We start from the raw sequence: 57,671 nt of genomic DNA, 5'->3' as shown, positions 1-57,671 counted from the left end.
AGCTACGACGGTAGAAATAACGAACCCATTACTTTACCCGTTAAATTCCCATTGTTGTTGGCGCAGGGCGCAGAGGGAATTGCAGTTGGCTTGGCCACAAAGGTTATGCCCCACAACTTTATAGAATTAATCGATGCTTCTATAGAGGTTTTATTGGGAAATAGACCAGACATTGTACCAGATTTTTTTACTGGCGGCATGGCCGATTTTTCCAACTACAATGAAGGTCAGCGTGGAGGTAAAATTAGAGTCAGAGCTAAAATTACAGAAAAAGATAAAAAGACTTTAGTCATCACGGAAGTACCTTTTTCTACCACAACAGGGTCCGTTATCGATAGTATTTTATCTGCAAACGACAAGGGAAAGATCAAAATCAAAAAGATAGAGGACAACACTGCTGCCAAAGTAGAAATTGTCGTCCATCTCGCTCCAGGCATCTCGCCAGATGTAACCATTGATGCGCTTTATGCTTTTACCGCCTGTGAGGTTTCTATTTCTCCAAATACTTGCATAATTAAGGATGATAAACCTCAGTTTCTGAGTGTAAACGACATTTTAATAGAGAATACCAAAAACACCAAAAATCTTTTAAAAAGAGAGTTAGAGATTAAATTGCATGAACTGCAGGAACGTATTTTCTTTAGTTCTCTACTCAAAATATTTATTCAAGAGGGGATGTATAAAAACCCCGATTATGAGAATTCGACAAATTTTGATGCAGTTGTAGAAGTATTACACCGGCTTTTTGAACCTTTTAAACCAACTTTATATCGAGAAATTTTACCCGAGGATTTCAAGAAACTGATTGATAAGCCGATGAGTAGCATTACGCGCTTCGATGTAAAAAAGGCCGATGAACTGATGCACAATTTGGAGGAGGAAATTAAAGTAGTAAAAGGACATTTAAGACATTTAACCGATTATGCCATCGCTTGGTATCAAAAGCTAAAAGACAAATATGGCAAAGGTAGGGAGCGCAAAACAGAGGTTAGATTTTTTGATAAAGTAGAGGCAACAAAGGTGGCGCTAGCCAACGTTAAACTGTACATGAACAGGGAGGACGGATTTATTGGTACAGGATTAAAGAAAGACGAATTTATTGCAGACTGTTCTGATATTGATGAAATTATCGTTTTTAAGGGAGACGGAAGTTGTGTGATTACCAAGGTTGCGGATAAAACCTTTGTTGGTAAAGACATTATCCATGCGCAGGTTTTTGCCAAAAACGATGAGCGGACCGTTTACAATATGATTTACAAAGACGGCGCGAGCGGCACCAGTTATATGAAGCGATTTGCGGTGGTTGGCGTTACAAGAGATAAGGAATACGATTTGAGTAAGGGCGGCAGCAAGGGAACGAAAGTTCTCTATTTTACAGCAAATCCTAATGGCGAGGCAGAAGTAGTTAACGTTGCTTTAAGACCGCATTCTAAACTGCGGAAATTACAATTTGACCTAGATTTTGCAGAGGTGGCCATAAAAGGTAGAGGAGCCAATGGAAATATTGTTTCCAAATATCCGGTTAAAAAAATAATATTGAAGAGTAAAGGTGTGTCTACACTATCTGGATTAAAAATTTGGTATGACACGTTGCTTAAAAGATTAAATGTAGATGGACGTGGAACTTATTTAGGGGAGTTTGACGGAGATGATAAAATTTTGCAAGTGCACAAAGAGGGCAGTTACGAACTTAGCACGTTTGATTTAAGTAATCATTTTGATGGAGATTTATTACTGATAGAGAAATTTAATCCCGAAAAGATATTTGCTGCAATTCAGTTTGAAGGTAAAACGCAAAACTATCTAGTTAAGCGCTTCGTATTTGAAATACAATCGGTAGGCAAAACGGTGTCTTTTGTAAGCGAGGAGCCGAAATCGAAATTGTTATTTTTAACTTCAAATCCTGCAGCAAAGGCAATAGTCGCATTGTTGAAGGGAAAAAGTAATACTCCGGAGACAGTAGAATTGACACTTGCAGACCAGATTGATGTAAAAGGTTTTAAGGCCAATGGAAACCGCCTTTCTCCACACGATGTACAGAAGATAAGTTTGGAGGAACCGGTGGAGATCGAGGTTAAGGCAGAGGGCCACGCTGAGCTCACAAACACTAAAGACCAAATCGAAGAGGATCCTGAGGTAGAAGCTGAAAGGCCAGAGAGTGAGGAAGCGGTTGAGGGCAAGCTTGAAAGACCGAAGCTTAAAAACCAAACGCATGGGCTGGCTGCGGACAATATTGAAAAGCAAACTGCTAAAGACCAAATCGAACGAGAAAAGATTAAGCAGGTTGATGCAACGAACAGTAGATCGTTAGAGGATCAACCATTAAAAAAAGAGTTAAAAAAGAATAGCGAAAAAGACAGCAAGTTTTCGGACTCACCCAAGCCTCCGAAAAAAATAGACCTTGAAATTACCAACCCAGACGATATTGACATGGACGACAAGGGCCAGCTTGGATTGTTTTAAATCCAGAAAATAAATTGCTCAACGAAGTTTGGCTTTTTCTAGTAAAATGGATTTTTGAAGCAAAGGAAAAAGTATATATTTGCCGTACTCAAAAGGGGTGCTGGTTTCTCTCGTATTTACGCGAGACAAATTGGCTGAGATTATACCCAATTTGGAGCGAAGATAGCGCGTGTAAAGGAAAAATTTCTATTTTGAACTTTAAACAACCAACATTAACTTCCAAATACACCTGATTCGGGTAATGCCGACGTAGGGATTGGTTATGTAAATTTCCGGCTGTTCTTAGCCCCTGAAACAGTTTTTTTATATCTGCCGAATGGCAATCGTTAAAGAAATGGATTTTCAGCATTGGTTTGAGCTTTTTAAAACACAAATTCTACAGACTTCTTGGCTCGAAGGCTTTGCGGTCGGTTTTGGAGTAGCCGAAGTGTTGCTCGCAAAACGAAATAACATTTGGTTATATCCCACAGGAATACTATCTGTAGTTTTGTCCATGTATTTGTTGCTTAATGTGCAGCTTTACGCAGAAACATTATTAAATATTTATTACCTCGTGATGAGTATCTATGGGTGGATCATCTGGAAGAAAACAAAGGCTGCTGGTGCTATGCAAGTCTCGTACGCATCTAAAAACGAGCTATTGATTGCCATCTCTATTTCGGCTTTCGGGTTTATCCTCCTCTATTTAATTCTCCGCCATTTTACCAATTCAGACGTGCCCATTTGGGATGCATTTGTGTCTGCAACTGCCTGGGCGGGAATGTGGTTATTGGCTAAACGTAAAATAGAAAACTGGATTTTTCTCAATATTTCCAACTTGGTGGCCATACCACTACTGCTGCATAAGCATCTCGCCATGTTCGCTGTGCTCACCATTGTGCTATTCATAGTAGCGATTTTTGGATTCTTAGACTGGAAAAAAATCATCAATAAAAAAGAAAAAAATAGCGCTTAAATGGATTTAAAAGAAAATAGTATCTGGAAGGCAGTGGTGCAAAAATATGCTGCTGAATCGGAAAAATTAGGTCAGTTACATCCTGCAATTTTAGCACAAGCATATAAAGAAAATTGGTTTAAATTATTTGTGCCAAAAATTTATGGCGGTGCTGGAAAGCAATTGCCAGAAATTCTGAGAATAGAAGAACAAGTGGCAGCTGAAGATGGAAGTTTAGGATGGATTGTTACGCTTTGTGCTGGCGCAGCCTGGTTTGCCGGCTTTTTGGACCCTAAGCTTGCAACAGCAATTTTTGCTGATGAAAAAGTTTGCTTTGCAGGAAGTGGTGCTATTGGCGGAACTGCTTTTAAAACGGAAAATGGCTATTTAATTAATGGACATTGGAAGTACGCAAGCGGGGCGCTACATGCCACCATATTTACCGCCAATTGTGAGGTTATTGCGCAAGATGGTTCTCAAAGCGAAGAAAAATCTGAAGTACTTTCATTCATTCTTAAAAAGGAGGAGGTTAAAATTTTAGAAGGTTGGGCTTACTTTGGATTGGTGGCAACCGGAAGCCATGCATTTGATGTAAACAATTTGTTGGTGCCTTTTAACCGAAGTTTTAAAATTAATGATGGCATCCAAGTCTCTGGCGATGGCTTTAATTATCCTTTTTTGCAACTGGCAGAAACAACGCTAGCTGTGAATAGCTTGGGCATGTGTAATCATTTTTTAGCGCTCATAAGAACTGTGTTTTTAAGTCGCTCTCAATTGAAATCTTTTAGCGAATCCGAACAACGTAATTTCGATGAAATCCTAAAATTAGCATTAGCGGAAATCAAACACCTGCGGCGCTCATTTTATCAGACATTTGATGAGTCTTGGAGCCAACTTATAGAAAGTAACAATATCGAAGAAAATAAGCTTTTGGAAGTAAGTTCCATAAGTAGGAAGTTGGCGCATGCTTGCTGGAGAAATGTTCAAAAACTTTACCCTTATGGAGGCTTAGAAGCAGCAAATAAGCATTCAGAGATTAATAGGGTATTTAGAGATGTGCATACTGCTAGTCAGCATGCACTTTTAACTTTCGAAAAATAGGTTGTGCTTGTACATCCTCTTTCAATTTAAACTAATTGTTTGCAATTTTATCAGGCATTAAAAGATGATTTATTTTTAAATGGCTCGGGAGGTAAATGGCACATTTAGTCCTAAAAAATATTTTTTACGATGTTTTTTTGGCTAGACAATCTAATAATTAGTTTTGGTGTGATGCTTATGGTTTTAGGTATAATTTGTGTATCGGCGTTGTCCATTTCTTGAAAATACAAATTGGCAACAGTTATACCCATGTAAAAGCTAAATTGGTCTATTGTGGTAATAGAGGGACTTGTAATTTCTGTAAAGCTCTCGTTAGAATAGCCACAAACGCCAAGTTCGTATGGCACCCTTATATTCATATTTGTTGCTACCTCTAAAACACCCAAGGCAGAAAAGTCTGATGTAGAAGCAAATATTGCGTCCGGCGGTTGCTGCAGATTCAATAATTTTCTAGTGGCGTCTGCACTCAACTCTTTTGTCCATGCATTTTCCATACGGAGTTCGGTTAGAATGGGTAAATTATTTTCTCTTAATGCACGTAAATAGCCTTGTTTTCTTTGTCTAAATATGGTAAGGTTTTGTGGGCCCTCTAACAACGCAATCCTAGAATAGCCCTGTTTGATTAGGTGAGTTACCGCCTCGAAAGATGCTTGTTCATTGTCGTTTATTACTTTGAGCGTTTCCAGCTCATCCGCTACTCGATCAAATTGAATGAGCTGGATGCCTCGATCGATTACATTTTGCAGGTGGTTATGATCGATGGTCTCTGCCGAGATAGAAATAACGATGCAGTCAACGTGCTGGTCAATTAGAGTATTGATGCACTCCACTTCCTTTTCGTACAGTTCGTTCGACTGACAAATTATGATGTTGTAGCCATTTTTATACGTTGCATCCTCTATTCCTGCAATTACATTCGAAAAGAAATTTTGGTTTATTCTAGGCACCACAACGCCAATTGTTTTAGAATGGCCGTTTCGAAGGTTAGAGGCGATGGTGTTGCGCACATAGTTCATTTCCTTTGCGGTTTTTTGAACCAGTTTTCTTGTCGCTTCATTTACAGCATTACTACCATTCAATGCCCTCGAAACAGATGATGGATTAAGATTAAGTTTTTCTGCGATGTGATATATGGTCGTTCTCTTCGTTGCGCGCATTATTGACAAAATTATTAACCCAAGCAGGTGACTGCATTACAATGTTATTTGATTTTACAATAATAACCAAAACAGCTGTTTAATTGTGGATTATTTGCACAGATATCAGAACTGAGCGGTAAACATAAGTATTCTCACAATAGACAATTGTACCCTATAAAGCCCATCTACCAAAAAAAATATTCTCCTTTTTAAAGGAATTGGAGCAGATCAATGTCTATAGTTAGTGGTGTAGGTGTTGGCGGATGCTGCAAATCCGCACATTTGTTTTGGAGGTAAATTTATCCACTGTATTTGCTGCAAAAAATAAATAATAGAATCATCTACAGCGCGCAGACTATTCACGCCAGCTATATCCTTCTCATTAAACGAAGGCACAATGAATTCTTTTTCCCGTACCACTTTGTAAACCACCTAGCTAAACGGCTAAAAAAAATATTTAAACAGTGTAGCGCGGAATAAAAAAATATTTATCCTCCTAGACCAGCGATGTCAATATTATCTACGGTAACAAGGGCATTATATGATCGTAACCCAATACTTCCTGTTTTAAACTCGTTATCTGCAGTAGTAATAACAGGCTCATTGTTGTTGTTTATGAACACTTCGAATTTGTTTCCAACAGCCTTGACCCGTACGTTAAAATTTTCTTTAATTTTTATCGGATAATCTGCAGAAGAAATTACGATCCATTTATTGTCGCTTGCCTTGCCAAATTCAATTTTGCCTCTTTCGGCATTAAATCCTAAATAATATCCGCCGTATGCTTCTGAGCCAATGGCGGGATTACTAACTCTAAATAAAAGTCCTGCATTTCCTGCTGAATTTACAGCTATATCGGCTCTATATTCGAAGTCGGAAAATTTAGTGGCGGTTGCAATGATTTTTGTTCCGTTTCCAGTACGTCCGTCTTCGTTTGGAGCCGCATGAATTGCGTTGTCTTTATAAAACCATGCCCCACCATAAGTTACTAGTCCTTTAGCGGCATTGTTATCAAATGTCTCCTTGTAGGATTTATTGGGGAAACTCGGAGTTCCTATTGTAGGAAAAATACTCACACGCAAACTTTCTGAACCAAACGGAACAAGCGTAATTTCTGTCATTTCCGCTGCTGAGCTTACTGGGCTAAAAGGAACTTCAAACGCGGCAGTTTTATTGTAATCGAGTGTCCAGGATGGGATTAATCTTGCTTTTACTTTCAATTGAACAGGACTTTGTTCTTGGATAAAAGGATTTTCTGGCATTTTACTTTTTACCACAAGGAAGTTTCCCGCCAACTGATCATCATTTAGCACAAGTCCGTAATTCCACGGGGATGCTGGAGTGATTTCAGTTTCATAAAATCCCTTAACTATCGATTCCTTTACATTTTTTTTAGATGGTTTTATCTTCAATGCATAAACAATCGGGCCACGTTCAATGCTAACAGCATTATTTACCTGTGTTTTTGAAACAACATCCATCGGGAAATTCAGAACAACGCTGTCATTAGTCTTCCACGTTCTGTTTATGGTAAATAATTCTCCCGGCTGAACGCCTTCCATAGGTTTTCCATTTAATTTTACTTCAGGTTTTGCACACCAGGCAGGCAACCGTAAAATCAGCGGAAAAGTAACTGTTTTATCAACAACAATCTTCAACCGAATCTGCTCCTCAAACGGATAATTCGTATCTTCTTCGATTTTGATTTTGATGTTTTTGCCAACTAAAGCGTTTACTTCCATTGGTCCATATGCGGTTACTGCCAGACCGCCTTCTGGTGTCGCCAACCAGCTGTTTTTTACAAAATATGGCCAGCCCATGTGCATGTTGTACCTGCAACATGGAAATCCTGAGTACGGCCCGGGAACGATCGAATTGGAATAATCCTGATTAAACCCATGAGGGCCCGGTACGCTGATGACTTGGTTTGGCAATGTGTAGTAGGTATGTTGTTTAAGGTCTTTGCTAAATTGAGCTGGAAGTGCATTAAAGGCAATTTTTTCAAGTTGATCTCCGATTTCAACATTGTGAAGAATTCTCGAGGCAGTTTCTAAACTCTGCATCCATTCTACCACGGTACATGTTTCGACTCCCTGTACTGAACTTTTGCCCGATAACCTTTCGGTGCCGGCAGCAAGGCCCTGCGGCTGACCATTATTTTCTAAAATGTGTGCAATACCTTTCTCCATCGCATCGCTGTAATAGGTAGATTGGTCTATCTGTGCGTATAATGCAGGGAATTTTAAAGCTTGCGCTACATTAACCATATGCTTTGGCTGGTAATCATTGCCGAAGTAATCAAACTTATTGTTATTGAAAATATCAGCCCAGGGGTAAGCCTGGTCTTTTAGTTTCTTAGCCAGTTGCAATAGATCGCTATCACCTGTTTTGTTATACACCCACAATGCAATTTCAATATTGTCGCCAGCTCTGGATTTGCCCCATTCCCTTAATGGATCACCATCCAGATTTTGGAGCTCATATTTAAAATATTTCGACAAAAAAGGAATAACGCGCTTATCGTTTGTCGCCTCATAATAACTTTGTAGCGCGTACATGAAAGGCATTCTTGGCCACCAATCCTTCATTTTTGGCGGACCGAATAGACCATTTTGCTGCTGATGCTGCAAGGTATATTCTATCCACTTTTGTGCTTTGTTTTTTAAAGAATCATCATCTATTGTGTAAGCCAAGGCAACTAATCCTTTAAGGTAATAAGGTGCTTTTTCCCAACTATTGCCCGGTCCACCTAGCCAATCTGCATCATTACCGAGGTCATCCTTTCCAGGATATAACGCTTCAGCATTGCCTGTAAAACCGTCTTTTTGGAGTTCTAACTGTTTTAACAACCACCCTTTAGCGCGTATGCTGCCCAAAGGCAGTTGAACATATACCTCTTTTTTAAGCGGCGAACGATTAAACGAATAATTTTGCAAATGAGCTTTTTGGCTATAAACTGTGTTGATGCAAAAACAGTAAAAAAAGGCAACGGGTAGGATGCGTTTCATGAAATGAAAGTAAAGTATAGCTGGTTAAGATTAGTTAATTCCGATTTTTTGGCGAATAAAAAATGCTGAGTCGTAAAAATAAGGTTTTATTTTTAATCAGCTGTCGAAAATTCAATCCCTTAAACTGTAGATGACAAATGACTTTGTAAAGCTCAAAAAATCAGGACTTCCATTCAGATTATTGTTAAAGTAAGTTTGAGCAGCGAGATCAGTTTTTCAAACTTTAATGTACACTTTCTTATAATTTAGCCAGTACGCCATCCCCCATAAAAACAATACGAAACAAACCGATAACAGCAATGAGCTATTTCTTTGATCAGTAAAAATGGGGCTAAAAATCTTATCAAACAATAAATTCCAAATCGTTACATGCAGCTGTTTACCATTTAGGTCTTTGCCGACATCTAGTTTGATAACGTTGCTTAGCTTTGGAAGCATAGTACTCATGATGTAGATAAAAACCGTATTCGTACCAAAAATTTCAAAAAAATGAAATATATTACTTTTAGTCTTTTTAAACTCTATCAGGTAAATCAATCCGGATAAACTAAGTAGCGCAATACCAGTGGTGTAAACCGCGTAGCTGCTAGTCCATATTTTTTTATTTATTGGAAAGGAGAAACCCCATACATAACCTGCTAAAATAGAAACGCAGCCCACTACTAAAAGAATCCTCAACATTTTGGGTATTTTACCTTTTAAAAGAATGTATTTACCTGCCAAATAACCAAATACAGTTTGAACGATAGCGGCAGGCAAACTCATCAAGCCTTCTGGCTCAAATGGAATACCTTCTCCCTTGTACATGTGGCTTTCACCGATCATTAATTGCTCGAAATGGGTACCAAACCATCCGTTAAGACTAAAGGGATCCTTAGGATTTACTGTAATGCATAAAAACCAGTAGGCAAATAAGATAACGAAACAAAAAATTGCTACTCCTTTGTCTTTAAAAAAGGCAATAATGAATGAGCTAAAAAGATAGCAAAAGGCAATTCGTTGTAACACACCAAAAATTCTAAAATCTCTAATTGAAGTTAATATTGGTTGACCTAAATTATTGTATGTGAAAAATGGAAAGGCATTTAAAAATACGCCGATAAAAAAGATCAATAAGCTCCTCTTGATTACTTTAAGCCAAAATTTCCTTTTGCTTTCTTGTTCGTATTTCGTGAAAGCAAATGCCATTGAATTGCCTACCGCAAATAGAAAAAAGGGGAAAACAAGATCTGTTAAGGTGCAACCATTCCAAATGGAATGGTCTAACTGCATATAAACATGGTTTTCATTTCCGGGGTTATTAACCAATATCATAAGGGCTAATGTAATTCCTCTAAACACATCCAGAGATGTAAAACGATTACTCATAATTGTGCGCTATAATGGAATTGTCCCGTTAAGTTTTCTTTAATAGATCTATTTTTCTTGGGCGGTTTGATTGCATACCTTTTCATTTAGATGAACATTCTTTAATCTCCAGTCCAATTAGTTAAATGCCATCTATAAAACAGCTTCGTTTTTAAACCCGTTAATAGCTGGGGTTTTGTGTTAAGCTCGGGTTTGCCTGCATTTCCAATAATGGGATTGGTAAGATTGTTTTTTGATCGGCCATGTTGTAATTTATTGGTATCGACGTGCTGGCTTTTCCACCAGAACAGATATACTTTACTTCTCCTAAATTATTCATGGTAGTTGCAGCAATACCAAGGCGGTTAAGATCATCCCAGCGCTGTGCTTCAAATGCCAATTCAAGTCTACGCTCGTTTAATATTACGGTGCTCATTTGGATTTTCGAAGTGGCTGAGATGGCAGTTAATTTTGCGCGACTGCGAACAAGGTTTAGGGTTACGGCAGCACCTGATAAATCTCCTAGAGCATTCTGAGCTTCTGCTTTTAATAAAATGATATCAGCAAGTCGTAATAAATAAACATGGTCGCCACCGCCATAATTATTAGGGTGCTTCTGCTTTACATTGAATGGAATTGCAATAGTTCCATCTGCGCAAGGGTTCCAATTTTCATCGCCCCAAGGCGTAGTTTCAAAACTGATGTTTGCAGTCTTTCTAATCACATCGCCCGAGGCTAAATAAGCATTGACCAGTGATTTAGAAGGAACACAATACCTTTGCCAAGCATCTGAAGGAACGCCCCCGTTATCATCGTGTGTTGGATAGAATAATTCGGTGCCCCAACATGCTTGAGGCGTACTGGCCAAATATGGGATTTCTAGAATAGATTCTTGATTGTAGTTGTGGTTTCCATCGAACAAATCTGCATAATTACTAAGCATTTCATATCTGGCAGAACTGGTTATTACAGCGTTACAATATTGCAACACTTTAGTGTAATCTCTATCTTTTCTTTGTGCCCAAATTTTGGCCATTAACGCATTGGCTGCGCCTTTTGTAGCCCTAACCTTATCTACCGACGGGCCTGTATACACATTTGGTAAGTTGCAATGGCAACTTGTAAATCAGCAGCAATAGAAGTATAGACATCTGCTTCGGATGATCTCGCGATTCGAATGACTGATGGATCGGTACTGTTAGAGTGTTTTTCTAAAGGCACACCTCCAAAAAGTTTTACCAGATGATAATAGTGAAAAGCCCTTAAAAAAGAGGCCTCTCCAATGATTTGATTTCTTCTTTGGGTTGTCAATGCAGGATCAGTTACGTTTTGAATGTTATCAATAACGATGTTACATTTGGCAATACTGGCATACAACTCTGTCCAAGCTCTGTAAACAGCTCCGTTGGCATTAGAAATGTTGTTCAAGTCTAATTGTAAGAAATCGGGGTCTCCACTTCCGCCCGCATAGGCATTGTCAGACCGAACATCGCTTTCCTCTACAACTTCCCATTGGTAGTAATTTGTTCCGATAAACGAACTGTATGCGCCGTTTAACGCTGATTCTATATTTGCCGCTGTCGTGTAGGCATTTGTTGTGGTGATAAGAGATTCTGGCTTTAAATCGAGAAATTTTTTACAGCCACTAACATGTATTAACAATAGCGAGGCAATTGCTAATTGGAATAATCTATACTTTCTCATCGGAATATTTCTTATTATTAAAATGTAATATCAAGGCCAAAAATAATGTCTCTCGTTTGAGGATAAGTACCAAAATCTACTCCTGGAGCAATGTTAGAACTTGTGCCAAACGCACTAACTTCAGGATCGAGGCCTGAATACTTTGTAAAAGTCAGCAGGTTTTCGCTGGTTACATAAAGCTTTAACCTTTTAATAGAAGCTTTATTTACCCACTTCTCAGGTAAATTATAACCAAGCGTTACCGATTTTAACCGTAGGTAAGATCCGTTTTCTATAAACCTACTTGAAATTAAGGAGTTGTAATTGGTAATATCGGTAGTTGTATTGGTTAAATCCTGCCGAGGGATATTGGTAATCTGCCCTGGCGTTGTCCATCTGTTTAATACCGCTGCAGATTGATTGCGAGGTTCCCACATTCCTTCCGAATAAATACGAGTGGCATTAAAAATATCATTGCCCTGAACGCCTTGTATAAATAATGCTACTGACCATTGTTTGTATTTAAGGTCATTAGAAAAACCGTAAGAAAATTTTGGATTCCCATTGCCAATCACCTGTTGATCGCTGGTTTGTAATCCATCTGCTGGATTAGCCATTTTGTAAATCAAGTTTCCAACTTTTGGATCTACCCCTTCTGCCACATAACCAAAAAATGAACCTAAAGGCAGCCCTGCTTTTGCAATAGACGAATTACCTCTACCATCTATAGGACCATCGTAAATTATTCCACCCTCTATATTTAAAATCTTGTTCCTATTAAAACTGATATTGAAATTGCTGTTCCATACCAATGGACCAGTTAAATTTCTAGTGCTCATTTCAAACTCGAAACCCTTGTTTTCTAAATCACCTACATTTTTTAATGCAGAGCCATATCCTGAACTTCTTGGAACCGGCGAATTTAACAGTAAGCCTGTTGTTTTTTTATAATAATAATCAGCAGTGACCAGCAATCTCGAATTGAATAAACCGATGTCTATACCAATATCTGTTTGCTTAGTCGTTTCCCATTTTAAAGTCGGGTTGCCGAGCGTTACTGGTAAATAACCAGCCACCACTTGGTCTCCAATAACATAAGAACCTGATGGTTGCACAGTACCCAAGTAAGAATAAGCCGGAATTTGACTGTTGCCTACTATGCCCCAACTGGCACGTAATTTTAGTTCGTTAACAGGGATATTTAGAGTTTGAAAGAAATCTTCCTTAGAAATCCGCCAACCTCCAGAGAAGGAAGGGAAATATCCCCACCTGTTGTCGGGCCCGAAAACCGACGAAGCATCTGCCCTTAGATTTGCAGTTAACAGATATTTTCCATCATAGTCGTAGCCTATTCTACTTATAAAAGATGCAGTAGAACTTGCTGCTGCTGTACCGGTTGCATTGTCGATTATGGAGCCGCCATTTACGGTCATAATGGTTGGGTTGGCAAAATTATGTGTTGATATATCAGAAACCGTTGAGTTCGTTTTAGACGTAATGTAGCCCGCGAGTAAGTTAAAGTTATGTTTTTCGATGGATTTTGTATAGGCTAAAGTATTCTCAGAAATCCAGTATTGATTATTGTTTTGAGAAAGTTCAGCTTGGCCGTTAAAAGTTCGTCCAGTAACAGTTTTAGTAGGATCTGCATAATAGTTATAAATGCTATTGTATTTCTCATACCCAAACATCGACTTTAGCTTTAAACCTTTTAAAATATTGGCTTCTACATATACATTTCCATTAAAGCGGTTGTTGGTATAGTTGTGCACGGTACCCGTGGCTAAACCAACTGGGTTGTCCAAATCATTCCTAAATGGATCTGTAGTGTAAGATTGCCCGTTAGGATTAAAAATACCAATTACTGGAGAGCCCAAAATTGCGTTCAGAATGGTTCCATTTCTCGAACTTTCTGATACATCAATATCATACCATCTATTGTAAGAGAGGCTTGTACCTACCTTAAATGTGTTGCTGATTTTATGGTCTAGATTTAGTTTAAAGTTAACCTTGTTCACCGTATTTGACAGCACCACACCATCTTGTTTTAAGAAAGCCCCAGACATGTAATAAGTTGTATTCTCGTTGCCACCTGTTAAAGACAATTGATACTTTTGCATGTTTGCCGTTCTAAAAAGCTCTTTCTGCCAATCCGTATCTGCAGTATATTTGGAAGCATCAAGGGACTGTCCCATCTCTTCCATTAAGCTTTTGTATTGGGCTGCATTGAGCACGTTACTGTGGTTCCAAAGTTTTGAATAACCATTGTAGGTTTCGAAGTTAATTTCTGTTTTTTGATTTTTCCCTCGCTTGGTTGTAATTAAAACCACACCATTTGCACCCGAAGAACCATATATGGCTGCGGAAGAGGCGTCTTTAAGGATGGATAAACTTTCTATATCACTCGTATTTATTTCGGATACATTCGCCATTGGAACGCCATCTACAATATATAACGGCTCGCTACCCGAGGTGATGGTAGATGTTCCTCTTATGCGGATTGCGAAACCCGCTTGTGGTTGTCCAGAAGAACGAATGACTTGAACACCGGCGGCCTTTCCTTCAATTGAACTTCCAAATTGAGTGCTCGGTCTATCGTCTAAATCCTTTGAAGTGATCACAGATATTGCGCCTGTAATGTCTTTTTTCTTTTGAGTACCATACCCAACAACTACAACTTGGTCTAGCAAGCCTACGCGTTCTCTTAAGATGACATTAATACTTGTTCCACTTATTTTAAGCTCTTGTGTTTGGTAGCCGATATAAGAAAGCACCAGCGTTTCTCCCTGTTGGGCTGAGACAGAAAAATTACCCTGATCATTTGTAACGGTGGATTTTCCACTCTCCTTAATCTTAACACTAACGCCGGGTAGTGCTAATCCCTTTTCGTCTGTAATTTTTCCAGTTATGGGTTCGGCTTGCCTAAGCTTTGTAGTCTCTAGGCTTATGGGGATAAATGATTTTTTAAGAATTATTGTTTTTTTAATAATCTTATAATTGATAGATGTTCCCTTAAAACAAATATTCAGCACTTGTTGAATTGATCCGTTCGCAATATTTATAGAAACTTTTTGAGTGGTATTAAGCTCTAGATTGTCGTATAGAAAGACATATCCAGTTTTCTGCTCTATCAATTTAAAAATGTTATCAATGGAAGTTTCTTGTTGGTTGAGCGTTAATTTTTGAGCATGGAGTTTAGCGTTAACTTGCAGCATCAGCCCAAAAATTAGTACGGTCGTCAGTTTCATTGATAAGATAATTTTTTTTGAATTTTGCCGCAGTTTGGGCACAATTTTAAGCAAAGAATTAAAATTCATACTTTTGGTTAGTTTGGGTTTAATAAATAAGATTTAACAGATCTTCTCGACTTTTAATTTTGGATCTCCAAAATAAAGGAACTCAAATTTTGGCCGGGAAGTGTTGCAAGCACGCCCGGCTTTATTATGTGTACCCTAAAATAAATTAATCGTAAGGTTTAATCATGTCTATTTAATTAGGGGTTTAAATAATGTATTAGCTATAGTTTTACAACAATTTTATCATTTTTTATTTCACATCTGATACCCGAAAAATTAAGTGCCTCTACCAATTCATTGGCCGTTACATTCCTTTGTATTTTTCCAGAAAACTCTTTAGTAGGTGTTTTTCCATCATACACCACATCAATATTATACCATCTTGATACCTGACGCATGACGCTTTTAAGATCTGTGTGATAAAATTGAAAGAATCCATTTTTCCATGCCACAGCTTGTTCAACATCCACACTTTTAACACTTATATTATTTCCAGCAAGTACGGCCTGCTCTCCACGAACCAGCAATACATTTTTATTTGTAACCGTAGAATTGATGGCAAAAACTTTAACTGAACCCTCCAATAAAGTCGTTTTAACGGCTTCTTCGTTAGAATAGCTGTTGATATTGAAATGTGTTCCCAAAACTTCAACCTTTTGGCGTTTAGTCTGCACTATGAAAGGTCTAGCTTTATTTTTAGAAACCTCAAAATAGGCTTCACCCTCCAATTCCACAATTCTGTTGTTTTTGTTAAAACGTATCGGATAATGTAATTTGGTTGCTGCATTGAGCCAAACTTTAGTTCCATCTGGTAAAACAACTTGATATTGACCTCCTTTAGGCGTTTCGATGGTGTTAAATGCAACTTCAGTTTTACCCGAAGTTCCTTTGGCTTTAATACTATAAATTAATTGCCCATCATCTGTTTTGGATACTTTAATTCCAGATTGTTCTGTTATCTCTCCATTCTTCTGGTCATTAAGCAAAATTACCTTACCATTAGTAAGCGTTAAAAATGCCTTATTGCTGCCTGGTAAAATTTCCTGGTGGTGCTGTACCTGTTGCTCGTTAGAAATAGGTTGACGGGTATTGAAAAAATATAAACTCGTCCCTGCAATAATGAGTATTGCTGCGGCAGCTGTTAACTTTGGCCATAGTCTTACTTTTGTACTATTTTGCTTTTGGATAGACTTATTTATTGAAGCAAATATTTTTTGTTTGTGTTCCTCTTCATCTTTGGCAATATGCTCCGGTACATCAAGACTTTCATCCTGGTTGGCATTGTACCAAACTGAAAATTCTTCCCGCTCGACATCTGTAATCGTTTTATTCAGCCATTTTGCTGCTAATTCTTCAAATCTGTGTGTTGCTTCTTGATGGTCTGCCATATTGCAAAAAAGGAATGTTCTTTTTCTTAAGTCTCTTTTAAAACCAAGAACCCTTAGTGTATGCAAAAAAATAACATAATTTTAATGAGCGAATATTTTACACGAACCTGAGTGTTGGAAAAGAAACTACTATAGAAGTGTGAAGAAAAATAAACTTAAACCGGCTTTTAGTTTTTTAATCGCCGTCGTTAAATGAGCCTCTACAGTTTTTTGGGAAATACCTAAGTCTTCCGCTATTTTTTTTTGTGAAAGGCCTTCTTCTTTACTCAATCTATAAACCAACTGACATTTGGTTGGCAAATCTGCAACCAGTTTAGAAAGCTGTCCTTTCATTTCTTCAAACTGCAGCCATTCTTGGGTTGAATTATCTAGAATATCATTGTCATTTAAACTGGCTAGGTATTTTTTCTGATGAAAACGTTTATTTAATGCCTTAATTACTTTGTACTTAACACATACCGCAAGATAAGCATTGAGATTAGATGCAATTTCTATGGTAGCTCTGCGAAACCAAATGGATAGGAAAATATTCTGAACTACTTCTTCGGCTTCTGCAAAATTACCAAGTTTATTACATGCTACTACATATAATTTTTTCCAATATCTGTTGTATATTTCTGTAAACGCTTCCTCGTTATCGAGTTTAAGCATAAGAACTAATTCAGAATCCGGACTCGAGGTTAGCGTTTTCATTTTACGAACTAAAACGATGCTTAAAATTAATAAAAATTGCGCGGAGAAAGCCAGTTACAGGTAAAATGATTATAGTAAATTAAATATTTTTAAGTTTCGGAATGCTCACATACAAGCTTTGAGCTTTTTTTCTGGCCATTTGCAGGGGTTTCCAGTACTACTCTTTCAAAAACTTAAAAGAAATAACAGACAATAAAATGAATCCTCAATTTGTTTTCAGCGAACGATAACCTGACGAAAGACAGCTTTAAAAGTGACGTCGGTTATGCATCAACCTTTTAATATGTAATACTTTTAGGTAGCTAAAAATTACTGAAATTGTGAATTCTCTCGGAATTTAAACTGAACCAGATGCTGTCTACTGTTAAAAAAGTTGCGACTTGTCTATCAAAAGAATAAATACAAAAAATGAAACATCTACTCGTCCTGACCGATTTTTCTGCACACGCCACACATGCAGCGGAATATGCCTATGCATTTTCCAAAAAAATAGATACAGATATGACATTGTGTAACGCAGTTCTTATACCCGTGGAGGAGCCGCAAGCAGGCCTTGTGGTCTGGCCAATGCAAGCCGCCCTCGTTCTGCGAGAAGGAAGTAGGAGTGGGCTTGAGCAATTAGAACAGCACCTAAAAACCAAAGATCAAACGCATGATAGAAAACCACGGATTGAAATCCTAAGCAAGTCTGGCTATCTTCAGGATGTAGTAAAACGAGTCGTTGCAACTCAACCTATAGATTTTGTGTCGATGGGAACGCATCGAGGTGACCTAGGAAGTTTTTTTTTCGGAAACCACGCGCGAAATATGATCAGTTCTCTTAATGTTCCACTATTATTAATTCCCGAAAAAATCCATATTTCGCTATTTAAAAAGATTTATCTTGCTTCTGATTTTAGCGACCTTCAAGGTGACAGTGTGGTTTTAAGGCAGCTTATTCCGCTCGCCAAGGCGTTTAAAGCTGAAATATTTATTGCTCACATTGCCCGCTCAGAAAATGGGGCAAACGATAGATTAGAAAAAGTGAAACTGATGTTGCTAGCATCTTGTTGCGACCTTAACTTTTCAAAGATCCACTTTATCGGCATTTATGAAGAAGACGAGATTTTAGGTCTTGATAAGCTTATGGCTCAGGCATCTATGGAGCTTTTGGTAATGATCCATCGCAACAAAGGATTTTTAAACGGCCTTTTCCATAGCAGCATTACTCAGAAACTGGCCAAGCAATTGGATTTTCCCATGCTTATTTTTAAGGCGCTCCCAGAAGCCCAACACATTGCCTAAAAATAGCACTTGGATTCTCTTGCTTTCTGTTGGAGATTTTTATGTCGAAGATCCAATAAAGGCGTGACGGCACTCATAAAATCCGCTGCGAGTTTAGTCGATCTTTAATGAAAATAAAATCAATCAATGATGGATTTATTCAACTTATTTCAGAAAGAACAGCGTGGTGAAGATACATGCCGTCTGTTCGAATCCGATTATTTAAATCAACTCTCTCGTATTGAAGAAAAATTTAAGCGCTGGAAAAATATGGATTTTTTGGCGAGGGCGGCCGTTTTTAGCAAGGTAGCAGTACTCAGTAGATGCTACGATGATACACTCACTAAATTGGTGGTACAAGAAATGGAAATTTTGCTGGAAAACAGCGAAACGGATTGTTAATAGCGCAATATTTTTACGCAATGGCTTCAGTTTTTGCAAGCACTTTTAGAACAATTTTCTTTAAATGTATTTCCTTTCCGGCATTTACATGCTGCTTTCTGAATTCAAATTTTTTGATTATTAGCGTATAATGTTCCAAAAGCCACAGAAAAATCGGTTACTATGTGTGGTTTAAGAATTGCTTAACGCAACTTATTTTCAGCGAAAGTGTGAGGCAATGGGAGTTGTTTTAAAACATTGCTGTTCATAAAATGTTGCTAAACTACCTTAATTAATCTTCAATAGCTCCACATGAACACGAACAATATCCTCGGGTACACGCCCAACCCTGAATTTAATAAATCAGTAGCTTATTTTTCGATGGAATTTGCCGTAGATCAATCACTTAAAATTTATAGCGGAGGTTTAGGTTTTCTAGCAGGTTCTCACCTTCGAAGCGCATTCGAACTTAAGCAAAATGTCATCGGCATCGGCATGCTCTGGAAATATGGGTATTACGATCAAGTGCGCGATACGGAAAATAATATGAAACCGGCATTCATCCAAAAAAATTATTCGTTTCTAGAAGAAACAGGGATTGTATTTTCTGTTCCGATACATAATGCTCAGGTTAAGGTGAAAGCTTACTTGCTGAAGCCTGAAATATTTGGGTCGGCACCTCTGTTCTTATTAAGCACAGATTTTGATGGAAATGACGAGGTAAGCAGAACCATAAGCCACCGTCTGTATGATCCAAATGAAACTACGAGAATTGCGCAATCTATGATTCTTGGTATTGGAGGCGGAATGTTATTGGATCAGTTAAACATTGAGCCAGATGTCTATCATATGAATGAAAGCCACGCTGTTCCGCTTAACTTTTACCTTTATTCCAAATTTAAAAATCTTGAGGAAATTAAAAGTCGGATGGTTTTTACAACGCACACACCCGAACTTGCAGGAAACCAGGCCCACGATTTCTCGTTGCTGACTGAAATGTCTTTCTTTTACCACATGCAAGAACATGAGGTAAAATTTATATTAGAAATGGAGGGCGATAAATTTAATTATACTCTAGCAGCGTTAAAGTTTTCTGGTAAAGCAAATGGTGTTTCTAAAATTCATGGCGAAGTCGCTAGAAAGATTTGGGGCGGCTATAGAGGAATTTGCGAAATTATTTCGATTACAAATGCCCAGAATCAGCATTTCTGGCAAGACTTGAAACTTTTAGAGGCATTGGAAAATAATCAGAGATCTGATGTAGAAAAGAGAAAAAAGAAATTGAAAACCCGGCTTTTTAAAGAAGTAGCTAACCAAACCGGAAAACTATTTGACGAAAACGTGCTCACGATTGTATGGGCAAGGCGTTTTGCAGCCTATAAGAGAGCAGATTTGCTCCTTCGAGACTGGGAGCGATTTGTAAAATTATTGAATCAAACAGAAATGCCGATTCAAGTAATTTGGGCAGGTAAGCCTTTTCCAGAGGATACCGAGGCAAATGATGTTTTTAACGAAATTATTCGCAAGACTAAGTTTTTTAAGAACTGTGCAGTGCTGGTAGGCTACGAGCTTGATTTATCTGCATTGCTCAAAAAAGGATCTGATGTTTGGTTAAATAATCCGAAAATGTATTGTGAAGCTTCGGGCACCAGTGGAATGACAGCGGCTATGAATGGCAGTGTAAATTTGTCAATCCCAGACGGTTGGGTGCCAGAATTTGCAGTAAAGGACGAAAATTGTTTTATCATAGAACCTGCTCCGAGCCAATTGTCTGAAATTGATCGGGATAATGAGGAAAATGCAAATTTAATGTGGATGCTTGAGAATAAAGTGCTTCCAACTTATTACCACAACCCTGTTAAATGGAATGAGATGCTTCAAAATGGTTTAAAAGGCGTTATTCCTGCTTTTGAGTCTGCGAGAATGGTAAAAGAGTATTATAGAGAAATGTACAATTAACATCCCTAAGGTGTAAAAATGGAGAATTGCTATCCGAATATTAAAATTTTGACTGCTTTGCTGTAAAAATAAATCATTAAATTTTTTTTAGCTCTTTCATCAAATCTTCTAAATAATCGGTTTGCAATTCTTGTATTTCTAAGAGTTTTTTGTTTTGATGAATGAGTAAATGATCCATTTTCTCGCTCAATAATTTTATTTCAAGTTCAGCCTTAAGGTTAATTTTATAGTCGTGTTCTCCCCGTTGCCTGTCTTTTTGCTCTTGCCTATTTTGGCTCATCATAATTATCGGCGCTTGGATTGCGGCCAAGCAAGAGAGGATTAAGTTTAATAGGATAAATGGAAATGGATCGAAAGACCTTGAAGTTAACCACCATATATTTATCACCATCCATATAATGATGAAAGAGAAAAATAGGATGATAAACGACCAGCTGCCGCCAAATGTTGCAACTTTATCCGCAATTTTTTCCCCGAAAGTTAACTTACTTTCAAGCTCATCTTGGATGTCTTCTACCAAGATGGAATTGTTGTTAACAGCGTTTAGTACGTCGAGATCTATGGCTGCTAACTCGCCATTTTCTTGAACGATGAGCGAAGTAAGATACAAACGTCTGTATTTATTCAATTCTGCTATGGTGATGTTGCAGCCAAAATCAAAATCGGGATAGTCTTTTTTAATCAAATTAAAAATCCCTTCTCTTAAATCTTGTGCCTTAATTTCTTCGCCGGCCTTAATTTTTAGATTCGATAGATGACTTGTTATCATGGCAAGTTAAAGTTGAATGTAAGCTTTGCTAAATTAACAAATATATGCGTTACCTGTAATCTAAAGTTGCCAATTTTGTACAGGCAACTCACAGATTCACTTGCGCTCCCTATTGATGCAGGCTTTGGAATTAATTGCTAAGGTTTATCATTTGAATAATTCGTTGCAGTTTCCATCCAGAATACTGCAACGAAAAATTACTAACTAACCAAAAGGCTTTAATAACCAGGATTTTGAGTGAGCAGATTGTTAATCTGAAGTTCTCTATCTGGAATTGGAAAAATCAATTTATTTGCGTTGACATTAAATGAAGATGGCAACAACCATCCATACAATGCTTTTAGCCTAACTCCTTTAGCATTGGATACCTCTATGGCTTTTCCAGTGCGGATCAGATCTGTCCAACGATGGTTTTCAAAAGCCAATTCATGTCTTGTTTCATCGGCTACATTGTCCATTGTCGCTATTGCAAGTGCAGGCAATCCTGCCCGCTGCCTAACCTGATTTAAGTATGGAAGTGCCAAGCCGCTTTTGCCTTCCTGAACCAAACATTCTGACAGCAATAATAATGCGCCGGAATAACGGAATATTGGCCAATCGTCTGGCGTGTTAAATTCTGTGGTGTATGGAGGATGAAAGTATTTTTTGATCATGTACATATTTGTTAGGCCTGCTTGAGGAACAAATCCCACCGGACTTTTAATATCTTTAGCTGTAAAATCTTCCACACCACTTATGGTACCTTCAACAACAGCAATTGAGGCTGGCAGTCTCTTATCGCCTGTTTCATAAGAATTTACCATTTCTTGGGTTGGAACATCCCAACCACTAAATATGTTCATCGTGCCTCCGTGATAGCCTGTAAGTACTTCGGAGTTTAGTGTTTTTGGGATGAAGATCCAAGCAAAATTACTTTGCTGTCCGCTTACCAAGTCAGATAAGTATTGCACCTCAAAAATCGATTCTGCACTATTTTTATTCGCAGGATCAAATACGCTTGCGTAATCAGGCAGCAGTTTATAATTCATTTTAGTAATGTCTAGCAGCTCAACTTCTGCAGCTGGGTAGTTTTTAGCAGGCTGCGACATGTAAGTATAGGCCAATAACATTTTTGCCGCTCCTTTAGAAGCTCTTCCAGTTTGAGGGAAACTCGTTACTACGGGGAGTTTAGGAATGGCAGCAGTAAGATCCGCAACAATTTGTGCATATACTTCTTCTACGCTGTTTCTTGGTTTAAAAGCCTGCTCTGGAGCTGTAATCTCTTCAAGCTGCAGAGGAACGCCGCCGTAGTGTTGCACTAAATCGAAATAATAATAGGCCCTCAGAAATAAGGCTTCGCCAGAGATCGCATCTTTAGCGGATTGGTCAAAATCTACGCTTGGAAGTCTGGTTAAGATAGTGTTGACCATCGCAATGCCTGAAAAGGCAATCCCATAACGGTTCCCAGGCGAATTTTGCTGGGCGCTTGAATTGGCATCATCCAAAAAAGTAGCTAGTGACTCCGTACTGGTTTCAAGACCCCTGTTTGCACCATAGCGCGTAAAAAACGCGTTGTCAGAACGCATCTCATCCATATAAATAGCGGTATGTACTATTCCACGTAGGGGCACGTAAGCCGCTGATAATGCTTGGTCAAATTGTCCTTTATCTTTAAAAAAAGTGGCAGAACTTAAAGAGGTCTTGGGATTAAGATTCAGGAAATCTTTTTTGCATGCCGATAGGCTCGCTATAGCAATAATTATTAAAAATTTTTTCATGATAAATCGCTTAAAAGTTAAAGTTTGCGCCAATCGTATATGTCTTTGCTATTGGAAAGGAAGTAAAATCCCGTCCTTGGTTTAAACCGTTTAAACCTGCATAACCTACTTCTGGGTTCATTCCCGGATATCGAGTCAAGGTAAAGGCATTCTGCGCACTCAAATAAATCCGCGCACCTTTAAAATAAGGGGTTGGCTTTACCTTAAAAGTATAACCTAAAGTGATATTCTTCGCCATAATGTAAGATCCACTAAAAACCTGTCTGGTAGTGAAGTTACGGAAATCGGCAGTCGTTCCCGATCTTGTTCTTGGATAGATTCCATCGCCAGGATCTTCTACCGATCTCCATCTATTTGTAACACCTTGTCTCACATTAAATACTCCATCCAGATTTTCTGTCGATTGAAAGGCATCATCTGCAATGTCATTGCCCACGGTACCGGCCAATACTAAACTAAAATCAAAATTTTCATAACTCAACTGGTTGGTTAACCCGTAAGTAAAAGTTGGGTTTGGATCGCCAATAAAAGTACGATCGTGATAGTCGATAATTCCATCTGGAACACCATTTGGACCGCTTACATCTTTAAATCGAGCGGTGCCCACCATGGCAGAGGCATCATGTGGCTGTGTATCAAACTCTTGCTGCGTCATGTACACACCTGTATTTATGTATCCGTAAAACAGGCCAATCGGGTGACCAACAGCTGTCCTATTGTCATCCCAATATTCTTGGTAACCTCCGATTGGTGCGTCGTTGGTGCCTAATTTCTTTACTATATTTCGATCAAATGAGATGTTGAAGCTAGTATTCCATTTGAGTTTGCCTGTGGTGTTTCTGGTTTGTAACGAAAATTCATTTCCCCAAAAATCAAAACGACCTATGTTGGAGGTAACATTGCTAAAACCAGATTGTACAGGAAGATCAATTGCGTACAATAAACCATCTGTTTTCTTCCAGTAATAATCGTAAGTAAAACTAATTCTGTTATTTAATATGCTTAAGTCTAAACCAAAATCATAACCTGCGGTAGTTTCCCAGGTTAGGTTTTTGTTGCCAATTCCATTAAGCGTACTGCCCGACGAGAGCTGATTATTAAAAGTGTAATTACTTTGATTTATACCCGCTAAGTACGTGTAATTCCCAATGTTGTTGTTTCCAACTTTACCATAACTGCCTCTTATCTTCAACAAATTAATTTGTTTAAAATTCTGCATAAAGCCCTCATCAGAAATAATCCATCCGGCAGATACCGATGGGAATGTTCCATATTTGGTATTAGAACCAAATTTGGAAGATCCATCTCTTCTCACGGCTAAAGAAAGAAGGTATTTGCCACTGTAATTGTAGTTAATCCGACCAATCATAGAAAGCAACGAAAAATCGCTAGCATCTACATTTCCAATCCTCGTGGCGGCCACATTTAGATACTGGATGTTGTCGTCAGGAAATTGGGACCCATTAATATTGCTATTTTCGTAATTTACTTTTTGAGCGGTATAACCCACAAAGGCCTCTAAGTTGTGTTTCTCCTTGAACGTTTTAGTATAAGTCAATGTGTTCTCAGAAAGCCAAGATAAGAAGTAATTTGTGTTGTAACTTCCTGATGCAGAAGAAGCTGGAGTAGTTCCTCCAAGTATCGTAGAAGGGCTAAAATTTCTATTTATCGCGTTTTCTGTGTTGACGTTTATACTAGTCTTAAATTTTAAACCATCAATAATCTGATAAGTAGCATATGCATTACCAATCAACGTAAGTGTTTTAGTAAGATTAACTGCCTGATTTAAAACTTGATAGTAATTAGGAGTCGAAAACATTCCCGGAGGTGCAAATCCGATAGGATAGCTGCCGTCGGCATTTTTGTAATTCAGCGTTGGATCGGTCAGATAAGCCACTTGGATAATGTTACGCCCTTCTCCTAAACCAGGTGTAATGTTTTGGTTGCGATAAGTGACACCAAGGTTGGCACCCAGCGTAAGTTTATCGTTTACCGTATAAACGTTGTTAGATCTTGCCGTAAATCTTTCTGCCCATTGGTTAAGCATCACCCCATCCTGGCGGTTATAATTTAGGTTTACTATCGATTTAAGGTTGTTGGTGCCACTGGCAATTGATAGGTTATAATCTTGAGTCGGCGCATTTCTGAGCAGCACATCAAACCAATTGGTTCCATCACCTGGCTGGTATTGGGAAGGATTTTGATACTGCGTAGGAACACCCCCCGTGTAGCCCTCATATTTGGCTGCATCTTCATAATATTCTTTTTTAAACGCTGCAAATTCGGGTGCATTCATCAAATCAGGTCTCCCTCTTTTTGATACCGTCTGAATGCCGGCATAACTGCTTAATTCAATATTTGTTACGCCTGTTTTTGCTTGCTTTGTAGTTACTAAAATTACTCCATTAGCTGCTCTAGAACCATAAAGAGAAGCGGCAGAGGCATCTTTCAGTACGGTAATACTTTCAATTTCATCCGGACTAACTGTTTGCAAACCGCTTTCAGTTGGAAAACCATCAATTACAATGAGCGGGCTGTTGCCAGCATTAATCGATGCTGCGCCACGAATCCTAATGGAAAGGTCGGCTCCGGGGGTACCAGAATTCTGATTGATCTGGACACCAGCAAACTTTCCCTGAAGCTTTTGTCCGACATTGGCCACCGGCATGTCTTTCACTTCAGCAATGTTTAATTGACTGATAGAACCGGTGATTTCACGCTTCTTCTGAGTGCCATAACTTACTACCACAACTTCTTTTAGGTTTTGGGAAGAAGAACTTAACTGGACGTTGATCAATAAGGAATTGCCAATTACACGTGTTTGATCTATGTATCCTACAGATTTAAAACTCAGCGTAGCGCCCAAAGGTGCCGTAATCTGGTATTTTCCTTTTTCGTCTGTTTTAGTGGCCTGCGTTTTTCCTTCTACGGTGATGGAAACGCCACTTAATGGGCTCATACTTGTCGCATCTACAATTGTGCCATGTACAGGAACTTGCGCATATAATAGATAAGGAAAGCATAAACAAGCCAGCAATAGAATTAGTTTTGGAGGCCAAGGGATTTGGAAAGTGAGTTTTTGTTTCATACAAATTGGTTTAAATGGTTAGGTGGTTGCGATAGCTAATATTTACCGCAATACTTTTCTGGATTAAACCAGAAAAGCAAAGGTTTTTCTTTAGGCCTCTCATATTGAATGGTATTACATTTGATTAAATCAAATATAATCCATGACCAAAATGAAAAAAATGTCTAAGCTGTCCTTTTTTTTGTCCTTTTTGATATTTTTTTCCGCTGGTTATTTGGAGCCACAAGCGATGATGTTTGGGGAATTGACTAACATTAGGACATTACTATTTAAAAATATCAAAAAGTTTAAAAACAGGTCAATTTTCAACAATATGTTTAAAGAAGATAATCTATATTTTGAAAATTACCGTAGCCAAATTTTAAATCAATCCAATAATCATGTCCAACCAAGTTCGCTTTATCTTAACCGCTCCATCTTTTTTCTTAGAAAATAAAATCAGTTTTCGCCAGGTTATAATTGTGAGCATCCTTGCTATGATGTTGTATGCGACAGCTGGCAAAGCTCAGATGAATTACAAACCAGTATCGGGTACGGTAACCGGGAAACCAATCGCATTTTCACCCGATCCTTTAAGCAATGTGAAATGGGCTGCGCCAAAAGCTACAGACAACCTACAGTATTATGTCCTCAAACCTATTTCATTTACCACAAAAGCTCCCAGAAGCTTCGACATGACACGCTTTAAGAGTAAAAATGAAATTGTGGTAAACGGTACGGGCGACATCCGTTTTGATTTCGGGAAAGTTAGCGCAGGATGGTTGGAATTTGATTCGGAAGATTTAGCCGACTCGGTGCAAATGAGCATAAGCGAATACAATGAACCAGCAGTATTAAATATTGGTACCGAGCATCATTTCAAAACGGCTAATGTAACTAAGAACGGAAACACTTATCGCCTTAAACTCAATAAACTGTGGTATGAAGGCGTTAGGTTTGGGTGGATTCATATCCGCACGCATAAAAAACAATGGCACATAAAAAATGTACGACTTATTTGCCAAATAAAACCAACAAATTATTTGGGAAGTTTTGACTGCAGCGATAAAGAGCTTACCAAAATTTGGTACACCGGTGCGTATACGGTAAAATTAAATTTGCTTAAAGATTATTTCGGTGCAATTTTAATGGACAGAAGCGATCGACACTCCTGGACGGGAGATGCTTTTCCGGCACAGGCAGCTTCGATGGTTGCTTTTGGGAATTATGATTTTGTTAAAAAAAACCTTCACAATACGGCCGACCTAAGTAACGATATTGCAAGCTATGCACTTTATTGGGTGCTGAGTTTGATAGACTATGTAAATTACACTGGAGATACCGCGTTGGCAACACAATACATTGCCAATGCCAGTAAGAAGCTTGATTTGGCTTACGATCAATTTGGCAAATCGCCAAAGATAAATTTTTATGGTTGGGATGAGCGGCTTGGTGGTGGATTTGAAAACCCTAACCAAGAAGCTCAAAATGCCTATTCCATGCTGTCTATACGCGCTTGGAGCGAATTTGGCAACTTAATGCAAACGATGGGCAACACCACAGAAGCTGAAAAGTATAAAAGTTATGCGCACGAGAAAATGCAAACGATAAGAAGCCACGATACTTGGTTAGCCACCTTCGGTTTGCATGCGGCCGCTGATGCCATAAATACCAGCCTTACCACCGGTAGTGAAAATAAAATGCTGTTTGACAACAATTTTACCGACCGGGTAAATCGATTGTCATATTCTTCTTTTAATGAATGGTTTATCATATCAGCAATGGCTAAGGCCCAGCATTTTGATGAGGCAATCGGTGCAATTCACGATTCATGGGGCGGGCAGATTCGTTACGGTGGAACCACTTTTTTTGAGGTTTATCGCCCCCAATGGAACAACATATTAGGTGAAAACGATGCCCCGGTAAACAACCAAGCAGGCTATACGAGTTTTACGCATCCTTGGAGTGCCGGAGTTGTAAAATGGCTGTCTGAAGAGATTTTGGGCATAAAGCCCATCACGCCTGGCTTTAAAACTTTCGCAATAGTGCCTCATCTTGGCAGAACTTTAACGTCTGTTTCTGGAGATATACCCACATTGAAAGGCAATATCTCTGCAAGTTTTGATGCCAAAACAGGAATTTCGAAAATTACGATCCCCGTAGGAACAAAAGCCGAAAAAATTGCGCTTCCATTAGGCAAAAATATACCAGCATCTTTAACCATTAATGGCAAATTACAGTGGACAGCCAACAATAAATCTAACGCACAGATATCTATTGAATCTGCTGAAAATGAAGACTTTTTAGTGATGCATAACTTAAAACCTGGCCAATATTTATTCGAAGTAAAATATAAATCGCGTGTGCAACGAAGCCCAATAAAAGAACTTCCGTGGATATATAAAATAAAGTCTATTGATCAAGATAGTTTAACTGGAGGAAAATGGACGGGTAAATATGGCACAGATGGATTCGTACTTTTTAATGCGTTGGAAAAAGGAAAGGCCAATACGAAAATGCCTGCATATTTAGACACAGTAATGCTAAATAGATATCAAAATGTACATGCAGCTATTGCGCAGTCTGATGTTAGAATATTACAGAACGGCACCATCGCAAATAGTTTTGGAGCAGTCCAAACGATAGATTATAACATTTGCGAGCAATCTATGACGATTGACATTCCTGTAAAAGATAATAAGCCACATCGAGTTTCACTGTACTTTTTAGATCAAGATAACTTGGGACGTCGCTCTGCCATTGAAATATTCGACCTTAAAACCCTTAATTTAATCGCACCTATGGCCTACATAAAAACCTATAAACAGGGTAAATATGTGAGCTTTGATTTCACAGGGCCAATACGTCTCCGTGTCAATCAAGTTAGAGGAATAAATGTTTCTTTGAGTGGACTTTTCTTTGATAAAGCAAAGCTGAATGATCAAGAAAAATAGATTTAAACCCTATTTAAATTTTGGTGAAAAATTGCTATAGCCAGCTCCATGTGGCTGACATAGCAATTGTTTGGAGGAAAAAAATGCATAATGCTGCTTGCAGAGACGCATCGTGTTGCATGCGCGAAGAGAATTCGCACCCGCGCGAAGGGAAAAGCTAGCTAAGAGCCCTTAGCAGTGCTGGATAAATTGAAGGGCGTTTTGGGTAAGGTTGGAGCCTGACTGGAGAACTAAAATTTTAAAATTTAAAGAGGCTCTTAGTATTATTCTATTTTAAAGCGATCCTCTCAAAGCCGTTGTGTTAAGAGGATGATTCCAAGCTATTCGCGTGGAATCATCTTCCTTAAATCAAATTCATATACATGAACGGGACAAACGTTTCCCTAGAAAATAATTTCTAAACCATGTTGAGTTACTTCCTGCCAACCTGTGGAAATTGAGATATCCTTAACGTTGTACATCCATAAGGAACCAAGGTAATTTTTTCATCGTGTCCATCGCTTTCCAACCCGTAAATATGGCTATAAGGCAGAGGCCCGGCCATTTCATTGTATAATTTCCATGATGGAATTTTTCTACCTACAGTTTTAATAACGATAGGCGCATTTTCCTGATTCCAAGGATACAACGTGTTCTTTCCAGTGGACTCTATTTTAAAATATTCGTTTAGTTTTGCATCGCTAACTTCATATAACCCATAGTTCCATGGAGTTGTCGGGCGAACTTCAGTATAATTACCGAAAGTTGCAGAATCAACTTTATTGGTTATGTTTTTGAATTCTTCGCCAATTTTAAGGGCATAAGTAATTGGTCCACGCTCGATGGCCATAGAATTTTCGTACCATTTAGTTTTGAAGATATGCATTGGAAGAACCAACTCCAACACATCTCCCGATTTCCAGTCTCGATCTATTTTAACTACTTGATTGCCATTATGTTGGGAAATTACCCTGCCATTTACGTTTACAGTAGCTAAAGTACACCACCTTGGTATCCTCAAGTGAAAAGGAAACTTAACCGAATTTTTAGTTTTAATGGTAAACTTAATACTTTCCTCAAATGGGTAAGAAGTCTCTTCTGTAATCGTAACAGGGACATTCCCTGCAACTTTTGTGCTGACTTCACTCGGCGCATAAACCAATGCGGCAATCCCCTTGTCTGGCGTTACATACCAAAGGTTTTGTGTGAACTTGGGCCAACCCTGATGCATGTTTGAGGTACAACAAGGATATCCAGTCAAAAGACCGTAACAAACATCAGTACCTCCATGATTATCGCCAAAATTATGCATCTGACGAGTGAGCATGACTTGGTTTGCCTGCTGGAAATATTGATGAGTCGAATAATCATCTGAAGCCTGAGTAGGTAGTGCATTAAAAGCAATTTTCTCTAATTGATCTGCGTAATCAACAGCTCCTGTTATTTGCAACGAACTTTCTAACGTAAACATCATTTCTACTGCAGCGCAAAACTCGCTACCTTGAGTTGGGTTGTTCCCATGCAATGCCTCATCACCACCATATAAACCATTGGCCATACCGTCATAAGTCCTCAGATTATCAAATCCTTTTTTTGCCGCATCAACGTATAATTTTTCAGGATGTGCCTGATAATAAACCAATGGCTCCTTCATACCCTGCGCTAAATTTACGGTATGAATGCTGCCCATTTTTTGTAGCAAATCGGTATTTAAAAAAGCATTTGTAAAATCGAATGTCTGTTTGTGAATTAGCTCTCCCAAATCCAGCAGAAACTTGTCGCCGGTGATATTATACAACCAGTAAACAACCATTAAATTATCTGCACCACGGTATTTTGCCCAGTAAGTCCAGTTGTCAAGTGGCTTTTTAGGAAGTTCGTTCAATTGGTACTTAAAATAATTGGTCATGAGCTTAATCACCCTTTTGTCTCCTGTAGCCGTATAATACTGCTTCAGCACTTTTAGCATGACCATCTTTGGCCACCAATCCCGACTATTGTCTCTTTGTAGCCCTTCTTCTTGTGGGTAATCTTTTGATGGGCCAAAATATCCATCTGGCGTCTGGCTTTTTAGCGACCATTCGATCCAAGGCTTTACCTTTGCAATAAGTGTTTTATCATTAAGTATGTAAGCGAGTGGAAGTAAACCATCTATCCAGTATGGCCCACGCTCCCACTGATCACCATCGCCACCCAACCATCCATTTCGCTGGTTCATCAATGGATAAAGTTTATCCAGATTACCTGTTGCGCCATTTTTTTGGCGGACAAGCATTTCTTGGAGCCATCCTTTTGCTTTTATGGCACCCAGTGGCAGCTCCTGATATGGGGTTTCGATTAAGCCAGGTTTAGGTGTTATGTATTGGGCATTAACGCTCAGGGAAAACAAAAACAATGATAAAAAAAGAACACAAATAAATTTCATATCGGTATATTATAAATTGAGATCAGCAGATTTAGCTTTCATAAAATTTTAAAGCTAAATGCATAAATTTAGATTAATTAAAACCCAGTTTATCAAATCTCTTCAACAGGTCTGGAAAAATAGTTATTCTCCACTCAGTACTTCCCAGTGGAACTAGGGTAATTTGCTTTTCCTCCCCCTTCTCAATCAAAGTCGGTAACTGAGGGGTATATGTGTCGCGGTATAACTGCCAGTTTGTAATGGCAACTGCGTTCAGTTCTAGTTTCACCGGTGTTTTTTTAGGATTCCATGGATCTGAAAAATCTTTCGAGGATAATACCTTCACGGTGGCATGTTCAACAGGCGCAAAATTCCAGGCACTAACAGGCGTCTTAAATGTTGAATTTGTTAAAAGTCTGCAATCCCGTAATGTCGAAGCCAAAGGCAAAGTGACCATTTCCTACTTGAGTAGGCCCTTTAACATTTCTGTCGGTAATGTGTAAGTTATGCCTGTTCACCAATGCTTTTCTGTCTATTTTCTGACCCAATACCTGAAAAGGCGAGACAAAAAGATAAAGCATCCCTAATGCCGTTAACTTTAGGTAAGTTTTATAACAAATCATTTTTTTTTGTTTATGAATTAAGTTCATATCAATAAAGTTTTAATTCTAAATATCTTGTTAGAAATGTAGAATTGATTTTATATAAGTAACCACGATTTTTCCCGCGAAGTTGATAAATTTCTGAAAACATGAAAGAGAATCATAGAAGTAAATACAAATTTATCTTCAATCAATAAACTCTAATCCAAGCAATTGCAATTAAAATAAGGCCTTAGAACTAAGGCTAGACTATTTACATCTTCCCCATTTTAGAAAGGCCGAATTGCACAACCTTTGTGATTTATTTTTTTGATATAGTCTATTTGTATCTGACTAGTTGCAGTGTTCATAATATATCTGGTTAATTGAATGTATAATCAATAAATCAAAACTAAAGAATCTTACTACTAATCTATTTTACTAGAAAGATATAATATTTACACTTTTTGATATTATGGATTTATTACAAGGATCTAGAAAATGTAATTTTGTGTGTCATTAATTTACTTCAAAGAAATAACTCCAAGCTTACAATAAGAATAGTATTAACTCTATTTTATTTGTGAATGAAAAAGCTTATGGCGCACTTAAAGCCCACAATTTGCATCATAGTAGAAATTTTCGGCCTCTAATTATTCAAGAACAATTAAGCGGAAAACTAACGTTCCTATTAACTCATTTCATCAATTGAAGATTCAAAAATCTTACCAATATTTATATTTCTTCAACAGGAGCATAAAAAAATTTACACCGAATTTGGTCTGGTCAATACGGATTTAATGTTCCGGTTCGTTTTGCTTTAATTGCAGGGTGTTGAACTTGCGCTACACTGAAAAAACAACTGAGCAATAAAATAATTATGAAGAAAGTATCAATTTAAATATTTCATATAGTTTTAGTTAGATAGAGCATTTATTATACACACAAGACAATGCTACAATCAGACTACTACCGTATACCCAACTTGTTATTTTATGTACTTTTTGATAAATATTCGCTTCGTCAAATAACGGGAACCACTTAAAAAAAATTAACTTTTACCCAAAGGAAACAGTTTGTGTGCAATTGGCATAGATCGAAGGGTATTTTTTCGGTTGTCACTCAATTTAATAATATTATCTGGCAGAAAGTGCAAATAATAGCTGCATTATTGCAAGGAGAAAACAGTTAAAACTCTTTACTTTCGCAAAGCACTTAAACCAACACCATCTTCCAAATTGTTTCTTATGAGTTACTTAGTTTGTAAATCTGTCTTGCAATTTTACTTGAAGAAAGATTTAAATCGACTTTGTTTTGCTGTTCTTTTTCTACTATTTTTTGCTTTTTACGGAAATCGGGCAATTGCGCAAATCAATGATTATCCGCCTATTTCGGCAAAGAAGATAGGAACTCTAAACCCGCACTCCCCAGATCCAGTCTTTAATTATAAATGGGCTGACCCAAAGGCTACAGATGGTTTAGAGTGTTATACGTTAGCGCCCGTAAGTTGGACGCCTTCAAATTCGCAAAGTTTTAATTTCGATGATTTTAAGAAAAACAAGGTCATTACTGTAACGGGTAAGGGCGATCTTCGCTTTGATTTTGGACAAACAAATGCAGGATGGCTCGAATTCGATAGCCCAGATTTTAGCGGCGAAATTGAGATGAGTATAAGCGAATACAATCAACCTCCCGTTTATCCATCTAATTACCCAACAAAAACATTAAAGCCTAAAAAATATGGAAACACCTATCGGTTAGAACTGAACCCCGATTTGTATGAAGGGGTACGGTTTGGTTGGATTCATGTAAAATCGTTCTCCAAACCCTGGCATATCAATAACCTGCGATCGGTTTGCCAGATCAGGCCTACCAATTATAAGGGAAGTTTCGCCTGTAGCGATACCTTGCTCACTCGCATTTGGTACTCGGGTGCCTATACAGTAAAGCTCAATTTGCTCAAAGATTATATGGGGGCAATTTTAATGAATCGAGGCGATAGGTTTTCGTGGACCGGCGATGCACATCCCGCTCAGGCTGCATCAATGGTTGCATTTGGAAATTACGACTTTATAAAGAAAAATATTGCTTATACGTCAACCCAGTCCAACGGCATTAAAAGCTATGCGCTCTACTGGGTTTTGAGTTTAATTAACTATTACCGCTATACTGGCGATGCCAAAACGGTTAAAACCTATATCGATAATGCTTGTGAAAAGTTAGATGATGCGTATAAGGCATACGGATCAAATCCAAATCTAGAATTTTACGGCTGGGACGAACGTTTGGGAGCGGGTTTCGAACATCCTAATACGCCAGAACCTCAGCGAGCCTATAAAATGCTTTCCATCAGGGCATGGAAAGAATTTTCTGACGCTATGGGCATTTATGGTCGAACAGACCTATGCGACAAATACAAAAACTATGCGTCTGAAAAAATGCTTGCCCTCAGGAAAAACCCCGAGTGGTACAAGCCCTTTGGTCTTCATGCCGGTGCAGATGCTGTTACCACCGGTCTTTTAAGCAATAATGAAGAGCAAGAAATTTTTAAAGAGCGTTTTACCGACAGAGTAAATCGAATTTCTTATTCGCCTTTTAACGAGTATTTTATCATTCAAGCATTCTCACAAATGAATAAATATGATGATGCTTTGAGTTCTATTAGAGATTTGTGGGGAGGACAAATAAAATATGGAGCCACCACCTTTTTTGAAGATTACCGTCCTTCATGGAATTTAGTGGTAAAGAAAAATGGCCCAATACCTAACAACCAATGCGGTTTAACCAGTCTTTGCCATCCTTGGGGTGCAGGTGTAACTAAATGGCTCAGCGAAGAAGTGTTGGGCATAAAACCGACTTCACCTGGCTTTGCCACCTATGATATTCTTCCGCATTTAGGCCGAACCCTAAACAACGTATCGGGAAAAACCCCAACTCCACAAGGTGATATCAGCGCAACTGTTGATGTTTCAACCGGTTTTTGTACGTTTTTTACGCCTGCTGGTACCATGGGGCGGATTGGCATCCCGAAGGTTGAAAAAAACATCTCTTCCATAAAGGTAAATGGCAAGTTGGCTTGGGATGGCGCCTACCATTCTATTAATGGCCTTAGCGGTGCGGCAGAAGATGCTCAATTCGTATACTTTAAAGGTGTATTACCCGGAACCTATAATGTTGTTGTAGCCTATAAAGGTACAACGCCACTTTACGCTGAACCAAAAAACTTATATGCCGCAAATTATATCGGAATTGATTCTACAACTAGTGGAAATTGGGGAAAAAGCTACGGGAAAGATGGCTACCTGCTATGCAACTATAATGGCGACGGAAAGGATAAAAAATCCTTGCCTTCTTATGTATCTTCTATTAATTACTATAAGATAAAAGGAAACAACCAGCCTCTAAATTTGGTCTGGAAATCAAACACAAATGATCATAGGGCACTTGCTCCAAATAAAAGCAACGCTTTTCCAAGAACTGCCGCCTGTTTATTTGCAATGGATGCAGATCAAATTGGATATACTTTCACCACTTCGGTAGTGATAAAAGGCATACACGACTATAAAGTTTCACTTTATTTTGTAGACTGGGATCGTAAGGGCAGGCAAATTGAAGTTGAAATGTTTGATGCAGAGCATTCCGAACTGATTGCGCCAGTAAAAATTGTGAAAAATGCTACTGGCGGAGCTTATTTGACCTATGCATACAACAAATCGGCAAAATTTAGAATTAACAAGGTAAGAGGCGACAATGCGGTATTAAGCGGAATATTTTTCGATCCAGCAATTCCCGCCAATAACAGTTCCCGCTATTAAGGAATCATACATTATGTGCAGCTGTAGTATAGCAATTGAATCTTGATCTTAATTTGAGTTATTAATACTTGCCGATGGTTGTTAAAGTTAGTTGCAACAAATTTATCATTAAGTGCAAAAAATAACCTAATTTGTATAATTTATAGCGCTCTAAATCTAATAAATTTGGTTTTTTAACCATTTATTCACTGAAATATGAAAAGCAACTTAAATGCAGAGCAGATTGCCACTTACCAAAAGGATGGCTTTTTGGTGATCGAAGATTTTTTAAGCCCTGAGGAATTAGACAATTGGAGATTAGCGTTAAGCGAGGCAGTAAAAAAAAGGAATGGCAATAAAATGCCCGATCGAAAAGAAGTTTATGGCAAAGGCGATGACGCCGATAAATCCTACTACGACAATGTTTTTGACCAATTACTTAACCTCTGGCAGGATAATGATTCTATAAGGAAGATTATGTTGGATGAGCGCTTGGGAAAAATGGCTTCAGAGCTCTCTGGGGCAGACGGAATACGCATTTGGCATGATCAAGCGCTAATTAAAAAACCATGGGCCAACCCAACTTCTTGGCATTTAGATACACCATACTGGTCGTTTAGTGACAGGAGAGCCTTATCTATATGGGTAGCACTTGATGATGCAACCTATGAAAACGGCTGTCTTTTCTTTATTCCCGGCTCTCAAAAAGGCACTAATTTTAACAACCCAGGGATTGGAAAAAACATGGGCGTTATATTCGAAACCTATCCTGAGTTCAAAACCAGCAAATCTGTTGCTGCGCCTATGAAAGCCGGAAGTTGTTCTTTCCATAACGGGCTTACCATCCATGGAGCCCATGCAAATATGACCTCAGGATTTCGACGTGCCATGACCTGCGCCTATATGCCAGACGGCAACGCGTTTAATGGCAATCAGAATATTTTAAGCGACGAAGAAATTTCAAAGCTTAAAGTAGGTGATACCTTAAACAACGACTTGCTGAATCCTTTGATTTATAAGAAGAAAGAATAGAAAGTATGCTTTTAAACATATTTGATTTCACCTTCGCCTAGCATTAATATCCTAAGTCGGGCAAACCAAGGCACGTCCCGATAATCAGCACTTAAAAAACAACTATGAAGTCTATGAAGTGTTTTTTGTTTTTTTTCACTCTTCTTCTCTCAACAGCTCAAATTTTTGCCAGCGATAAATTTGGAGAAATTGAAAGAAATCTGCCAAAAAAAACCATTACCATAACTACTGCAGATAAAAGCCTCGTTCTTGTTATTGATTACAATGAAGGATGTTTGGTAAAAGAATTGCGGGTTAAAGGAAAAAATGTGCTTTCAAATGGAGGCATTGAGTCTGGAATTATACTTAGTTCAGGAACTTTTACTGCTTTCAATGCCTCCTCAAAAATAAAGGTTAGTGAAACGCCAACTTCTATCAAAATTTCAGGGATTGAATATGGTGACTCGCAATTAAAAGTGACTGAAGATTGGGATTTTAAACTAGCCGGAAATGCCATCAACTGGAACATTACTCGTGAATACAGTACAGATGCGTTTCTAAAAGACAGTTACTTTCCCCGATGGAATTTTGCCGACCTAAACGTATGGAAAGGTGGCATTCTTGATAACGGGGGAATGGTATGGTGCAAATACTTAAAGAAAATGGATGACACCTATGGAGTTCATACCGGAGGAGCAACGTTCTGGAACGCGGAGTCTGGAGATGCCCTACGTATTTCTCCCAGCTTTCAAAAAGATCAACATATTGCATCAAAATTTTCTCATTCAACCGATGGTGTTTTTAGTTTTACCCAAATTTTAGCAGATAAAGCACTTGACCAAGAATATAATTTAAGTCGCTTTGTTAGCGGAAAATCAAATGTCTTTGCTCCGTTCAAGGTAAAGAAAGGTAAGACTAGTACAAGCCTCAAAATAGAATATATTGATTATTTTAAGGAATACTCGAGGGGAAATTTACCCGGAATTGATTCCCTTTCGGTTAGAGAATTGCTTAACACCACCGGACGCTATGGGGTGGTTGATAATAATATTGTTGGCGCAAATGGCTGGCTTACCAACTGGAAATGCTTGCACGAACCTTTTTTCGCCCAAATAGGCATGGCACTAGATGATCCAAATTATGAGCGAAATATGGCCTCAACATTAGATCAAGAGCGCGATCAGGCCATGTTAGCAGATGGACGTGTACTATCAAGATGGCACGACATTCCGGGCGATGAGATAAAAGGCACATACAATCCAAAAACAGGCTATTATGAAGCAATGTGGGGTTACACCGTAGATTCGCAGACCGGTTATGTAATAAATGCGAGTGAACAGTTTGACCTTTCTGGTGATGTAAACTGGCTACGAACGCATAAAAGTCATTGTGAAAAGGCACTAGATTGGTTGATAAGACGTGATTCAAATAAAAATGGCATCTTCGAAATGGTAAATACGTCCATTAAGCAAAAAACAGCAAGCGATTGGTTGGATATTGTTTGGGCGAGTTATGAAAATGCATTTGTAAATGCGCAGATGTACGAAGCGCTAACTTTGTGGTCTGCATGTGAGAAAACTTTGGGCGATGGACAGAAATCCGAATATTACGCAAAGTTAGCCGAACGATTAAAAATAGCCTTTAACAAGCCTATTGAACAAGGCGGTTTCTGGGATGAAGATAAAGCACAATATGTGTATTGGCGAGACCAAGACGGGAGTGTACATGGCGATAATTTAGTTACGCCTGTTAATTTCGCAGCAATTGCATTTGGTTTGTGCGATGATCCGCATAGAATTGCACAAGTACTCAATCAAATAGAAAAACGAGCCCTCGCCGAAAACCTTTTCCATTGGCCACTATGCTTCGATTCATTTAAACAGGATGAAGTTAGTGCAGGAAATTGGCCCTTTCCTAAATATGAAAATGGAGATATATTTCCTTCTTGGGGTTATCTTGGCGTTCGGGCTTACGCAAAGTACGATAACACAATTGCCCTTAAGTACATTAAAAATCTGCTGGCCCAATACAAGAAAGATGGGCTCTCCTCGCAACGCTATAGCCGCGAAACACAACTTGGTTTAGGGGATGATGTTCTTGCGGGCATTTGTACAAGCATCACCGCATTGTATCGTGACATTTACGGTATCCGACCAAAATGGAATCGCATGGGGATTGAGCCGAATTTAGACAAATCACTTAATGGCACTCAGTTTAATTATTTGTTGCGGGGTAAGGAATATCATTTTTTCTTAAATGTGGATGGCTATCAAATTTCTGGCGACAGATTTTCTGTACACAGCAATGAGGCGTTTGGCATAAGTAAACAAGGGCGTGTATTAAAATATTTTAATCAAAATGAGGAGAAAAATATTTTAAAAATCGAGGCTTCGATTAATATTGGGATCAACCTAGACATGCTAAAGTGGGATGCCGATCAAATTCAGGCCACCATTACTTCAAAAGGCAGCTACACAGTAACCATTACGGGGCTCGATGCTAGCAAACATTATAAATTGCTAGTTGATGCAGTGGAGCATCCAAGTGTACTTAAATCTGATGGTACTATTTCGTTTAAAATGAATATTTTAGAAAAGTCTACTTTCGAAGTCGTTAAAAAATCGTAGCAATATATCTATAGGTCAACATATAAATGAAAATACCAATTCTTTGTCCATATTGGGGACATGAACATCTAAAAATAGCCGAGTTTTTAAAACAAATTAGAACTGTTGGTTACGATGGTGTTGATGCGTGGGTTCCCGAAGATAAAAGGGAAAAACAAACATTATACAATTATCTGGATAAGCATTCTTTGTTTTTTGTTGCACACCAGCACCGCGCAAATGGCGCTACGTTCTTAAAGTTTTGTAGCTCTTTTAAAGCGGAACTCGCGCTTTGCGCTGAAGCCAATCCAGTATTGATCAATTCTCATACCGGACATGACTATTTTTCAAACGATCAACTGATAACGCTAATTGAAATAGCAAAAGAATTTGCTGCAAAAAATAATGTAAAGATTTGTCATGAAACCCATAGAGGACGATTTGGATATTCACCTCAAATGATAGAAGCGTTCTTCAATAGGTTTCCAGATTTGGAAATAACGGCCGATTTTTCTCACTGGACATGCGTTACGGAAAGCATGCTATCTAACTTCGAAGAAATTTTGAAGGTTGCAATTTCCAGAACTAGGGCCATTCATGCGCGGGTGGGCTTTGAACAAGGCCCTCAAATTACCGATCCGCGAGACCCAGCATGGAGCTATGCACTAAGTAGTTTTCTGAAGTGGTGGGATGCTATTGTAGCAACTAATATTAAAGAAGGAACTGAAATCTTACCCATTACTACGGAGTTTGGTCCTCCGCCATATATGGCCAAAATTCCGTTTTCTAATGTGCCGCTTTACAATCAGTTTGAGCTTAATTGCTTTATGAAAGACCTCCTGCGAGAGCGATATACACACCTCAATTAATTATTTTGTGCGCGGTAAGATTTTGGCGAAACGCCGTGTTTTTTCTTAAAAAGTCTAGAGAAGTAAAAGACAGAATCAAATCCTGTCTGAGTTGCAATTTCGCTAATGTTAAGAATGGTTGAGTTTAAAAGATCTTTAGCCCGATTTAACCTGAGATTAAGGTGGTATTGATTGGGCGATTCGCCAGTTACCAACTTAAAGGATTTTCTAAAAGCAGCGTAGCCCATAGGAAGCTGTCTTGCTAATGCCTCCATATCAAGTGCATTTTCAAAAGATTCGTGAATAATGAACGTAGCTTTCGATATCAATTTACCAATCGGATTTTCGCTATAGCCAAGACTGCTTGATATGGTATTTACATGTCCCAACAGTTGTAGGGAGAGGCCTGCAATTTGTTGCGGGTAACCCGGCAAAGAATTCTTTACCGTTTCTAAGATATTTCTAAATAAAAGCAGAATTTCTTTGTTCGGACCAATCTTCACCAACGGCTCTGTCTCGGAGAAAAAATCCTGAGACATTAACTGTTTTGCATACAGTCCATTAAATCCAACCCAATATTCCTCCCAACCAGAACGCACATCTGGCTTATATCTGTGTTTAACTCCTGGGAATAAAAAAAAGCAACTTCCCTCATGTACATTGGTTTCGGGCGTAAGAGCAGACGCAAAAATACCTTTGCCGCTGGATATAAAAACGATATAATAATCGTCAAGAATTCTGCCCCTGTTCCACGTAAGGTGGTGGCTTTCCGGATGCTTTTCAGCCGGATATTGTGCTGCGGGCGCTACTTTGGGATAACCGATAGAATTGACATACATTCCCCAGCTTTCTTCTGTGTGAGTAATGTTCAAATATTTAAAATAGTTTTTGCTCATCAGCTTCGATTGCTATTTGGTTAAAAACGCTAAAAACAAGTTTAAAGATAACGAAAAACAACCCTAGAGTTAACCTTTGTATAAATTGATGGAATAAAAATACCACGCGCAACAGCTGAATAGTCGTCGAATTTTAAAGGCAGAGGCTTCTAAGAACAGGTATAAGCACTATTCCTAACTCAAAATCTATCAATAGATCATAAATAAATGTTATGTTTTGTATAACAAACATAAATAAAAATTAATGTATTAGTTTTTTCAGATTTGCGGAGTTAAACAATTTCAATAAAATGATTATGAATGCTAATGCTTCAGATGGTGCTCGTCAGCCAGATAGTTTTTATTTGCGCATTCATCCGATTAAAGAGGACCGTTCGTTAAAGTTCGTTACAGGGACAAAAATTTTTTTGTGGCTTTTGTTCTTTATGAATGCGCTGTTTTTAACTTCAAATTTTTTCGATACCATCAATTGGGGTTTTGCCAACCTCATTCGCATAAATGGCTTTACGCTGTTAATTTGGACAACTGTTACGTTTTTTAGTGCAATTCTAAACACTTATAGCGGCTATTACCTTAAGGGGTTTAAGTATCATCAAAAGTTTATTGCCTTAAGTCTCGGTTTCACCGGCTCCGTCATGCTGTTTGTGGCAAGTAACCATATTGCTTTATTGGTATTGTCTTGGTTTGCGATGGGTGTTTTTATATCTAGTTTAATTGGTATAGACAGCAATTGGAAGGAAGCACAGGAAGCTAGGAAATTTGCTCAGAAATACTTTTCATTCGGAACATTTTTTTTGTCGGTAGGCGTGGGATTATTAGCTTTTCAAACTCAATCTTTTACACTAGAAGGAATTATGGACAATCTGCAATTCACATCAAAAACAATACTTATCGTCTCGTCCCTATTGATTATTATGGCGGCAATAATCCAGTCGGCCATTTATCCTTTTCACAGGTGGTTGCTTTCTGCAATGACAGCCCCAACTCCTGCATCTGCTTTAATGCACGCTGGCTTTGTAAATGGGGCAGGGATCTTACTTGCGCTTTTCGCGCGCCTAATTTTTGCCTCAAATACTCTTTTTATTTTGCTTGTGGTTGGCGGGCTTACGGCTATTATTGCTCAATTTACGAAACTTTTACAGGTAAATGTGAAGCAGAAATTAGGATGCTCAACCATTGCACAAATGGGATTTATGATAATGCAATGTGGTTTAGGTTTCTTTAACGCTGCTGTGGTCCACCTCATCCTTCACGGTTTTTACAAGGCATATTTGTTCCTGTCTTCAGGTGAAACCATACAGCAATCTAAACCAGAAAGACCTGAAAAAATCGTTATTAAACCATTGCAAGCTGTTGTGGTGCTCTTGTTCGGGCTTTTAGGAGCATACTTTTTCGCGACACTTACCGGGAAAGGCGCTGAGCTAAACAGCGGCATTTTCCTTTTGCTTATTGTAACCATAACAGTTGGGCAAATCACATATAACATCGTTAAACAAAAAAACCTCACCATCTGGCAAAAAGCTTACATTCCACCAATCTTATTTCTAACTGGCATAGGTCTGTATGCGTTAATCTACAAAGGTGTAACGGCTTTAATGGCTACAATGCCAATGGTTGATGTGCCTTTGCCGATAACCATTACGCAAATCATCTTCGGAATGGTATTTCTTATCGGGTTTTTTGTAATGAAATTGGGTATATACCGAAAATTCTATTGGCTTTATGTAAAGCTCATCAACGATTCACAGCCGCATCATAAGACTATACTAATGTTTAAAAGAAAATAAAATGATCACTAAGAATTTTACCGAACTGATTGGAGAAGCATCTAATGTGGTTGGGAAAACTTTCCCCTTATATGCTTTCGTAACTTCAAATCCATTGGCTGGATATGAAAAGGAATCTTTTTTCCATGCCACAGAAAGTGCCCAAAAATATAGTGGAGGTTCGTTTTATCCGCAGGCATCCGTGTATCAGCAAGCGCTCGATGCCGGTGAAATTGAGAGGGATTTATTGAAGGATTTGCTGGTAGAACATGGGTTTATCGAATCTCCAGCCTTCTATTTACAGGAAATTCGGAAATCAAACCCTATTTCCGAAGAAAACGCAAACCATCAGTTAGATACGATCATGGTAAAATGGTTAACCGCATTTTTGGATGAGGGCACGGCCGAATGGGAGATGCCAAATAGGGAAAATGGCTTTTTTAATGCTTGGAGAAGCCTTGCAAAGTATGATAAACAAGTAAGGATGGGCGTTTCAGGGGATATTCCTACATCAGCAGAGGAAGCTTTACAGAGCGCTTTGAAAGCCTACTCCGACGAACACCATTTAGGAATTTTTGAATATCATATTTCGGCATTGCCAGGCTGGACCGGATATATAAAATATAGGGTAGAGAACAATACCGATTGGCAACAAAAATATCCAATTTTATTAACAGACTATCTCGCAGTAAGACTTTGGTTATGTGAAAACATCGGAGGCCAAATGATCGCTCCCTCCAGAAATATGGAGGAGCAAACAAAGAGGGCAAAATTACAATATGTTTGGCTAACGGCTTGGGAAAAGAGTCTACAGAATAATTTGGTGCAAAAGATCGTCACAAATGTTGTAATAAAAGAGGACAAGTTACCGGATGCTCAATTGGTTTTTTGCATCGATTCCAGATCCGAATTAATTAGAAGACATATTGAAGAACAAGGGAATTATGAGACTTTTGGCTTCGCAGGTTTTTTTGGGATCGCTGCAGACTACAAAGATTCGGGTACCGGATTTGTCAGAAAATCATGTCCGCCCATTGTTCCTTCTGCTTACATCATTTCTGAGAAAAGCACAAACTGTAAATCAACTGAAATGGCAAAATTTAGAAAAGCTTCAGAAGATTTAAAATTCCAGAATTATTTTCTTAAGAGACTTAAAAATATGCTGCCCTCTGCATTTGGTTATGTAGAGGGTTCGGGATTAATTTACGGCGTTTCTTTGGTGTTAAGGTCGTTGTTTCCTGCTAGATTATATCTTTTTAATCAAAAAAACGAGACTATACACGAGCACTTTTGCGATACTAGGCTAGATTATCGTAATGAGACAGATGGAAGCCTTTCAGGAATTCCATTATCCGAGCAGGTTGCTATTGTACATTCGGCATTTGCGATTATGGGTTGGCGAGCGTTCGCAGCGCTGGTTGTCTTCGCCGGCCACGGAAGTCATTCCAAAAATAATCCTTTTGCTTCTAGTTTAGATTGCGGAGCCTGTGCTGCAAGTCCGGGAAGAAATAACGCAAGGATGCTTGCTGGATTAGCCAATTTACCCGAAGTCAGGGCAAGTTTGGCAAAGGACTTTAAGCTGTTTATTCCTTCAGGTACAGTATTTATTGGCGCAGAACATAATACCACTACAGAAGCCATTACCCTGTTTGATCAACACATACCTGCATCACATCTAGAGGAATTGAGGGCCTTAAAGGCAAGCTTGAAGAAAGTTCAGGAAAAAGCAATAAAGGAGCGAAGGGGCGTGAAGGAGAAAGCATTTAATTATGTCTACAAAAAAGCCAATAACTGGGCAGAAACTAGACCAGAATGGGGTTTGGCCAAAAATGCAGCCTTTATTATTGGCCCAAGAAGTTTATCTAAAAACATTAATTTAGAGAATAGATGTTTTCTACAATCTTACGATTGGAAAATGGACAATTCCGGCGCTTTTTTAGAAGCCATTATGCAAGGGCCAATGACGGTAACTCAATGGATTAATAGTCACTATTACTTTTCTACGGTAGACAATGACAGGTTTGGTGGAGGATCAAAAATTACGCATAATGTAAGTGGACAATTTGGAGTGGTACAGGGGAACGGAGGAGATCTGAAAATTGGAATTCCATTACAATCGGTTATGGCCTCAGATGAAAAGATGTTTCACCAACCTTTAAGACTCACGGTAATAATTGAGGCGCCTTCAGAACGATTGATAGAAATTTTGAACAGAAATCCAGCGTTAAAGAATTTAATTACCAATCACTGGATTTATCTGATGGTGATGGATCCAATAACAGGCGCGAAACCAAGAATTTTTATGCCATAAAGTAACTTTGCCCAAGGCCACAGAAAAAAATTATGCTGCGGCAAGATTCGATCGATGGTTAGCCGAGAGCAACCTCAAAATAAAAAAAATAATGTAGAAGTGAGATGAAAAATTACGATCGGGTAATTAATACTGCTCATACCAGTCGAATTTTTGATGGACAATGTTTTCTTTTTCTTCCTTTAAATATTTCAAAAAATGCGAAGCAGCGGGAGAATAATTTTTACCTTTTAGCCATATCAAGCTCCAAGTAGAAGTAATTGGCAGCCCTTTTACGGGTATAATCTGTAGGTCTTTATTATTTAACTCATTTTTTATGCCAATTAATGGCATAATTGAATAGCCCATACCAGCAATTACGGCTTGTTTTACGGCTTCATTTGAGGTAAGTTCCATCTTTTTTAGAATAGATAAGTTGTTTTTATCCATAAAGCCTTGCATGGTCTGCCGCGTGCCCGATCCTTTTTCCCTAAAAATAATGGGCAAAGTGTTAAGCAAGGATTTATCATAGATGGTTTTATGGTACTCGTTTTTTAAACCGCCAACCAAGTATAATTTATTTTGCAAAAGATCTAGCTTTTCAATATTTAAATTAGTTGGTAAAACGGAGACCAGCGCAAAATCGACCTCGTTATTTTCTAAACTGTTTAAAACTCCCTTTTTATTGGTTACGTCAATCTGTAGTTCTACTGCATTGTGTTTCCCTATAAAATCTGTAATAAAGAACGGCATTACGTATTGTCCGGTTGAGACCACAGAGATTTTTAACTTGCCAGTAAGTTGTCCTTTAAAAGCCTGTGTTTTATAATTAATTGCATATACTTGGTTAAGTATGTTTTCTGCGGCCAGCGCAAGTTCCTTCCCAAATTCGGTAATGTAAATTTTACGGCCAATAACCTCAGTCAAAGGAATATCAAACTGTAACTGAAGGTTACGTAACTGTATAGAAACCGCAGGTTGCGTTAAATGTAATTCTTCTGCTGCTTTGGTAACACTTTCGGTTTGTACTATTTTTAGAAAAATCTGAAGTTGATTAAGGGTATAATTCATAAGAATTTGTTATGCTAAGCATTACAAACATAAATAAAAACTAATGAATTCGAAAATTCATATTTGTATTGGTTTCTAGCATCAGGAATCCAGTCTGTGTAGTCAAACTTAAAAATATGAAAGAAAATTTTAAACTAATTGAAGGCGTTTTTAGCGCAAAAGAAGCAAAAGAAATTTTATTGACGCTTATTGGAGAAAAAATAAAATTCCATGAGTTAAAAAGCTTTAGTGATGAGGTGAAAATTGGTAGAAAAAACCAAGGCTCTTTATCAAAGATTGAAGAATTGAAAACCACCCGATTTAATCTAGTTGCCTTTCTCAAAGGATCTGAAATCAGTGATGAAAATTTTCTTGTTCATGCTTTTATAGAGATTGAAAAAGTTATTTGAGGTGGCCATAAAAATTAGGGTAGAAAGTTGCAAACCAGTAGCCATGAAATAAATGGGTTAATAGAGATTTTTAAGTTTAGTTGACTTGAAAAAGGCTAGATTAAAGATTCTTATATTTTCTTCCATCAAACGTTGAGCGATTTACGTGTTATTTCCGCGCTTTTTACTGATTAGCAGTTAACCTCGATGAATGTCAAAAAAATGGCGTTTGCTTGTGACATTTATCTCCAGAAAATTGGACCTTGTAGTGGTCTCCTTAAGGTCTCCTTGTGGTCTCCTTGTGTTCTGCTTTGGTTAAAGGGGGTATGACCACAACAAGACCACAAGAGTACCACAACAAAACCTAATGTTTTGGGTTTTGTAGGGCCTAATCAACACAATAGCGAATTGATTGGAAAACAAGTTTTTTTTATGGATTTGTTGTTTCATTTGCAAAAAAAACTCACATTCTATTTTGGCGTAAACTGATTTACTATTTTACCACAAACCGACCACTTGACTTTTTGGGGGCGGTCAAAAGGTTGTAGCGTCGCCAAACGTTGGCGTAGTAAGTCTTATTTTTGAATTTTTTATATAGAGCTTATTTCCAAAAGCCGTCAGGTCAACAGAAGAAATGCCGCAGAATTGTCAATACCCTTAAGGCACTAAAATTTTTTGATCCACCAATCGCTTATGTTGTCAAGACTCTTCTATTCATTTTTTGCCCAAATATTTTCTTACTGGAATGTCGTAAAGCATCATTACCAGATAGGCAAATGCAATCAATAATATAACACCCGATACGACGATGAAAGTTAAATGTATGGTGTCTGGTTTGTGGCTAAGGTAATAATTGCCAAACATCCATAGCGCGGCATAATGCGTCATATATAGTGGATATGAGATTTTCCCCGAAAAAATGCAAATCTTTTTTAAGCAAGGTTTTAAAACGGCCCCGGCGCCCAGAACGATAAGTGAAGGAAAGTAGAAAAGTACTATTAAAGGCTCAATGATCCAATTCCACTTTGAGGAGGGCATAATAAAAGCCAAGGACAATAATACCGCTATACCGACAAACCCCAGTTTGTTCTTCACAATCAGCTTAGAACGGTAAATTAAAAGTCCCGCTAGAAAGGAATAGGATATTCTGATGCTCCCATCCCAGAAAGTTGGCCCACTCCATCCACCCAGCAAGTTGCCTGACCGATAGGCTACGAAAAAAATGGCGCAACCAGAGACCACAGTTAACAAGAGCAGGTAATTGCGACTGAGTTTATATATAATTGAACCATAACATATGCTGGCGACATATTCCCAAAATAGAGACCAGGCCGGTGCATTGAAACTGAACAGATTAAAACCACGATCTTCGATAATGGGGAGGGGAATAAGGAGTGTCGAACAAATAAAAGTAAGAACTATTTTACCAGTGCCGTACAACTGGGGATGACCGCCAAAAGGATCGAATAAAAAAGCTAGCAAGCCAAAAACGGATCCAGCGACAACCAGTGGATGCAGCCTAATCATCCGTGAAAGGAAAAACTTTCGAAACCCCATGGCTGAGATGCGATCATCATACGCATAGCCGATCACAAATCCCGAAAGACAGAAAAAGAAATCAACCGCTAAAAAACCGTGACTGATAAAATTCTTGCTTGGTTCATAAACCCATTCCATGAAATGAAATACGACAACAGCTAACGCAGCAACTCCTCTTAATCCGTCGAGAATATGGAAGTGTGGTTTTGATTGAGGTACCTTAAAAGTTGTTGTTGTTATATCCATTTTTTTAAAGGTGCGTCTCGTCGGAACAATCTATTGGTTGATTAAGGTTGAGCAAAAGTGTCCCAAAATATCTAAATTAACGTAACAATCAAAATTGGGAAGGTTAAATCCGATTCTGGAAATTCAAATTTTATCAGTTGGTTTAAGTGACTAGGAGTTTACTTCAAGATCTAGCGCAAATTTGAAATACTAAAAATCTTAAGACCTAAACTTTTTATTTTCTCAGCATGGAATTTAGCACCATTTGTTGCGAATTGAGGCAAATTTCAGTATTTTAATGTCAATAGAAAAGCCTGCAGTTATCCGATTTGAAGCCTATTAGTTTTTTTTAGCTTTTTTTTTCGAATTCCTCTCGTAAAATTTTCGAAAACCTTTTTCACAGATTTGCGCATAATGTCCGCTCATTGATCGGATATAAATAGCTTTTTTCAAAATTTTTCATTGATTGCTGTGGCTGATAGTTGGTATCGTTCGTTAATTTAATAGCAAATTAGGGTGCTATATTTATAAGTGCCAGGCTAGAAACATTTTTTTGTAGAGAAGAAGCAAAAGAAACTGTATCGGCTTTTTTGTTTGCGCAGTAGAGCTAAATTCGGCTTATAACAACATATTTATATATCTTTGCTTGTAAATGCTTGGGGTGTTCTGTAATGTGTAGGACTGAGAAAATACCCAATGACCTGATTTGGATAATGCCAACGTAGGGATGCACACTTAGGATATTTCTTGTATTCGAGGTACTACCTATTGGCCAATACAGGTTTAATTTTTAGAGATTATACCAAAATGGAAATAGAAAAAATAAGTCAACAACTCGTTCACGAAAAAACAAGAACTTGGCAAGGAAGATCGGAGTGGTTTTTTAACCGCAAACACACAGATACTTACGAAGATTATTATGAAGGTCCGTACAGCCGTGCCGAAGTTTGGCAGAAAAAGGTGTTGGAGCAACTTATTTCTAAAGACAGACGCGTAAATAATTTACTTGAATTTGGGTGCGGCACAACGCGTTTTACCAGATGGTGGAAAGACATCGGAATTGAAGCCACCGGTGGAGACATTTCTCCATTTATGTTGTCACAAGCTTTGCATCGTTTTGATGGCGATTTGGTGATGGCAGATTCTCATTTTCTACCATTTAAAGACAACACTTTTGATGCGCTAGCTTTTATTACCACTTTTGAATATTATAAAAATCCTGTACAGGTAATACAAGAAGCTGCACGGGTTGGCAAACACGGTATTATTATGGGCATGATGAATCGAAATACGCCAAAGTTAATCAGGCGAAGAACACAACAGTTTTTTGGCAGGAATGCATTTTATAAAACAGCCACTTTTTACACGCCTCAAAAATTGATTGCTATAATAGATAAAGCTTTAAAAGGGAAAAGTTATTCTATAGAGTGGACAGCAACCGGACTTCCCAAATGGTTTCCTGTTCAACAGTGGGACTTACCCCTTGGAGACTTTTTTGCGCTTTACATAAAATTTAACGAAGAAGTATGAAAAAGCAAACTGGGAAAGTAACACATTCTGATTTTAGGCAATACCTCGAAAACAAATATGGAGCGAAAAGACAAGAAGTTTTGGCCGGGCCCGAATTTGGCGTAGACGTATCTATTGTTAATTTGGCCAATGGCCAAGCGATGGCCATGGCTAGTGATCCCTTGTCTCTTATTCCCTCACTTGGGTTAGAGGAATCTGCTTGGCTATCCGTTCAACTTGCGGCAAATGATATTGCTACAACTGGTTTTTCGCCTATGTATGGACAGTTTGTATTAAACCTCCCTGCTAGTTTCCCCCAACAGGATTTTAAAATCTATTGGGATCATATCCATCAATTTTGCACACAATTGGGAATAGCCATTACAGGTGGACATACCGGATTTATTGAAGGTCAAAACTCTACCATTGCAGGGGGGGTAACTTTAATAACCATTGCGGACCAAGGCGAGTTTTTTACCTCAAAATTAGCTGCGCCAGGCGATGTAATTTTAGTGACCAAAGGATGTGCTATTTCATCTGCAGCGATCTTAGCAATGAGCTTTCCACAAAATGTAAAAAATAAAGCCGGCATAGAAAATTATCACGACGCCTGTGCTTCCTTTTATGATATTTCTGTTATGAAAGACGCCTTAACAGGCGTGGGAAATAAAAAAGAAAAAATCATTACTGCCATGCACGATGTGACCGAAGGCGGGGTTTTGGGTGCAATTTATGAAATGGCCATTGCTTCAGGCAACGGTGCAACAATTGATAACGAAAAGCTTCCAATTGAAGAGGCGCAAGCGAAGGTATGCGAGGTTTTTTCAATAGATCCTCGATATTGTATCGGAGCAGGCGCCATGATCATGACCTGCAAAAATAAGTCACTACCTTACCTGTTGAAGGAATTTGAAAAAGCGAGTATTTCTTGTACGGCAGTTGGAGAAATAACTGAAAAGCGCAATGGCATAAAGCTTATCGAAAAAACAGGGATGACAGATTTGAGCTATCGTGAAAAAGACCCATATTGGGCAGCTTTTTTTGAGGCATTAAAATCAGAATGGAAATGAATCGAGCTAGAAAAACGATCATGTCGGGTATTTACTTGATAGTTGATCCTGCTATGGAAGCGGATACTTTGTTAGATAGGTTAAAAAAGAGCCTTACAAAAGAAATCGCTGCGGTGCAGATTTGGGATAACTTTAAAAACGTTCATGATGTTGATGCAATTATTCAGAAAATTTGCTCCTTGTGTGTGCAACAGAAAACGCCAGTCTTGATAAATAATAGATGGGATTATTTAAAGAAGGTAGCGTTAGATGGCGTTCATTTTGACGAGATTCCAAACAATTTTGAGGAGATAAGTGCACAAATAGACGGTAAACTTATTGGGCTTACTTGTGGTAATATTTTGGAAGACGTAACGTGGGCCGCAAATAACGACATAGATTACATCTCCTTTTGTTCCATGTTTCCATCCGCTAGCGTTAACAATTGTGAGATAGTTACCCACGAGACAGTCAACCAGGCAGCGTTAATTTTTAATAAACCAATCTTTTTAGCCGGTGGAATTAATCCTAGAAATATAAACCAATTAGAGGATTTGAATTGCCATGGTATCGCCGTAATTTCTGGCATTATGAATGCAGAGAATCCCATCCAAGCCACAGAGGAATATCTTAAATACTTTAAAAAACTAAAATGAGAAGGAAAACCATTGAAAAATTATGCTGTCCTTTTGATAAATCTGATTTAACATTAAGGATCATCACTAAAGATGAGCAAGATGAGATTTTGGAAGGCATTTTAGTCTGTTCAGGTTGTAATCGCGTTTATCCAATTGTCTCCGGAATACCCATAATGAACCCTGACGAATACAGAGATTTTGAGCGCGAAAGACCTATGTTAGAGAAATGGGAAAAACTTCTAGATGCTGCAAAACAACCAGAAGAACTTAATCTTAGGGATGGGCATCAATTGCTATAAACTTAGATCATCGGCATTTAAAGCTCATTTTTTATAAACCTTTCTTGCTTTAGTTAATCAGTTTTTAATACCCATTAACTTTATGGGAAACTATGTGCTTTTTCGAGTTTTGTAAAAATAGAATAGCTGTAAATATTTAAATTACTGGTTTTTAAACGTTTTTCATATTGTTTTCTGTAGCCCGTAGGAGAATCTGTAACTGCTTATTTTTACTATTTGTTAAGGTGGAAAGAGGGCGTTTGAATGCCCAAAGAAGGCATTTGTACCTGGTATTGAATGAACATAGTTAGCCCCCTTTTTTGTTTGGAACGATTTTGAAGAGCTTGTCTTGGTATGCTACATTCGAACCTTTGATGCGCTTATTGTTCTTATCAGTCGGAAAATAATTCCTTACTGTGTTAATTGGTATTTCTTTCTCGCCATGAAGGAAATATCTGGAAAGCATCAAAGACCATCTGCTGGACATTTAAAATTTAAGGAGATAAATTGGTTCACCAAGTGGTGGCGGTTTTGATTATGCCTCTTTTATAGCTGCGGATGTTCCTGCTTTCTCGCCAAGTTCATTAATTGGTCGTATGGAAGTTATACAGCCAGACCCACCAGGTACGGACGATTAAATTGTTTTTCATGATGTGAGGAGCATCACAATTTAAGCTGCAATGATGGCTTAAGAAGATCCTTAAACTACCTCAAGATAAAAGGTTTTGAACTTTTAGGTGTGGAACTGGTCAACATGCTACTTGGAATAGGAAGTTCTTCAAACAAAAGAGGCGGATGAAACTGGTGCTTTTTTGATTAAATTAATATATAAAAAGCTCGATTTGGTTTCCAAATCGAGCTTTTTAGTTAAGATTCGTAATAAACAACAGGTTCTAAATTTTTCATCTCATCATCGGTATATAACCGAGAGCGAATGATAAACCTAATTCCCATTGGAATTTCAATAGAAAAACTAGAGCCTCTGCCCGGTGTAACATCTAAAGTTAAGTGCGTATGTTGCCAATATTCAAATTGAGAAATGCTCATAAAAAACTCGCAATCTTCAATCTCACCAATTTTCACATCACTACTGCCAATCTTAAATTCACCTTTCTCAAAACACATCGGCGATGAGCCATCACAGCAACCACCACTTTGGTGAAACATCAAATCGCCAAACCGATTTTTCAATTGGTTAATAACTTCTGTTGCTTCCTCAGTTACCTCTACTCGTTTTATCATTTTAAATATTGATATGGACCTTTCAGCACCTTGGATGCTATATTTTTTAGTAGAAAAAACTAAAAAAGATGCCGCTACCCTCGTTAACGCATGCCTTGTTTAAATCGTCAACTGCTAACTTAATTAAAAGAAACCCAGTTTATTCTTATTATAAGAAATCAACATGTTTTTTGTTTGGCGATAGTAATTCAACATCATTTTATGGTTTTCTCTACCAAACCCAGATTTTTTATAGCCACCAAAAGGCGCATGAGCGGGATAATTATGATAGCAATTTACCCAAACCCTACCAGCTTGTATTGCTCTTGGCGCTTGATAAATTTCATGCGCATCTCTAGTCCAAACAGCAGCACCTAAACCATATAAGGTATCATTAGCAATTTCTAAAGCTTCTTCCATTGTTTTAAAAGTGGTAACCGCCACCACAGGGCCGAAAATTTCTTCTTGAAAAATTCTCATCTTGTTGTGCCCTTTAAAAATAGTTGGTTGAATGTAATAGCCACCGGCTAAATCACCCTCTAACATCTTCTTATCACCACCAGCTAAAAGTTCGGCTCCTTCTTTTTTACCAATATCTAAATAGCTTAATATTTTCTCAAACTGGTCATTAGACGCTTGTGCACCCATCATGGTATCAGCGTCTAAAGGATTTCCCATTTTTATAGCGTTTGTTCTCTCAATAACTCGTTTCATGAATTTATCATAGATATTTTCATGAACCAAAATTCTTGAGGGACAAGTACAAATCTCACCTTGGTTTAACGCAAACATTACCGCACCTTCTACCGCTTTATCAAAAAACTCGTCATCGGCAGCCCCAACAGATTCGAAGAAAATATTTGGAGATTTACCACCTAATTCCATCGTTACAGGGATTAAATTTTCTGAAGCGTATTGCATAATTAAACGCCCAGTTGTAGTTTCGCCTGTAAAAGCAATTTTACTAATTTTTGGGTGCGTAGCTAGAGGTTTACCCGCTTCAGGACCAAATCCGGTAACAATATTTAAAACGCCAGCAGGTAAAATATCACCGATCAGCTCCATTAAACACATGATGCTTGTTGGTGTTTGTTCAGCAGGTTTTACTACTACGCAACAACCAGCAGCTAAAGCTGGCGCAATTTTCCAAGTAGCCATCAATAATGGGAAATTCCAAGGAATAATTTGGCCGACAACACCCAATGGTTCTTGTAAATTGATACTAACTGTAAACTCATCATGTTCAGAAATCGAACTTTCCTCTGCTCTTATCGCCCCAGCAAAATACCGAAAGTGGTCAACTACCAAAGGTAAATCTGCAGCCATAGTTTCTCTAATAGCTTTTCCATTATCTATGGTTTCTACAGTTGCCAAATAAGAAAGATTATCTTCAATAATTTGGGCAATTTTTAATAGAAGATTACTTCTAGTGGCAGCTGATGTTTTAGACCATGTTTTAAATGCTTCTAAAGCTGATTCTACTGCGGCATCTATATCGGCTTTGCCAGATCTAGCGGCTTTTGTAAATACTTTACCATCAATAGGGGAAATGTTATCAAAGTATTCTCCGCTGACAGGTGGAACAAACTTTCCACCAATAAAATTGTCGTACTTCTCCTTAAAAGAAGGTCTTTGTGTTGTGCTCATAACTTAGATTTATAATTGGTTTGTCTAAGTTAAGGGTATTTTAGAAAAAATATTTGCACTATTCAATCAAACTTTAGCACAATCCTTCCAATCTGGAATTTGAAAACTAAATTCTAAAATTTTTACTAACTTGTTCTAAATTAAAGCAATTATGAAGGAGAGAAACCTCATCTCGCAATTCACCTTATCAAAAAATAACGAATTACAAACGTTAGTGGAAAATAGAAAAGCTTACACTTTAAACCAATGTGAGCTTAATATTTTTGAAACTTACCAACCTAGTGTAATGGTACCGCTTAAGTTTAACGATTTAGTTATTACGAGCATGTTACGTGGTAAAAAAGTGATGCATTTATTTGACAAACCCGGTTTTGATTATTTACCTGGTGAAACGGTAATTGTCCCTCCTAACGTAACCATGAAGATTGATTTCCCAGAGGCATCTACTTTAAATCCCTCTCAGTGTACAGCGCTAGCAATAAACCATCAGGAGATTTACAATACTTTAGATTTTTTAAATGAAAACTATCCTCGTGAAGATTTAAGTAAATGGGCTTTAAACTATCAACAGTTTCATTTTTTTAATAATTATGAACTTGCACAACTTATAAACAAGCTTATTGCTATCAGCACTGGCGACGAAATATCTAAAGATGTTTTAGCAAATCTTACCCTAAAAGAACTTTTGGTAAGAATTATGCAGATGCAAAACTTTCAAGAGATAAAAGATAATCTAAACAGCTTATCAAACTCAAATCGGTTTGCATACATTATCAGTTATATTAAAAGCCACTTAACAGAAAAATTAAGCATTGAGATTTTAAGTCAAATGGCTTACATGAGTAAAGCTAGTTTTTTTAGGGCTTTTAAACTAGAATTGGGGTTTTCTCCAGTTGATTATATTATTAAGGAAAGGGTTTTATTAGCTAAACAATTTTTAAAAAACCCGTACTGCTCTATTGCTGATGCTTGTTTCAAAGCTGGCTTTAACAACCAACATTATTTTAGCAGAGTTTTTAGAAAGTTAGAAGGTATAACGCCGAGTGTTTATAGGGCAACACTTTCAGCAACTTTGGTTGATTAAAAATATAGGTTTAACCCTTTTGAAATTCGGGAACTTCCAGACCAAAAGAAACATAAAATGCTTAAAATAAAACCTATTAAATGGATAGGTTCGGGTATCGTCCAACATGACTGATAGTATACTATACTCCTTAATGTCACTATATTTAATCTACCTCTTAAGCTAAAAGCGATCTAAAAGATAACGAGCACCTATTGATTAAGCTAAAAAAAGCTGATTTACAGTGTTTAAAATTATAGGTTAGATTCTGCTATGTCGCTCTCTAAAAATTCTGACTATAATCCTTTTCGAAGGTTAAAAACGTATGCCCGACATCAAAATTGTTGCGTTGCTTTAATCTACTTTGCGCTCAAGACTTTTAACATTTCGCTATATGGAATTGGGTAATCGACGGTGAAAAAATTAGCTTCTCTGATATAAGATTGGGTGCCTTTTAGGAACGAAATCTTGAAGTTGCTCTCAGTTATCATCTGTTCAATTTGTTCTAAATCTTTAGCAGTAATTAGGGAAGTATTTCGAATCACAAAACTCATCTCTAATGGAATACCTTTTGTATCAAATCGCATATTTTGAGACATATTGATTTAAGAACAAATAAACTAAATCGTATTAATAAAATTGAGGAAAAGAGCATATTTTATGCTACCAAGTTATTATTATTCCCTCAAGTTACGAGGATGTGTACTAAAATTAACAGATTACCTTTTTTGTGCACATGATAACTTATTATCAGAATCTACACTTTAGTCCAATCTGGTGCGCCAAGCAAAATTTTTTCCAGATTTAATTTATGGGAAAGATCTAAGCTTATGTTCTGGTAAACGATATAGTAGATTATTTTCTCCAGATCCAATAAAAACTAAGTAAGAGAAAATCTGTTCTAGTTAAAAAAAAATTGAAAAAATGGGATTTATAAAAAATGCGCTTCTCGGGGTCGCAATCTACGAGGGAATAAAATATCTAACGAAGAAGGATGAGTTTGGGAGAACGAAATTTGAAGCGCTCAAAGAGAAATTTCCTGACTTTGTTGAAAAAGCAAAAAGTGCGAAAGATGACTTTATTGATTCGAGCAGGTTTGGGGGCGACCTTCAGACATGATTTCGTTGAGCACTTCTTACTACGTTGTGCGACAATATGTTATGTTTTGCCTTGAAAAAAGGGACTTGTAAACTTAACTTATCATCTTTTTTGTGTAACTCCTTTTTGATGTTAATCGAATTGGAGTTATACACTTTATAAGGTGTCGTCACGAATCCTGAGCCCCTGATTGGATATTCCGGACATGTTGACCCCGGTAATGCATGATACTGACCCCCCTAGGGATCTGGCTCATCAGTTTATGATGGCATGACAATTTTACCTTTTTTTTCTTAGACTTTCTCCTTTTAGTTCAACTCTGTATGAGGTGTGTACCATACGGTCCAAAAGCGCGTCCGCAATCGTATTCTCTCCGATGACATCATACCATTTTGCTACAGGCAACTGGCTGGCGATAATGGTTGCTCTTGTGGCATGCCGATCTTCTATAATTTCCATCATATCCATCCGCTGCTGCTGTTCGAGATGGGTCAGTCCGAAATCATCCAAGATCAGCAGTTCTGCCTTGGATATTTTTTCGAACAGCTTGTAGACCGTACCATCAATTCTGCTCATCTTTGTTTTTAGCAA

The 57,671-nt window shown here is 38.0% G+C and carries 41 protein-coding genes and 1 riboswitch (1 of these 42 running past the window's edge); of the genes, 20 read left to right on the top strand and 21 right to left on the bottom strand.

All coding sequences use genetic code 11. From position 1 onward, the window contains the following. From ACVWYG_RS17070 to ACVWYG_RS17060, 3 genes are all read left to right on the top strand, one after another. Window positions 1-2,463, top strand: partial view of a DNA gyrase/topoisomerase IV subunit A gene (locus ACVWYG_RS17070; RefSeq protein ID WP_457271893.1) — the 3' portion only. It extends 435 nt beyond the left edge of the window; only the last 2,463 of its 2,898 coding nucleotides appear in the window; the start codon falls outside the window, past its left edge; its stop codon occupies window positions 2,461-2,463. Window positions 2,464-2,779: 316 nt separating this feature from the next. Beyond that, complete coding sequence (gene pnuC, locus ACVWYG_RS17065) at window positions 2,780-3,418, top strand: nicotinamide riboside transporter PnuC (protein ID WP_457271891.1); 639 nt, start codon at window positions 2,780-2,782, stop codon at window positions 3,416-3,418. Continuing rightward, window positions 3,419-4,498, top strand: a complete 1,080-nt coding sequence (locus tag ACVWYG_RS17060) for an acyl-CoA dehydrogenase (protein WP_457271889.1) — start codon at window positions 3,419-3,421, stop codon at window positions 4,496-4,498. A gap of 110 nt (window positions 4,499-4,608) precedes the next feature. Here the strand turns inward: ACVWYG_RS17060 and ACVWYG_RS17055 are convergent, their stop codons facing one another. From ACVWYG_RS17055 to ACVWYG_RS17020, 8 genes are all read right to left on the bottom strand, one after another. Then, entirely contained in the window at window positions 4,609-5,655 is a 1,047-nt protein-coding gene (locus ACVWYG_RS17055) for a LacI family DNA-binding transcriptional regulator (protein WP_457271887.1), read from the bottom strand. Between the two features lie 470 nt (window positions 5,656-6,125). After that, window positions 6,126-8,645, bottom strand: coding sequence for a beta-L-arabinofuranosidase domain-containing protein (locus ACVWYG_RS17050; RefSeq protein WP_457271885.1), 2,520 nt, complete (start codon window positions 8,643-8,645; stop codon window positions 6,126-6,128). A gap of 216 nt (window positions 8,646-8,861) precedes the next feature. After that, window positions 8,862-10,013: an acyltransferase family protein gene (locus ACVWYG_RS17045; protein ID WP_457271883.1), complete on the bottom strand. Its 1,152-nt coding sequence runs from the start codon at window positions 10,011-10,013 to the stop codon at window positions 8,862-8,864. A 160-nt stretch (window positions 10,014-10,173) separates the two neighbouring features. Then, on the bottom strand, window positions 10,174-11,088 hold the full coding sequence (locus ACVWYG_RS17040) for a RagB/SusD family nutrient uptake outer membrane protein (RefSeq protein ID WP_457271881.1): 915 nt from the start codon (window positions 11,086-11,088) through the stop codon (window positions 10,174-10,176). Next, window positions 11,067-11,696 carry a RagB/SusD family nutrient uptake outer membrane protein gene (locus ACVWYG_RS17035; protein ID WP_457271879.1) on the bottom strand — a complete coding sequence of 210 codons (630 nt, stop codon included), beginning with the start codon at window positions 11,694-11,696 and terminating at the stop codon, window positions 11,067-11,069. The genes ACVWYG_RS17040 and ACVWYG_RS17035 overlap by 22 nt, the downstream gene beginning before the upstream one ends. A gap of 17 nt (window positions 11,697-11,713) precedes the next feature. Next, window positions 11,714-14,920 (bottom strand): SusC/RagA family TonB-linked outer membrane protein, encoded by a 3,207-nt coding sequence (locus ACVWYG_RS17030; protein ID WP_457271877.1) that lies wholly within the window; start codon window positions 14,918-14,920, stop codon window positions 11,714-11,716. 269 nt (window positions 14,921-15,189) lie between these two features. Continuing rightward, the gene (locus tag ACVWYG_RS17025; RefSeq protein ID WP_457271875.1) at window positions 15,190-16,356 is read right to left on the bottom strand and encodes a FecR family protein; all 1,167 of its coding nucleotides are present in this window, start codon (window positions 16,354-16,356) and stop codon (window positions 15,190-15,192) included. A 129-nt stretch (window positions 16,357-16,485) separates the two neighbouring features. Then, window positions 16,486-17,049, bottom strand: a complete 564-nt coding sequence (locus tag ACVWYG_RS17020) for an RNA polymerase sigma-70 factor (RefSeq protein ID WP_457271873.1) — start codon at window positions 17,047-17,049, stop codon at window positions 16,486-16,488. A gap of 408 nt (window positions 17,050-17,457) precedes the next feature. Between ACVWYG_RS17020 and ACVWYG_RS17015 the strand changes: the two genes are divergently transcribed. From ACVWYG_RS17015 to glgP, 3 genes are all read left to right on the top strand, one after another. Beyond that, entirely contained in the window at window positions 17,458-18,333 is an 876-nt protein-coding gene (locus ACVWYG_RS17015; protein ID WP_457271871.1) for a universal stress protein, read from the top strand. Window positions 18,334-18,459: 126 nt separating this feature from the next. Beyond that, window positions 18,460-18,714 carry a hypothetical protein gene (locus ACVWYG_RS17010; protein ID WP_457271869.1) on the top strand — a complete coding sequence of 85 codons (255 nt, stop codon included), beginning with the start codon at window positions 18,460-18,462 and terminating at the stop codon, window positions 18,712-18,714. 291 nt (window positions 18,715-19,005) lie between these two features. Continuing rightward, window positions 19,006-20,652 carry an alpha-glucan family phosphorylase gene (glgP, locus tag ACVWYG_RS17005; protein ID WP_457271868.1) on the top strand — a complete coding sequence of 549 codons (1,647 nt, stop codon included), beginning with the start codon at window positions 19,006-19,008 and terminating at the stop codon, window positions 20,650-20,652. Window positions 20,653-20,728: 76 nt separating this feature from the next. Here the strand turns inward: glgP and ACVWYG_RS17000 are convergent, their stop codons facing one another. The 3 genes from ACVWYG_RS17000 to ACVWYG_RS16990 all read right to left on the bottom strand — a co-directional run bounded on the left by ACVWYG_RS17000 (window position 20,729) and on the right by ACVWYG_RS16990 (window position 26,266). Continuing rightward, complete coding sequence (locus ACVWYG_RS17000) at window positions 20,729-21,421, bottom strand: DUF1003 domain-containing protein (RefSeq protein WP_457271866.1); 693 nt, start codon at window positions 21,419-21,421, stop codon at window positions 20,729-20,731. 218 nt (window positions 21,422-21,639) lie between these two features. Continuing rightward, window positions 21,640-23,178 carry a RagB/SusD family nutrient uptake outer membrane protein gene (locus ACVWYG_RS16995; RefSeq protein WP_457271864.1) on the bottom strand — a complete coding sequence of 513 codons (1,539 nt, stop codon included), beginning with the start codon at window positions 23,176-23,178 and terminating at the stop codon, window positions 21,640-21,642. Window positions 23,179-23,188: 10 nt separating this feature from the next. After that, a complete protein-coding gene (locus ACVWYG_RS16990; RefSeq protein ID WP_457271862.1) occupies window positions 23,189-26,266 on the bottom strand; it encodes a SusC/RagA family TonB-linked outer membrane protein in 3,078 nt (1,025 codons plus the stop codon). Between the two features lie 380 nt (window positions 26,267-26,646). Between ACVWYG_RS16990 and ACVWYG_RS16985 the strand changes: the two genes are divergently transcribed. Next, window positions 26,647-29,199 (top strand): alpha-L-rhamnosidase C-terminal domain-containing protein, encoded by a 2,553-nt coding sequence (locus tag ACVWYG_RS16985; RefSeq protein WP_457271860.1) that lies wholly within the window; start codon window positions 26,647-26,649, stop codon window positions 29,197-29,199. Window positions 29,200-29,611: 412 nt separating this feature from the next. On the opposite strand, the gene ACVWYG_RS16980 is transcribed toward ACVWYG_RS16985, so the two are convergent. The 3 genes from ACVWYG_RS16980 to ACVWYG_RS16970 all read right to left on the bottom strand — a co-directional run bounded on the left by ACVWYG_RS16980 (window position 29,612) and on the right by ACVWYG_RS16970 (window position 32,232). Then, a complete protein-coding gene (locus tag ACVWYG_RS16980) occupies window positions 29,612-31,603 on the bottom strand; it encodes a beta-L-arabinofuranosidase domain-containing protein (RefSeq protein ID WP_457271858.1) in 1,992 nt (663 codons plus the stop codon). 73 nt (window positions 31,604-31,676) lie between these two features. Then, complete coding sequence (locus tag ACVWYG_RS16975; RefSeq protein ID WP_457271857.1) at window positions 31,677-31,928, bottom strand: hypothetical protein; 252 nt, start codon at window positions 31,926-31,928, stop codon at window positions 31,677-31,679. 46 nt (window positions 31,929-31,974) lie between these two features. After that, entirely contained in the window at window positions 31,975-32,232 is a 258-nt protein-coding gene (locus tag ACVWYG_RS16970; protein WP_457271855.1) for a hypothetical protein, read from the bottom strand. Window positions 32,233-33,410: 1,178 nt separating this feature from the next. Between ACVWYG_RS16970 and ACVWYG_RS16965 the strand changes: the two genes are divergently transcribed. The 4 genes from ACVWYG_RS16965 (at window position 33,411) to ACVWYG_RS16950 (ending at window position 40,443) form a co-directional block, all read left to right on the top strand. Next, window positions 33,411-35,978, top strand: a complete 2,568-nt coding sequence (locus ACVWYG_RS16965) for a hypothetical protein (RefSeq protein WP_457271853.1) — start codon at window positions 33,411-33,413, stop codon at window positions 35,976-35,978. Between the two features lie 195 nt (window positions 35,979-36,173). Then, window positions 36,174-36,989 carry a phytanoyl-CoA dioxygenase family protein gene (locus ACVWYG_RS16960; protein ID WP_457271851.1) on the top strand — a complete coding sequence of 272 codons (816 nt, stop codon included), beginning with the start codon at window positions 36,174-36,176 and terminating at the stop codon, window positions 36,987-36,989. A 104-nt stretch (window positions 36,990-37,093) separates the two neighbouring features. Continuing rightward, window positions 37,094-39,595 carry an alpha-L-rhamnosidase-related protein gene (locus tag ACVWYG_RS16955; protein WP_457271849.1) on the top strand — a complete coding sequence of 834 codons (2,502 nt, stop codon included), beginning with the start codon at window positions 37,094-37,096 and terminating at the stop codon, window positions 39,593-39,595. Window positions 39,596-39,621: 26 nt separating this feature from the next. Then, on the top strand, window positions 39,622-40,443 hold the full coding sequence (locus tag ACVWYG_RS16950; RefSeq protein WP_457271847.1) for a sugar phosphate isomerase/epimerase family protein: 822 nt from the start codon (window positions 39,622-39,624) through the stop codon (window positions 40,441-40,443). On the opposite strand, the gene ACVWYG_RS16945 is transcribed toward ACVWYG_RS16950, so the two are convergent. After that, entirely contained in the window at window positions 40,440-41,294 is an 855-nt protein-coding gene (locus tag ACVWYG_RS16945) for a helix-turn-helix domain-containing protein (protein WP_457271846.1), read from the bottom strand. The genes ACVWYG_RS16950 and ACVWYG_RS16945 overlap by 4 nt on opposite strands. A gap of 320 nt (window positions 41,295-41,614) precedes the next feature. Here ACVWYG_RS16945 and ACVWYG_RS16940 point away from each other — a divergent pair, with 320 nt between their 5' ends. Next, complete coding sequence (locus tag ACVWYG_RS16940) at window positions 41,615-43,105, top strand: proton-conducting transporter transmembrane domain-containing protein (protein ID WP_457271844.1); 1,491 nt, start codon at window positions 41,615-41,617, stop codon at window positions 43,103-43,105. A 1-nt stretch (window position 43,106) separates the two neighbouring features. After that, complete coding sequence (locus ACVWYG_RS16935; protein ID WP_457271842.1) at window positions 43,107-45,395, top strand: DUF2309 domain-containing protein; 2,289 nt, start codon at window positions 43,107-43,109, stop codon at window positions 45,393-45,395. A gap of 126 nt (window positions 45,396-45,521) precedes the next feature. On the opposite strand, the gene ACVWYG_RS16930 is transcribed toward ACVWYG_RS16935, so the two are convergent. Further along, a complete protein-coding gene (locus tag ACVWYG_RS16930) occupies window positions 45,522-46,445 on the bottom strand; it encodes a LysR family transcriptional regulator (RefSeq protein ID WP_457271840.1) in 924 nt (307 codons plus the stop codon). A gap of 116 nt (window positions 46,446-46,561) precedes the next feature. Here ACVWYG_RS16930 and ACVWYG_RS16925 point away from each other — a divergent pair, with 116 nt between their 5' ends. Further along, the gene (locus ACVWYG_RS16925) at window positions 46,562-46,834 is read left to right on the top strand and encodes a hypothetical protein (protein ID WP_457271838.1); all 273 of its coding nucleotides are present in this window, start codon (window positions 46,562-46,564) and stop codon (window positions 46,832-46,834) included. Between the two features lie 693 nt (window positions 46,835-47,527). Here the strand turns inward: ACVWYG_RS16925 and ACVWYG_RS16920 are convergent. Then, entirely contained in the window at window positions 47,528-48,598 is a 1,071-nt protein-coding gene (locus ACVWYG_RS16920) for an acyltransferase family protein (RefSeq protein ID WP_457271836.1), read from the bottom strand. 626 nt (window positions 48,599-49,224) lie between these two features. Then, a riboswitch (TPP riboswitch) is annotated at window positions 49,225-49,322 on the top strand. A gap of 62 nt (window positions 49,323-49,384) precedes the next feature. On the opposite strand from ACVWYG_RS16920, the gene ACVWYG_RS16915 reads away from it, so the two are divergent. The 4 genes from ACVWYG_RS16915 to ACVWYG_RS16900 are packed head-to-tail and all read left to right on the top strand — an operon-like array spanning window position 49,385 to window position 52,072. After that, window positions 49,385-50,107, top strand: coding sequence for a class I SAM-dependent methyltransferase (locus ACVWYG_RS16915; protein ID WP_457271834.1), 723 nt, complete (start codon window positions 49,385-49,387; stop codon window positions 50,105-50,107). Beyond that, window positions 50,104-51,156 (top strand): AIR synthase family protein, encoded by a 1,053-nt coding sequence (locus tag ACVWYG_RS16910; protein WP_457271832.1) that lies wholly within the window; start codon window positions 50,104-50,106, stop codon window positions 51,154-51,156. Before ACVWYG_RS16915 ends, ACVWYG_RS16910 begins: the two co-directional genes overlap by 4 nt. Then, complete coding sequence (locus tag ACVWYG_RS16905; protein WP_457271830.1) at window positions 51,153-51,791, top strand: thiamine phosphate synthase; 639 nt, start codon at window positions 51,153-51,155, stop codon at window positions 51,789-51,791. Before ACVWYG_RS16910 ends, ACVWYG_RS16905 begins: the two co-directional genes overlap by 4 nt. After that, complete coding sequence (locus ACVWYG_RS16900) at window positions 51,788-52,072, top strand: Trm112 family protein (RefSeq protein ID WP_457271828.1); 285 nt, start codon at window positions 51,788-51,790, stop codon at window positions 52,070-52,072. Before ACVWYG_RS16905 ends, ACVWYG_RS16900 begins: the two co-directional genes overlap by 4 nt. An 846-nt stretch (window positions 52,073-52,918) precedes the next feature. On the opposite strand, the gene ACVWYG_RS16895 is transcribed toward ACVWYG_RS16900, so the two are convergent. After that, a complete protein-coding gene (locus ACVWYG_RS16895) occupies window positions 52,919-53,293 on the bottom strand; it encodes a DUF779 domain-containing protein (protein ID WP_457271826.1) in 375 nt (124 codons plus the stop codon). A 123-nt stretch (window positions 53,294-53,416) separates the two neighbouring features. Beyond that, window positions 53,417-54,919 (bottom strand): aldehyde dehydrogenase family protein, encoded by a 1,503-nt coding sequence (locus tag ACVWYG_RS16890; RefSeq protein ID WP_457271825.1) that lies wholly within the window; start codon window positions 54,917-54,919, stop codon window positions 53,417-53,419. A 151-nt stretch (window positions 54,920-55,070) separates the two neighbouring features. On the opposite strand from ACVWYG_RS16890, the gene ACVWYG_RS16885 reads away from it, so the two are divergent. After that, window positions 55,071-56,003 carry an AraC family transcriptional regulator gene (locus ACVWYG_RS16885; protein ID WP_457271824.1) on the top strand — a complete coding sequence of 311 codons (933 nt, stop codon included), beginning with the start codon at window positions 55,071-55,073 and terminating at the stop codon, window positions 56,001-56,003. Between the two features lie 338 nt (window positions 56,004-56,341). Here the strand turns inward: ACVWYG_RS16885 and ACVWYG_RS16880 are convergent, their stop codons facing one another. After that, window positions 56,342-56,581 carry a hypothetical protein gene (locus tag ACVWYG_RS16880; protein WP_457271823.1) on the bottom strand — a complete coding sequence of 80 codons (240 nt, stop codon included), beginning with the start codon at window positions 56,579-56,581 and terminating at the stop codon, window positions 56,342-56,344. Window positions 56,582-56,906: 325 nt separating this feature from the next. On the opposite strand from ACVWYG_RS16880, the gene ACVWYG_RS16875 reads away from it, so the two are divergent. Beyond that, on the top strand, window positions 56,907-57,101 hold the full coding sequence (locus tag ACVWYG_RS16875; protein WP_457271821.1) for a YtxH domain-containing protein: 195 nt from the start codon (window positions 56,907-56,909) through the stop codon (window positions 57,099-57,101). Between the two features lie 258 nt (window positions 57,102-57,359). Here the strand turns inward: ACVWYG_RS16875 and ACVWYG_RS16870 are convergent. After that, window positions 57,360-57,671: ATP-binding protein (locus ACVWYG_RS16870; RefSeq protein ID WP_457271819.1), on the bottom strand; the 312-nt coding region annotated here is incomplete at its 5' end.

The organism is Pedobacter sp. UYEF25 (assembly GCF_054061655.1).
The sequence above is the reverse complement of the archived record's forward strand: the minus strand, read 5'-3'. Positions and strand labels throughout refer to the sequence as shown.

Excerpts from the sequence above, each read along its gene's own strand:
- ACVWYG_RS16925 (WP_457271838.1), top strand. The coding sequence starts at position 46,562 with ATGAAAGAAAATTTTAAACTAATTGAAGGCGTTTTTAGCGCAAAAGAA.
- ACVWYG_RS17030 (WP_457271877.1), bottom strand. The coding sequence starts at position 14,920 with ATGAAACTGACGACCGTACTAATTTTTGGGCTGATGCTGCAAGTTAAC.
- ACVWYG_RS16900 (WP_457271828.1), top strand. The coding sequence starts at position 51,788 with ATGAGAAGGAAAACCATTGAAAAATTATGCTGTCCTTTTGATAAATCT.
- ACVWYG_RS16880 (WP_457271823.1), bottom strand. The coding sequence starts at position 56,581 with ATGTCTCAAAATATGCGATTTGATACAAAAGGTATTCCATTAGAGATG.
- ACVWYG_RS16985 (WP_457271860.1), top strand. The coding sequence starts at position 26,647 with ATGTCCAACCAAGTTCGCTTTATCTTAACCGCTCCATCTTTTTTCTTA.
- ACVWYG_RS16965 (WP_457271853.1), top strand. The coding sequence starts at position 33,411 with ATGAGTTACTTAGTTTGTAAATCTGTCTTGCAATTTTACTTGAAGAAA.
- ACVWYG_RS17010 (WP_457271869.1), top strand. The coding sequence starts at position 18,460 with ATGATGGATTTATTCAACTTATTTCAGAAAGAACAGCGTGGTGAAGAT.
- ACVWYG_RS17050 (WP_457271885.1), bottom strand. The coding sequence starts at position 8,645 with ATGAAACGCATCCTACCCGTTGCCTTTTTTTACTGTTTTTGCATCAAC.
- ACVWYG_RS17000 (WP_457271866.1), bottom strand. The coding sequence starts at position 21,421 with ATGATAACAAGTCATCTATCGAATCTAAAAATTAAGGCCGGCGAAGAA.
- ACVWYG_RS16895 (WP_457271826.1), bottom strand. The coding sequence starts at position 53,293 with ATGATAAAACGAGTAGAGGTAACTGAGGAAGCAACAGAAGTTATTAAC.
- ACVWYG_RS16970 (WP_457271855.1), bottom strand. The coding sequence starts at position 32,232 with ATGAACTTAATTCATAAACAAAAAAAAATGATTTGTTATAAAACTTAC.
- ACVWYG_RS16890 (WP_457271825.1), bottom strand. The coding sequence starts at position 54,919 with ATGAGCACAACACAAAGACCTTCTTTTAAGGAGAAGTACGACAATTTT.
- ACVWYG_RS16950 (WP_457271847.1), top strand. The coding sequence starts at position 39,622 with ATGAAAATACCAATTCTTTGTCCATATTGGGGACATGAACATCTAAAA.
- ACVWYG_RS16955 (WP_457271849.1), top strand. The coding sequence starts at position 37,094 with ATGAAGTCTATGAAGTGTTTTTTGTTTTTTTTCACTCTTCTTCTCTCA.
- glgP (WP_457271868.1), top strand. The coding sequence starts at position 19,006 with ATGAACACGAACAATATCCTCGGGTACACGCCCAACCCTGAATTTAAT.
- ACVWYG_RS16885 (WP_457271824.1), top strand. The coding sequence starts at position 55,071 with ATGAAGGAGAGAAACCTCATCTCGCAATTCACCTTATCAAAAAATAAC.
- ACVWYG_RS16920 (WP_457271836.1), bottom strand. The coding sequence starts at position 48,598 with ATGGATATAACAACAACAACTTTTAAGGTACCTCAATCAAAACCACAC.
- ACVWYG_RS17025 (WP_457271875.1), bottom strand. The coding sequence starts at position 16,356 with ATGGCAGACCATCAAGAAGCAACACACAGATTTGAAGAATTAGCAGCA.
- ACVWYG_RS16905 (WP_457271830.1), top strand. The coding sequence starts at position 51,153 with ATGAATCGAGCTAGAAAAACGATCATGTCGGGTATTTACTTGATAGTT.
- ACVWYG_RS16910 (WP_457271832.1), top strand. The coding sequence starts at position 50,104 with ATGAAAAAGCAAACTGGGAAAGTAACACATTCTGATTTTAGGCAATAC.
- ACVWYG_RS16940 (WP_457271844.1), top strand. The coding sequence starts at position 41,615 with ATGAATGCTAATGCTTCAGATGGTGCTCGTCAGCCAGATAGTTTTTAT.
- ACVWYG_RS16980 (WP_457271858.1), bottom strand. The coding sequence starts at position 31,603 with ATGAAATTTATTTGTGTTCTTTTTTTATCATTGTTTTTGTTTTCCCTG.
- ACVWYG_RS16995 (WP_457271864.1), bottom strand. The coding sequence starts at position 23,178 with ATGAAAAAATTTTTAATAATTATTGCTATAGCGAGCCTATCGGCATGC.
- ACVWYG_RS16930 (WP_457271840.1), bottom strand. The coding sequence starts at position 46,445 with ATGAATTATACCCTTAATCAACTTCAGATTTTTCTAAAAATAGTACAA.
- ACVWYG_RS16990 (WP_457271862.1), bottom strand. The coding sequence starts at position 26,266 with ATGAAACAAAAACTCACTTTCCAAATCCCTTGGCCTCCAAAACTAATT.
- ACVWYG_RS16960 (WP_457271851.1), top strand. The coding sequence starts at position 36,174 with ATGAAAAGCAACTTAAATGCAGAGCAGATTGCCACTTACCAAAAGGAT.
- ACVWYG_RS16915 (WP_457271834.1), top strand. The coding sequence starts at position 49,385 with ATGGAAATAGAAAAAATAAGTCAACAACTCGTTCACGAAAAAACAAGA.
- ACVWYG_RS17055 (WP_457271887.1), bottom strand. The coding sequence starts at position 5,655 with ATGCGCGCAACGAAGAGAACGACCATATATCACATCGCAGAAAAACTT.
- ACVWYG_RS17060 (WP_457271889.1), top strand. The coding sequence starts at position 3,419 with ATGGATTTAAAAGAAAATAGTATCTGGAAGGCAGTGGTGCAAAAATAT.
- ACVWYG_RS17020 (WP_457271873.1), bottom strand. The coding sequence starts at position 17,049 with ATGAAAACGCTAACCTCGAGTCCGGATTCTGAATTAGTTCTTATGCTT.
- ACVWYG_RS17035 (WP_457271879.1), bottom strand. The coding sequence starts at position 11,696 with ATGAGAAAGTATAGATTATTCCAATTAGCAATTGCCTCGCTATTGTTA.
- ACVWYG_RS17015 (WP_457271871.1), top strand. The coding sequence starts at position 17,458 with ATGAAACATCTACTCGTCCTGACCGATTTTTCTGCACACGCCACACAT.
- ACVWYG_RS17045 (WP_457271883.1), bottom strand. The coding sequence starts at position 10,013 with ATGAGTAATCGTTTTACATCTCTGGATGTGTTTAGAGGAATTACATTA.
- ACVWYG_RS16935 (WP_457271842.1), top strand. The coding sequence starts at position 43,107 with ATGATCACTAAGAATTTTACCGAACTGATTGGAGAAGCATCTAATGTG.
- pnuC (WP_457271891.1), top strand. The coding sequence starts at position 2,780 with ATGGCAATCGTTAAAGAAATGGATTTTCAGCATTGGTTTGAGCTTTTT.
- ACVWYG_RS16875 (WP_457271821.1), top strand. The coding sequence starts at position 56,907 with ATGGGATTTATAAAAAATGCGCTTCTCGGGGTCGCAATCTACGAGGGA.